This window comes from Candidatus Poribacteria bacterium (assembly GCA_026706025.1).
Taxonomy (GTDB): Bacteria; Poribacteria; WGA-4E; order WGA-4E; family WGA-3G; genus WGA-3G.
In genome coordinates, this window is the sequence record JAPOZO010000055.1 from 1 (window position 1) to 48,675 (window position 48,675).

Annotated in this window: 37 protein-coding genes; 20 read left to right on the forward strand and 17 right to left on the reverse strand. The window is 47.2% G+C overall.

From position 1 onward, the window contains the following. Positions 1 to 161: 161 nt before the first annotated feature. From rph to OXH00_12580, 11 genes are all read left to right on the forward strand, one after another. A complete protein-coding gene (gene rph / locus OXH00_12530) occupies positions 162 to 920 on the forward strand; it encodes a ribonuclease PH (GenBank protein ID MCY3741839.1) in 759 nt (252 codons plus the stop codon). Further along, positions 895 to 1,581 carry a non-canonical purine NTP pyrophosphatase gene (locus OXH00_12535; GenBank protein ID MCY3741840.1) on the forward strand — a complete coding sequence of 229 codons (687 nt, stop codon included), beginning with the start codon at positions 895 to 897 and terminating at the stop codon, positions 1,579 to 1,581. Before rph ends, OXH00_12535 begins: the two co-directional genes overlap by 26 nt. A gap of 172 nt (positions 1,582 to 1,753) precedes the next feature. Next, on the forward strand, positions 1,754 to 2,311 hold the full coding sequence (gene efp / locus OXH00_12540) for an elongation factor P (GenBank protein MCY3741841.1): 558 nt from the start codon (positions 1,754 to 1,756) through the stop codon (positions 2,309 to 2,311). 104 nt (positions 2,312 to 2,415) lie between these two features. After that, positions 2,416 to 2,937 carry an acetyl-CoA carboxylase, biotin carboxyl carrier protein gene (locus OXH00_12545; protein ID MCY3741842.1) on the forward strand — a complete coding sequence of 174 codons (522 nt, stop codon included), beginning with the start codon at positions 2,416 to 2,418 and terminating at the stop codon, positions 2,935 to 2,937. Between the two features lie 133 nt (positions 2,938 to 3,070). Further along, positions 3,071 to 4,426, forward strand: a complete 1,356-nt coding sequence (accC, locus tag OXH00_12550) for an acetyl-CoA carboxylase biotin carboxylase subunit (GenBank protein ID MCY3741843.1) — start codon at positions 3,071 to 3,073, stop codon at positions 4,424 to 4,426. A gap of 176 nt (positions 4,427 to 4,602) precedes the next feature. Continuing rightward, positions 4,603 to 6,267 (forward strand): CRTAC1 family protein, encoded by a 1,665-nt coding sequence (locus OXH00_12555; GenBank protein MCY3741844.1) that lies wholly within the window; start codon positions 4,603 to 4,605, stop codon positions 6,265 to 6,267. A 156-nt stretch (positions 6,268 to 6,423) separates the two neighbouring features. Beyond that, the gene (locus OXH00_12560) at positions 6,424 to 7,818 is read left to right on the forward strand and encodes a tetratricopeptide repeat protein (protein MCY3741845.1); all 1,395 of its coding nucleotides are present in this window, start codon (positions 6,424 to 6,426) and stop codon (positions 7,816 to 7,818) included. A gap of 135 nt (positions 7,819 to 7,953) precedes the next feature. Then, positions 7,954 to 9,294: a DNA methyltransferase gene (locus OXH00_12565; GenBank protein ID MCY3741846.1), complete on the forward strand. Its 1,341-nt coding sequence runs from the start codon at positions 7,954 to 7,956 to the stop codon at positions 9,292 to 9,294. Positions 9,295 to 9,410: 116 nt separating this feature from the next. Next, positions 9,411 to 10,250, forward strand: a complete 840-nt coding sequence (locus OXH00_12570; GenBank protein ID MCY3741847.1) for a nucleotide-binding protein — start codon at positions 9,411 to 9,413, stop codon at positions 10,248 to 10,250. 1,091 nt (positions 10,251 to 11,341) lie between these two features. Next, complete coding sequence (locus tag OXH00_12575; GenBank protein ID MCY3741848.1) at positions 11,342 to 13,768, forward strand: FG-GAP-like repeat-containing protein; 2,427 nt, start codon at positions 11,342 to 11,344, stop codon at positions 13,766 to 13,768. A 566-nt stretch (positions 13,769 to 14,334) separates the two neighbouring features. Next, positions 14,335 to 15,735, forward strand: coding sequence for a nicotinate phosphoribosyltransferase (locus OXH00_12580; GenBank protein ID MCY3741849.1), 1,401 nt, complete (start codon positions 14,335 to 14,337; stop codon positions 15,733 to 15,735). 25 nt (positions 15,736 to 15,760) lie between these two features. Here the strand turns inward: OXH00_12580 and OXH00_12585 are convergent, their stop codons facing one another. From OXH00_12585 to OXH00_12595, 3 genes are read right to left on the reverse strand one after another with little or no spacing between them, the layout of a single operon-like run. Then, entirely contained in the window at positions 15,761 to 17,749 is a 1,989-nt protein-coding gene (locus OXH00_12585) for a tetratricopeptide repeat protein (protein MCY3741850.1), read from the reverse strand. 21 nt (positions 17,750 to 17,770) lie between these two features. Further along, a complete protein-coding gene (locus tag OXH00_12590; protein ID MCY3741851.1) occupies positions 17,771 to 18,391 on the reverse strand; it encodes a hypothetical protein in 621 nt (206 codons plus the stop codon). Between the two features lie 36 nt (positions 18,392 to 18,427). Continuing rightward, on the reverse strand, positions 18,428 to 19,009 hold the full coding sequence (locus tag OXH00_12595) for a sigma-70 family RNA polymerase sigma factor (protein MCY3741852.1): 582 nt from the start codon (positions 19,007 to 19,009) through the stop codon (positions 18,428 to 18,430). A gap of 654 nt (positions 19,010 to 19,663) precedes the next feature. Here OXH00_12595 and OXH00_12600 point away from each other — a divergent pair. Beyond that, entirely contained in the window at positions 19,664 to 20,701 is a 1,038-nt protein-coding gene (locus OXH00_12600) for a DUF3500 domain-containing protein (protein MCY3741853.1), read from the forward strand. A gap of 332 nt (positions 20,702 to 21,033) precedes the next feature. Here the strand turns inward: OXH00_12600 and OXH00_12605 are convergent, their stop codons facing one another. The 3 genes from OXH00_12605 to OXH00_12615 are packed head-to-tail and all read right to left on the reverse strand — an operon-like array spanning position 21,034 to position 24,652. Next, the gene (locus tag OXH00_12605) at positions 21,034 to 21,867 is read right to left on the reverse strand and encodes a hypothetical protein (protein MCY3741854.1); all 834 of its coding nucleotides are present in this window, start codon (positions 21,865 to 21,867) and stop codon (positions 21,034 to 21,036) included. 15 nt (positions 21,868 to 21,882) lie between these two features. Then, on the reverse strand, positions 21,883 to 23,466 hold the full coding sequence (locus tag OXH00_12610; protein MCY3741855.1) for a PQQ-binding-like beta-propeller repeat protein: 1,584 nt from the start codon (positions 23,464 to 23,466) through the stop codon (positions 21,883 to 21,885). A gap of 19 nt (positions 23,467 to 23,485) precedes the next feature. After that, on the reverse strand, positions 23,486 to 24,652 hold the full coding sequence (locus OXH00_12615; protein MCY3741856.1) for a hypothetical protein: 1,167 nt from the start codon (positions 24,650 to 24,652) through the stop codon (positions 23,486 to 23,488). Positions 24,653 to 24,720: 68 nt separating this feature from the next. On the opposite strand from OXH00_12615, the gene OXH00_12620 reads away from it, so the two are divergent. Beyond that, on the forward strand, positions 24,721 to 24,849 hold the full coding sequence (locus OXH00_12620) for a hypothetical protein (protein ID MCY3741857.1): 129 nt from the start codon (positions 24,721 to 24,723) through the stop codon (positions 24,847 to 24,849). Positions 24,850 to 24,902: 53 nt separating this feature from the next. On the opposite strand, the gene OXH00_12625 is transcribed toward OXH00_12620, so the two are convergent. From OXH00_12625 to moeB, 10 genes are all read right to left on the reverse strand, one after another. Continuing rightward, on the reverse strand, positions 24,903 to 26,012 hold the full coding sequence (locus OXH00_12625) for a DSD1 family PLP-dependent enzyme (GenBank protein MCY3741858.1): 1,110 nt from the start codon (positions 26,010 to 26,012) through the stop codon (positions 24,903 to 24,905). Positions 26,013 to 26,025: 13 nt separating this feature from the next. Beyond that, positions 26,026 to 26,979 (reverse strand): fumarylacetoacetate hydrolase family protein, encoded by a 954-nt coding sequence (locus tag OXH00_12630; GenBank protein ID MCY3741859.1) that lies wholly within the window; start codon positions 26,977 to 26,979, stop codon positions 26,026 to 26,028. Positions 26,980 to 27,078: 99 nt separating this feature from the next. Continuing rightward, positions 27,079 to 27,897 carry a phytanoyl-CoA dioxygenase family protein gene (locus OXH00_12635; protein ID MCY3741860.1) on the reverse strand — a complete coding sequence of 273 codons (819 nt, stop codon included), beginning with the start codon at positions 27,895 to 27,897 and terminating at the stop codon, positions 27,079 to 27,081. 248 nt (positions 27,898 to 28,145) lie between these two features. Then, on the reverse strand, positions 28,146 to 28,763 hold the full coding sequence (gene cysC, locus OXH00_12640) for an adenylyl-sulfate kinase (GenBank protein MCY3741861.1): 618 nt from the start codon (positions 28,761 to 28,763) through the stop codon (positions 28,146 to 28,148). A gap of 511 nt (positions 28,764 to 29,274) precedes the next feature. Continuing rightward, complete coding sequence (locus OXH00_12645) at positions 29,275 to 30,408, reverse strand: sigma-54 dependent transcriptional regulator (protein MCY3741862.1); 1,134 nt, start codon at positions 30,406 to 30,408, stop codon at positions 29,275 to 29,277. Positions 30,409 to 30,889: 481 nt separating this feature from the next. Next, the gene (locus OXH00_12650; GenBank protein ID MCY3741863.1) at positions 30,890 to 31,993 is read right to left on the reverse strand and encodes a sigma-54 dependent transcriptional regulator; all 1,104 of its coding nucleotides are present in this window, start codon (positions 31,991 to 31,993) and stop codon (positions 30,890 to 30,892) included. Positions 31,994 to 33,200: 1,207 nt separating this feature from the next. Further along, entirely contained in the window at positions 33,201 to 34,919 is a 1,719-nt protein-coding gene (locus OXH00_12655; GenBank protein MCY3741864.1) for a CRTAC1 family protein, read from the reverse strand. Positions 34,920 to 35,002: 83 nt separating this feature from the next. Further along, on the reverse strand, positions 35,003 to 35,707 hold the full coding sequence (locus OXH00_12660) for a hypothetical protein (GenBank protein ID MCY3741865.1): 705 nt from the start codon (positions 35,705 to 35,707) through the stop codon (positions 35,003 to 35,005). Positions 35,708 to 35,832: 125 nt separating this feature from the next. Then, entirely contained in the window at positions 35,833 to 36,075 is a 243-nt protein-coding gene (locus OXH00_12665; protein ID MCY3741866.1) for a hypothetical protein, read from the reverse strand. Positions 36,076 to 36,241: 166 nt separating this feature from the next. Then, positions 36,242 to 37,429, reverse strand: a complete 1,188-nt coding sequence (gene moeB, locus OXH00_12670) for a molybdopterin-synthase adenylyltransferase MoeB (GenBank protein MCY3741867.1) — start codon at positions 37,427 to 37,429, stop codon at positions 36,242 to 36,244. 464 nt (positions 37,430 to 37,893) lie between these two features. On the opposite strand from moeB, the gene OXH00_12675 reads away from it, so the two are divergent. The 4 genes from OXH00_12675 to OXH00_12690 all read left to right on the forward strand — a co-directional run bounded on the left by OXH00_12675 (position 37,894) and on the right by OXH00_12690 (position 41,996). Then, positions 37,894 to 38,769 (forward strand): CehA/McbA family metallohydrolase, encoded by an 876-nt coding sequence (locus OXH00_12675; GenBank protein MCY3741868.1) that lies wholly within the window; start codon positions 37,894 to 37,896, stop codon positions 38,767 to 38,769. Between the two features lie 355 nt (positions 38,770 to 39,124). Then, the gene (locus OXH00_12680) at positions 39,125 to 40,000 is read left to right on the forward strand and encodes a CehA/McbA family metallohydrolase (protein MCY3741869.1); all 876 of its coding nucleotides are present in this window, start codon (positions 39,125 to 39,127) and stop codon (positions 39,998 to 40,000) included. A 35-nt stretch (positions 40,001 to 40,035) separates the two neighbouring features. Further along, a complete protein-coding gene (locus tag OXH00_12685) occupies positions 40,036 to 41,064 on the forward strand; it encodes a glycosyltransferase family 9 protein (GenBank protein ID MCY3741870.1) in 1,029 nt (342 codons plus the stop codon). A 182-nt stretch (positions 41,065 to 41,246) separates the two neighbouring features. Further along, the gene (locus tag OXH00_12690; GenBank protein ID MCY3741871.1) at positions 41,247 to 41,996 is read left to right on the forward strand and encodes an HAD family hydrolase; all 750 of its coding nucleotides are present in this window, start codon (positions 41,247 to 41,249) and stop codon (positions 41,994 to 41,996) included. Between the two features lie 69 nt (positions 41,997 to 42,065). Here OXH00_12690 and lexA read toward each other — a convergent pair whose 3' ends face one another. Next, positions 42,066 to 42,731, reverse strand: coding sequence for a transcriptional repressor LexA (gene lexA / locus OXH00_12695; protein MCY3741872.1), 666 nt, complete (start codon positions 42,729 to 42,731; stop codon positions 42,066 to 42,068). 272 nt (positions 42,732 to 43,003) lie between these two features. Here lexA and OXH00_12700 point away from each other — a divergent pair, with 272 nt between their 5' ends. The 3 genes from OXH00_12700 to uvrB all read left to right on the forward strand — a co-directional run bounded on the left by OXH00_12700 (position 43,004) and on the right by uvrB (position 48,533). Next, entirely contained in the window at positions 43,004 to 43,594 is a 591-nt protein-coding gene (locus tag OXH00_12700) for a redoxin domain-containing protein (GenBank protein MCY3741873.1), read from the forward strand. A 40-nt stretch (positions 43,595 to 43,634) separates the two neighbouring features. Continuing rightward, a complete protein-coding gene (locus tag OXH00_12705; GenBank protein ID MCY3741874.1) occupies positions 43,635 to 46,106 on the forward strand; it encodes a PBP1A family penicillin-binding protein in 2,472 nt (823 codons plus the stop codon). Between the two features lie 378 nt (positions 46,107 to 46,484). Then, a complete protein-coding gene (uvrB, locus tag OXH00_12710; GenBank protein ID MCY3741875.1) occupies positions 46,485 to 48,533 on the forward strand; it encodes an excinuclease ABC subunit UvrB in 2,049 nt (682 codons plus the stop codon). Positions 48,534 to 48,675: the final 142 nt, after the last annotated feature.

Genomic DNA, 48,675 nt, shown 5'->3' on the forward strand with positions numbered 1-48,675 from the left:
AAATTGAGGCAGGAGAGGATATATTGGCGCAATTGGAGCGAATCAACGAGTTGCATCAGGAGCTTGCGCCGATAGCCCCTAAAATGCTTGAGCACTACCTTGAACGGAAAAGTTACACAAAGGCATTAGCCCTACTTAAAACCTTATAGATGGGGAGAAAAATGGCGAGAGAGGATGGACGCCGGCCAGATGAGTTGCGGCCGGTTAGGATTAAACGACATTATATCAAACATGCAGAGGGTTCAGTCCTCGTTGCAACAGGGGACACCCGTATTATATGTACAGCCTCCGTTATTGACCAGCAGCCTCGGTTCATGCGGGACCAGCGGATCAAGAATAGAGGTTGGGTAACAGCCGAGTACTCGATGTTACCGCGTTCGACTTCTGAACGGATGCAACGCGAGATAACCCGCGGCGGTGCCAGTGGTAGAACACAAGAGATACAACGTCTCATTGGTCGTTCCTTGCGTGCTGCGGTAGACTTGTACGCCTTAGAAGAGCGGACAGTCTGGGTGGATTGTGATGTCATCCAAGCCGATGGCGGCACACGCACTGCCTCGATTACAGGTGCGTTTATCGCACTCTGGGATGCGTGTCAAGGGCTTGTCAAAAGTGGAAGAATCGAAACGTTTCCTATTACCGATAACATTGCCGCAACGAGTGTCGGGCTTGTCAACGGTGAAGCCTTGTTGGATTTGTGTTATACGGAAGATTCAACAGCCGATGTTGATATGAATATTGTGATGACCGGTAGTGGTCAGTTTATAGAGATACAGGGTACAGCAGAGGAGAACCCCTTTTCGCGGGATGATTACAATCAGATGTTGGATCTTGCTGTTGGTGGTATACAGCAACTTATCCGATTACAAAATCGGATGATGTTGGAGGATTTAGATGAAGCTGGTATTGGCGACGCGTAACCAAGGCAAGGTACGGGAACTCGCGGAGATGCTGAGGCGTTATCGTAGGGGCGAGGTTTCCTCGTCCGCACGGGTTGGGCAACCCAACCCCTACGGTAACGCGTATGAGGTGGTCTCCTTGAACGCCTATCCGGATGCGCCAGAAGTTATTGAGGACGGCAAAACATATATGGAGAATGCCGCCAAAAAAGCGTCTGTCATTGCGCACTACACAGGTTGTTTGACGCTCGCTGATGATGCTGGCTTAGAGGTAGATGCGCTCAACGGTGCGCCCGGTATTAATTCTAAGCGTTGGGCAGGTGAAGACGCTACGGATGCGATCCGGATTGCGAAACTTCTTCAAGCACTTGAAGGTGTTACGGATCGACGTGCCCGTTTTGTTGCCGCGATTGCAGTCGTCCATCCTGATGGGACATCTTTGACCAAGAACGCGCGCCATATCTTTCAAATATCGGAAAATCGCGTTCTTGGTCAAGGCGTTCTCGGTATTTGTGAGGGATACATCAGACACGCGCCGGTAGGAGAGAGCGGGTTTGGCTATGATCCAGTGTTTGTGCCGGACGGTTACGATGAGACTTTCGCAGAATTGGGTGAAAAAATAAAAAATCAGATTAGTCATAGAGCCAAGGCGTTAGAAAAAGCACGGGAATGGCTTTTATAGTTATCAGTTGTCAGAGGAAATAGTTATCAGTTGTCAGTCGTCAGTTATCAGTTAAGAGGGCTTAGCGTGTCAAGGTTTTTGGTAAAGTCTATAAGCTGATAGAATACCACAGCAACCCTCTTTTACTGACAACCGATAACCGATAACTGACAACTCTAAAATTGAGGAGAAAATGGCAGCACTTAACGATTTACGCAACGGGTTGGTTATCCGACTCAACGACACTATTTACACGATAGTGAATTGCCAGCATGTGAAACCTGGGAAGGGTAGTGCCTTTGCCCGAACGAAGATTAAACGTGTCACCGATGGTGCTGTTTTAGATCGCACATTCCGTTCTAATGAGACTATCGAGACCGTCAGGCTTATGGATCACAAGATGCAGTATATGTACCGAGATGGCGATGTGCTATGGTTTATGGACAACGAAACATTTGAGCAGCACACGTTACCGATAAGCCTTGTTGAAGATAGTTTGAAGTTTCTGAAAGAAGGAGAGACTGTCACCGTCAAAATGGATGGACAAGTGCCACTCGCGGTTGAACTTCCGAACTTCGTTGAGCTTCAAATCGTTGAAACCGATCCTGGATTGCGGGGTGATACCGTCAGTGGTGGTTCCAAACGTGCTACGCTTGAGACAGGTGGCGTTGTTAACGTTCCACTTTTTGTGCAAAACGAAACGCGTATCAAAGTTGACACGCGGACCGGAAAATATGTAGAAAGGATATAGTAGCCGTCGGTTGTCGGCTATCGGCTTTCAGCAAGAGATGTTGTGTCTATCAGAGTTTCTTGCTGACAGCCGACGGCTGATGGCTGATAGCCACGAAAGTAGAAATGCGTCAAAACAGACCCAAGGATAAATCTCAATCTGGGGAACAAGACTATAGTGATATCCTTGAACTCGTTGAACGGTTAGCAGAGGTGCTCGACCGCGCGGATCTCACGGAGGTCCGCGTTCGGGACAACGAATTTGAGGTGCAGGTCTCCAGATACCGTGGAAACCCGGGCGGCTATGAACAAATGTCTTCACCACAGCCAACCGCGACAGGTATGGCGGTGGGAACACCGCATCTGCCGGGAGAAAAGGCGGAAGCGGAGGTGGATGGTGATGGACAGAGTGTCTACATCAGCGCGCCGATGCCTGCGCGTTTCTATCGTGCGCCTGCTCCTGATGAATCACCTTTTGTGCAAGTTGGGGATACGGTCAGCACGGGTGAACCTGTTGGGATGCTCGAAGTTATGAAGACTTACAATCCTGTAGAAGCTTCTTTTAACTGCGAGATTTTAGAAATTCTTGCTGAAGATGGCGAGGCGGTTGAATATTCCCAACCTTTGTTCCGAGTGAAACAGTTGTAAAGGTGGAACAGTTATCAGTCGTCAGTTCGGTTTTTTCTGCGAAAAAACCTTTCAGTTGTCAGAAAGGGACTCTGGGATTATCAAAAACCTCTTAACTGATAACTGGTAACTGGTAACTGATAACTAATAAAATATGATAAAAAAGATACTAATAGCAAATCGCGGTGAGATCGCTGTTCGCGTTATCCGAGCCTGCAAAGACATGGGGATTAAGACGGTAGCTATCTTCTCGACCGCGGATGAAGACGCACTGCACGTTAAATATGCTGACGAGGCGTACTGCATCGGTCCCCCACCTTCAGCAGAGAGTTATCTCAAATATGCGAATATTATTGCAGTTGCGGATTTCGCAAATGTCAACGCCATTCATCCAGGGACGGGGTTTCTCGCTGAGGACGCGCAGTTTGCCGAGATTTGTGAGGCGCACGAAATAAAGTTTATTGGGCCTTCTGTCACGAATATTGCGACTATGGGGGATAAAGTGCAGGCACGCGAGACCGTGGCAAAAGCGGGCTTAAAACTTGTGCCGGGTAGCCGAAGTGGCAAACGCAAAAACAGCAAAAAAGGGACAGTTGAGACAGCTGACGAAGCCGCGCAGCTTGCGGAGAAGATTGGCTATCCTGTTGGGATCAAAGCCGTTGCCGGTGGTGGTGGGCGCGGTATCCGCATCGCTGAGAACCGCCCGAGTCTGCTAACCCTTTTTCACACGGCGAAGGCAGAAGGCGAAGCCGCTTTTGGGAACGGAGATGTCTACATAGAAAAATGGATTGAAGAGGCGCGGCATATTGAGGTCCAGATTTTAGGGGATTTACACGGCAATGTCGTCCATTTCGGTGAACGTGAATGCTCTATTCAACGTAAACAGCAAAAACTCCTTGAAGAGGCACCCGCTGCCTCTATTCCCCCCAAGCTCCGTTCAGAAATCTGTAAAGCTGCCGCTAAAGCTGCAAAAGCGATCGGTTATACAAACGCAGGCACTATTGAGTTTGTTGTTGATAAAGATGATAACTACTATTTCTTGGAGATGAATACGCGGATTCAGGTGGAACATACTATCTCTGAGAGCATAACCGGTACTGATTTGATCAAAGAACAGATCCGGCTTGCAATGGGGGAGCAGCTTGGGTACAATCAATCCGATATTCAGACCCAGGGACATGCCATTGAGTGTAGAATTAACGCTGAGGACCCCTTGAACAACTTCATGCCTTCCCCAGGGCTTATCACAAATTACCATCCACCGGGCGGTATCGGTATCCGGGTTGATGGATGTATCTACACCGGATACACTGTGTCGCCGCACTACGATTCACTCATTGCGAAGCTTATTGCGTCCGGTAGGGATCGGGAAGAAGCGATTGCTCGGTTGAAACGCGCCTTGTCCGAATTCAAGATTGAAGGCATAAAGACCACAATCCCCCTCTTCCAAAATATTCTCAACGACGAACGTTTTCGCAGCGGAACCATTTTTACGAACTTCTTAGAGTAGTCGTCAGTTGTCAGAGCGATTTTTTCTGCGAAAAAATCTGTCAGTCGTCAGTTAAGAGCCGATTTGTGGCGGTTATCAGAAAAGCGGCTGCCACAAGAAAGTAACTGACAACCGATAACCGATAACTGATAACTATTCCCTCTGATAACCGATAACTGAAAACTATTAAAACTGATATGCGTTTCTTCTTGCTTACGCTTGCGATAGTCGTTTTAACACCCGTGACGCTACAGGCGGAAACTACCTTCGTTGATGTCACAGACGCGGCGGGGATCCATTTCCAACATTCGAGCGGAACGCGTTACGGTCTACTCCCGGAAGATATGGGGTCTGGTGCGGGTTTTGCTGATATAGACAACGATGGCGACATTGATCTTTACGTTGCCAATATCCCCCATTCACTTGTACAAGATGTTCATCCCGATAGCAAAACAAATGTACTTTATCGTAACAACGGGGATGGCACGTTTACAGATATTACCGATACTGCGGGTGTTGGGCATAAAGGATACGGCATGGGGTGTGTCTTCGCAGATTACGATGGTGATGGCAATATTGACCTGTATGTAACGAATTATGGTGCGAACGTCCTGTATCGCAACAACGGGGATGGTACTTTTCGGGATGTGACCACAACTGCCGATGTCGGTTGTGAATTGTGGAGCACGGGTGCTGCCTTCGCAGATGTGGATGGCGACAACGACCTTGATCTCTACGTTTGCAACTATGTTACCTACGATTTAGAGAAGCTTGAGCAGATGCAGGAGGAGTCTTTACAATCTGGTAAACCGGTGCCGAGCGCGCTGAATCCACATGTCTTTGAGCCACAGGATAATGTTTTCTACCGTAATAATGGAGACGGGACCTTTAGAGATGCAACTGCCGAATTAGGGATAGCGGCACCCGGTGGCAGGAGTATGCAGTGCCTCTTTAGCGACTTTGATAATGATAACGACTTGGACCTATACGTCGCAAATGACACCTCTGTGAACTATGTCTATCGCAATGCAGGGGATGGCACTTTCACCGATGTGAGTGATGATTCGTGGGCAGCGGATTTTCGGGGTTCTATGGGATTAACTGCTGGCGATTACGATAGCGATGGGGACGTTGACCTCTTTATGAGTCATTGGGTCGATGAAGAAAACGCGCTTTACAGAAATCTTTTGGTGGAATCGGGTTTACAAAACCCTCCTACCAGCGAGCATATCCGGTTCGTGGATGAATCCTATTCTGCGATGCTGGCTGAGGTGGGCATCAAACAGATCGGTTGGGGCACCGCACTTTTCGACTACGATAACGATGGCGATTTGGACATCTTTGTTACAAATGGCAGTACCTTCCAAGAACTGAGGAATCCAGAAGTGCTTATTCCGCAAGCAGATGCCCTGTACCGCAACGATGACGATGGCACTTTCACCGATGTTAGTGAAAGCACAGGTATTGCAGCACTCCCGACACGTGTCGGTCGTGGCGCGACGTTTGGGGATTACGACAACGATGGCGATGTCGATATTTTCATTGTCAACAACCATGCACCCGCGACCTTATTGCGCAATGAAGGCGGAAATCGCAACAATTGGCTGCACGTTGAATTGGTTGGAACAGACGGGAACCGGAATGCTATCGGCGCGAAGATTCAACTCAAAACGGCGGATCGGACGCAGATACGAGAGATTTACGCCGGTGACAGTTACATGTCCTCTAACAGTTTCATCGCTGAATTCGGTGTAGGAAATACTACACAGATTGAGACTTTGCAGGTTACATGGGTGAACGGAGAGACCCAGGCACGTCATAACATACCGGCAAACCAACGCATCCGTATAACTCAGGAATAGCCATCAGCTGAACAGTTGTCAGTACGATTTTTTTCAAAAAATCTTTCGGTTGTCAGTTGTCAGTAAAGAGAAAGACTTTATATATCAAGTTCCTGTCTTAACTGATAACTGATAACTGATAACTATTCCCTGAAAACCGAAAGCGGATACTATCAAATGCGCAATTATTTTTACTTATCTATCTCTATATTCTTAATCCTGTTCGCGTGTGGTGAAGATGCCACAATTAAGCGCGGCAAAGCACTGCTTGAAACGGGCGACACGACTGCTGCCATTCAGCAGTTTGAGGCAGCACTAAAGCAAAATCCTTCCAATGCGGAGGCTTACTATCAACTCGGTTTGGTGTATGAGGGATTAGGAGATACTACGGAATCAAGTAACGCCTTCAAAAGTGCCGCGAAGTTGGCTCCAAAACGTGCAGAAGTCAGACTCGCACTCGGACGCCTCTATTGGCACAACGGTGACCGTTCCGGTGCGCTTGCCCAGTTTCAAAACCTGCTCAGCGATTCTCCGAAAAAAGAGATTCTCCTTCAATTGGCGGGACTTACTGGCGATGCCTACCACGTCCAACGTCTCCGTACCGAAGGCAGCGACGATTACGAACAGACTTTTACCGAAAAGGGGAATATCATGACGTTTACTGCGAAGGACAACGACGACTATAGTCCGGCAATCTCGCCTGATGGAAAATGGGTCGCCTTCGCATCGAATCGTCTCCAGAACGCCGAATTGTATCTTATAGATCTCACGGATCGTTCACTTCGCCAACTCACACACACCGACGAACTTGACGAATATATGCCAGCCTTTTCACCGGACGGGAAGTCAATCGTTTTCGTTACAGAACGCACTCGCGGAGGCATGATGCTCCCACCTGTCCAGGCAAGCGGTTCTGATCCGAGTCGTGCTTCCATCTATCTCATGGATATTGACGGGCGAAACCAGCGTCCACTCGTTGATGCAGAGGGCGCGGACCGCGCCCCCGTTTTTTCACCTGATGGCAAAAAAATTGCCTTTGAATCCAAAGCACCTACACAGGAGGTCGCGAGCACGCCTGGGAGCACAGAAAATAACGATACGTTAGAAATTTATGTCATTGATATTGATGGCAGCAGTAAGACGCAGCTGACACATAACGATGTGGACGACGGACATCCTACATGGTCGCCGAATGGGAAGCAGATCGCCTTCTCTTCAATGGTAGAGAACATCTATCAGATTTTCATTGTCAATGCGGCAGGCGGGGCAGCGAAGCAGTTAACCTTTTCGGACGCAAGCCATTATCACCCGATCTTCAGTTCAGATGGTAAACGGATTCTCTATGTCTCAAACGCACATAACCATTATACCCTCTGGATGATGAACATTGACGGAACGCACAAGACCCAGCTCACAAACCATATCGGTGCGCATTTTGAACCGAGCCTCTCACAAGACGGAAAGAAACTTGTGTTTAGTTCAGACCGTTCGGATCACATGCGGATCTATCTCATGGATTTGGCGCAACCCGTTCAGAAAGAAGCATTAAAGGCGAGATTGGCGGGCTTTTAGGAGACCCTCCCTTTAAGTCCAAAGCGGAGTTGCATTGCACTAACTTACTGTTATTATACCGAAACCTTGAGTGCATTTTCACGAAGTTTGTGAATGAATCTGTGCGATTATGAAAGGCTGTTTTGTATGGAAACCATGAATATTAAGTCAAAGACGATATTCACGGGTGACAATTTACCTATAATGCGTGGGATAAATAGTGAATCAGTAGATTTAATCTACCTTGATCCACCTTTTAATAGCAATGCCAACTACGCAGCACCTATAGGTTCAAAAGCTGCTGGTGCGGAATTCAAAGATACGTGGACGCTTGATGATGTTGACAATGCTTGGCTTGATTTAATTGAGACAAAACACCCCGCACTCAACCGAGTTATCCACGCGGCAATGACGGACTCCGATAAATCTTACCTCATTTACATGGCTGCTCGGTTACTGGAAATGAAGCGTATTCTGAAAAATACTGGCAGTATCTACCTACATTGCGATACGACAATGAGTCATTATCTCAAGTTAGTTATGGATGCGGTGTTTGGGAAGGGAAACTTTCGGAATGAGGTTGTTTGGAAACGAACCGCAGCACATAATGATTCTGCAATTTATGGGAGTGTTCATGACACTATACTCTACTATTCAAAAGGTGATACCCCCACCCTTAATGAGCAATATCAACCCTATTCTGACGAGTATCTCAAGAGGTATAAGCATACGGATGAAAATGGTAAAAGATTTTTGGACAGAGACCTAACCGCTGGCTCTTTAAGTGGCGGTGGGTATCAGTACGAATGGAACGGCATTACTAAAATTTGGCGGTGTCCGTTTACCACTATGCAGGAATATGATAAATCTGGTAAGTTATACTACACTCGCAATGGAACACCGAGATTAAAGCAATTTTTAGATGATATGCCGGGTGTGCCTGTTCAAGATGTTTGGATTGATATACCCCCGATAAACTCACAAGCCAAAGAAAGGGTTGGCTATCCAACCCAAAAGCCACTTTCCCTCTTAGACCGCATTATCAAAGCCTCGTCTAACAAAAGCGATGTCGTTTTTGATCCATTTTGCGGTTGTGCGACAACTCTCGTCGCAGCAGATAGGCTTCAACGGGATTGGATAGGTATTGACATATCAGAGAAAGCATCTGAATTAGTTGTTGAACGGATTAAAACAGATCAGGGACTGTTTGAAAATGTCATCAAACGCACGGATATTCCGAGACGCACAGATTTAGGTGATATTCTGCGATATAATCACCCTAAAAACAAGACCCAATTATATGGAGAGCAAAGCGGGTATTGTAACGGATGTGGTACACACTTTGAGAAACAACACCTTGAGATTGACCATATTATCGCAGAAAATGTTGGAGGGACTGACCATATTGAGAACCTTCAACTGCTTTGTAGCCATTGTAACAGAGTTAAAGGTGAACGCGGGCAAGAATATCTTATCTCAAGGCTGAACAAAGGATAAATCGTGAAACCAGATTTAACAAAGCCCGAATCTATTAACTACGAAAACAAAGGTAGTGGAAACCACTCTACTACCTTTTACATAACTAACTTTTCATGAATGCACAAGGATGTATTATGAAAGACAAAGAACTTCCAAAGTTACTTAAGAGTAGAGCAGAAGCCTCTAAAAAGATACAGGATCGGATTAACGAGGGGAAAAGACTTACTGAAATTTCAGCAACTTCAAAAGATGATCTGACCAATCTTAAACATGAGTCCCGAAAATGGTGTGATTACAACAAAACTCTTTTTGACACTCTTTTTGATATATCACCTTTACCAGATTCACATGGGGTTTCTTGGGGAAGAATGGCATGGGTCATAGGTCGTGATTACACAGCTGATGACATAAAAGATCATAAAAAAGACATAATATCATGGTTTAATCAACTTCAAAGCATATTAGGACAATTGGATTTATACGAAGTATTACCAAAGAATACAAAAGAACCTTTGGAGCATAGTACTGCAAATAATAAAAAAGCGAGAATATTTATTGCACATGGTCGTTCACATTTATGGCGAGAATTTAAGGATTTTTTGGTGGAAACATTAGGTCTTGAATATGAAGAATTTGATCGTATTTCAGCAGCAGGAAAATCTATCAACAGTCGTATAAAAGAAATGTTAGACAAATCATGTATGGCATTCTTGATAATGACAGGCGAGGACGAACACTCAGACGGTTCAGTACATGCACGTCAAAATGTAATCCATGAAATAGGAAAGTGTCAAGATAGATTTGGTTCTGAAAGAACAATCATTTTACTGGAAGAAGGTTGTGAGAAATTCAGTAACATTGATGGGATTATATACATTTCATTTACTAATGGGAAAATAAAGGAAACTTTCGGAGATGTTGTTAGTGTTTTGAAACGAGAATCCATAATTAGAATAGAACTTTGTACTCAGTGATTATGAAGCCTAAAACGACATAATACAATCTGTTATACCAGATTTAACCAATCCCAAAATGGCTTATAGCGTTTGGTTTTAAATAAATTGTTAGATTGTCTGAATTTTTGAACCCTCTTTTTCAAGTCCGGTGCGGTTTTCAACGGCACCATGGGTGTCAATTTAGGGATATTTGATAGGGTCCTAACAACGATAGATATAAGGATTGAACACTCCTGAAAATCCTTGAATCTTGGAAATCCTGCTTCAGGCACAGATATAAATATACCGCCCTTACAGGGCTTAGGAGACGGAGTCGACGCATTTCTATAAACATTACGTCCCTACGGGACTAAAGAGGGTTAGGCATTCAAGGGTTATGGCTAAAACCTGGCGCAGTTGGGAACAGTGCCTACCGGGCCTGGGACTACAACGGTTATTTGCGCTAAAATTGACACTTATGAGGCGGTTGGAAACTGTACCATAGGTGTCAATTTAGGGATTTTTTTAGGACTTTTGGGACAACTATTATACACATGCCGCCCCTACGGGGCTTAGGTTTTTTGGCCACATGCTGCTATAAACATTTCGTCCCTACGGGATTGAAGAGGGTTTCTGGCGTGTCCAAAGTTCATGGCTAAAACCCGGCGCAGTTGGAAACAGTGCCTACCGGGCCTGGGACTACAACGGTTATTTGCGCTAAAATTGACACTTATGAGGCGGTTGGAAACTGTACCATAGGTGTCAATTTAGGGATTTTTTTAGGACTTTTGGGACAACTATTATACACATGCCACCCCTACGGGGCTTAGGTTTTTTGGCTATACGCTGCTATAAACATGCCGTCCCCTACGGGACTGAAGAGGGTTTTGAAATCTTTAAGGTTTTCGCGTAGGATCCGGTTCGGTTGGGAAACCGAACCTACCGGGCCTGGGTAAATCCGGTTCGGTTAGGAAACCAAACCTACCGGGCCTGGGGTAGGTGAGTATACCGCAAAACCGAACCTACCGGGCCTGGGTAAATCCGGTTCGGTTAGGAAACCGAACCTACCGGGCCTGGGGTAGGTGAGTATACCGCAAAACCGAACCTACCGGGCCTGGGATTGGAGGCGTATGCGAGTTTATTTTGTTTTCCTGATTCTTCTCATTATTGCCGGTTGCGATATGGATACACCACCGGATAAGATGACTCCGCAAGTGGCTGCGCAGTATCAGCGCGGTATTGATGCTTTAGATAGCCGCGACTTCGCCGCAGCGGAACAAGCGTTTCAAACGTGCTTGGAGATGGATGCGAACGCACACGATGCGCGTATGCAGTTAGCACGCACTTACATTAGACAGCTGAAGTTTGCCGCCGCTGAGGTGGAATTACAGATGTTAATAGGACTTCTGAGGCAGGCATCAGGGGCACAGGATAAGTTATCAAGGGCATATCTGACGTTAGCACAGGTTTTTAGTTACCAACAACGGTTTTCTGATTCTACGGCTGCCCTTACGAGTGCATTGGAAGTCAACCCTGACGATACCGATGCCCGCATTAGGCTCGGTTATTTTTTGGGTGCCCCGCAACAGATGCTCGTGCCGGATCTCTCGGCATCTAAACGTCAGTTTGAGAAGGTACTGGAACTTGAACCGAATAATCTGGAAGCGATGCTCCAACTCGGTTTGGCTGAATTTCGTCTCGGTGAAGCGGATAAAGCCGCGAAGCGGTTTGAAAACATTATCCAAAATTACCGTCGCCACTCCGGGGCGTATTACTATCTCGGTGTTTACCATCTCCGGCACGGCAATCTTGAAAAAGCGGTAACAAATTTCAAAGAATCACTCCGCCTCAAACCGAGAGACCCCGAAACCCTATGGAATCTGTGGACAGCATATAGTCAACTCGGTGGCTACCCTGAAGAGTTGCCAGAGGAATTTAAAATAGTCATCAGCCGTCAGCCATCAGCCGTCAGCCGTCAGCAAGAGATTGGAACGGAAGACAGGAAGGATGGAAAGGCAGAAGGAAAAAAAGAATCTTCCAGACTTCCAATCTTCCAACCAAATGCTGATAGCCGAAAGCCGAAAGCCGAAAGCCAGTTTACCGATGTTGCACCAAATCTAAAAATGGACAAGGTTGACGGTGGACGTGGAAGTGCTTGGGGAGATTACGATAACGATGGCGATGAGGATATCGTTGCTGTCGGCACTTATCAACCCCACGCCCTTTACCGCAATAACGGGGACGGTACCTTTACCGATGTGGCGGACGAAGCAGGCATCGCTGATCCGAGAGGTGGTTGGGGTTCACTTTTCGCGGATTACGACAACGATGGCTATCTCGATCTCTATATCACCCGTGGGGGTTGGTCTGGTGCCGCGGAGAATACACTCTATCACAACAACGGTGATGGCACTTTTACCGATGTTACACACACCGCCGGTGTCGCCGACCCGCAGAGTAGTTTCTGCGCCGCGTGGGCGGATTACGACAACGACGGTTCCCTCGACCTCTACATCGCAGATGGGGTCATCGGTGATGGTGCTGCCAATGTCTTATACAAGAATAACGGTGATGGTACGTTCACGAATACCGCTAAAATAGCGGGTGTTGCGAATACAGGTAATTCCCTTGGAACCGCTTGGGGGGATTACGATAAGGATGGGTATATTGATCTGCATGTCGTCAACTTCGGGCAATCCAATGTCCTCTATCGCAATAACGGGGATGGTACTTTCACCGATGTCACCCCAACGACCGGCATGGATATCCCTGTTACGGATGCATTTGTCACCTTCTTTTTAGATGTTGACAACGACGCGGATTTGGACATATTCATCTCGAATTCAGGTTCGTTCCAAGCCTTTATCGCCGGACAAATCACTGGGGCTGCGCCACACGATGGCGACCGACAGGTGCTTTACCGCAACAACGGGGACGGTACTTTTACCGATGTTACCCGTGAATCGGGACTCTATCACGCTTTTGGCGCGATGGGGGCAAACTTCGGCGATATTGATAGCGACGGTTATCTGGATATCTATCTTGCTACTGGGGCACCGCAAATGGGTAGACTCGAACGCGACGCGCTCTTCCGCAACAACGGGGACGGTACCTTTACCGATGCGACGCTCGCTCTGGGGTTAGGCAATATCGGAAAAGGACACGGTGTAACGTTCGGTGATATTGATACCGACGGCGATGTTGACATCTACGTTCCTGTCGGTGGTGCGTTTATTGGGGATCAGTGGCACAACCTCTTCTATCAGAATACCGGTGCTGGGAACAATTGGCTTACCTTGAAATTGGTCGGGGTCAAGAGCAATCGAGACGGCATTGGGGCTAAGGTGACTTTGCGCGTTGGTGATAGCGTGATTTACAGAGAGGTTAGCGGTGGATGCGGTTTCGGCTCAACGAATAGCCTGTCCCTTGAAATCGGTCTCAAATCGCATACGAAGGTTGATGTCCTTGAAATCGTCTGGCCCTCCGGTCAAGTGGATACACATCGGAATCTATCTGTCAATCAGAAATTGGTTGTCACTGAAGGAAAAAGTCTATGAATCCCAGATTTCAATGCACAGAACCCGTTATTTCTCATGGAGTCAGCCAAAAATTGTAAGTCCACCGAAATGAAGGTTAAGAATTTAATCGGGTAATTCTCAGTTTTTTATCGGACCCGGTGCGGTTGGGAATGCAGGTCGCATGAATCAACGGTATGAATGCCTTATGGGCATTCCCCGGGGTGTGTACACCGCAAAACCGCACCATAGGTGTCAATTTAGGGATATTTCACGCCATTTTGTAGTAAGGGTTCCACAAATGCCGCCCCTACGGGGCTTGATTCTTGGCAGAGACACATTTCTACACAGATACTGAAGAAATACCCAAGCAAATAAACCCTACGGGACTAAAGAGGGTTTTGAAGACTTCAAGGTTTCCGCGTAGGATCCGGTTCGGTTAGGAATGCAGATCGCATTTGGGCGTGTACGCCGCAAAACCGAACCTACCGGTCCTGGGGGCCACAACGGTTATTTTTTCTAAAATTGACACCTATGGTGCGGTTGGGAATGCAGATCGCATTTGGGTGAGTACACCGCAAAACCGCACCTACCGGACCTGGAGTAATATGAAAGTCATGCGGGAGGGGTTTGTAACCTTGAGTTCTCCGAAGTCGGCTTTACTTTCAGTAGATGAGATGGCACTCTTTGTTGATTATTATCAATTGACGATGGGGCAAGCGGATTTTGATGCGCAGCATAATTCTATTATCACGGCGAATTACTACGTCCGCGAGATTCCACAAGGACAATATCTTATTGCTGCTGGGCTGGAACAGGTCGTCCACTACATCTTAAATTTACGTTTTACGGATGCGACGCTTGACTGGCTGGCAGAACGTGGCGATCTGCATGCTGACTACCTCACTTCGCTCAAGGATTTCCGTTTCGACGGTTCCGTTTTCGCGGTTCCCGAAGGTACCCCTGTTTTTCCCAACGAACCGATTATCAACGTCACGGGTAGATCCAGAGATGTCCAACTCTTTGAAACCTATCTGCTCTGCGTCATGAATTTCCAGACGTTGATAGCCACGAAAGCCTCACGGATTGTGCATGCTGCACGCGGAAAACCCGTTTTTGACTTCGGGGCGCGCCGCGCACACGGCAGGGATGCTGGTATCTTAGCTGCGCGTGCCTCCTTTATCGGTGGTGCCAGTGGTACGTCACTGGTGCTTGCAGGACGTTATTTCGATATTCCCTACGTCGGCACGATGGCACATAAATTCGTCTCTGAACGTCCTACTGAGTTAGCGGCTTTCCGAGATTACGCCGCTGCTTTCCCAAATAACACGACCCTCCTGATTGATACATACAATACACTTGAAGGCGCGCGAAACGCATGTATCGTTGCAAAGGAAATGGAAGCACGTGGCACACGGTTACGCGCGGTCAGATTGGACAGTGGCGACCTCTTGACACTCAGTAAACAGGTGCGTTATATCCTTGATGCTGAAGGACTGGATTACGTCCAACTGATCGCAAGCCATGACCTTGATGAGTTCCAGATAGACACACTGCTTAACAACGGTGCCCCATTTGATAGTTTCGGGGTCGGTACGCGGCTCGCTACGGGTGCGAACTTCAATCCACGTACAAGGGAAGGGGCTCCGTCTGCGCTTGGTGGGGTTTATAAGTTGGTCGAAAGCGGTGGCAGACCTGTCGGGAAACAGTCGCTTGATGAACCATCCAAAGCCACGCTACCGGGGAAAAAGCAGATCTATCGCCTCACCGATGCTGCTGGGAATTATACTAAAGATTGGGTGACACTATGGGATGAAGATGTCGCCGAGGGAGAATCGCTGCTAATTCCGATCATCCAAGATGGGGAGTTGGTATCCGATTTTCCGACACTGCGGGACATTCAGGCACGGACAATCGCAAAACTCAAAAAGTTGCCGGATTCGCATAAAAGTTTAGGGGACGCAAGCCCTTATCCTGTGGCGTTACATTCGGCGTTAAGGGATTTGTAGCAGGTAGGAAATCTTCAGATCACTATTAATCGGATTTTGTTGTTTCTGTTGAAAGGCGTTTTTGCTTTTCTGCGAGGTACCGCATAACTGTGCCTGGATCGGTGGATTGGAGGGTGCCGAGTGCGTTCGCCTCTTCGATGAGCATCATCATTTGGACAGGATTATCTTTGATTAAGGTCTCTGCCTTTTTGTAGAATTCGACGGCTTGCTTATTTTTGGCATTTTCTTCACTGATAGCGGCGAGGTAGATGTAAGCGGCAGCGAGGCGTGGGGACCGGGTGCGGTTCTGGATGAGTTCCTCAAAAACGAAGCGCGCTTCGTCGTAACGGTTGTCGTCGTAGTAGACACGACCGATGCGGAATTGTGCCCTATCGGCGAAACTATCCCTATATCCCCCGGCGAGGTATCGGTCGCGTTCTGGATACCCAATGGTTGCCTCGTAGGCTTGCAGTGCTTCGTTGTAACGATGAAGTTTTCTATAGAGTTCACCGAGTTGGAAAGTTGCCATCATTGCTTGTAGGGTGTTCGGGTGCGATGCGATAACATGCTTATAAGCTTCGATGGCTTCATTGGGTACAGAGAGATGCTCAGCGTAAACAAGTCCACTGCGATAGAGTGCTTCAGCGGCGTAGGTTGAATCGGGATGATTTTTCAGGACCTCTTGATAGGCTTCAATTGCGTTTAGATAGTCCTGCAAGGGTTTCTGTTCGTAGATCGTGCCAATTTGCAACCGTGCGCGTGCTGCGTCTGTAGGAGCTAAGGTGTTATTTTGAAGTTGCTCACGTAGGTTTTCAATGGTTGTAAGGTGTTGAAGTGTGGCAAGTTGTTGCGCTGCCTGTTCTGCCTGAGGTGTATGTGGTGATGTGGCAATGAGGTTTCGTGCGATATTTAGTGCCTCAGAGAAGTCTCTATTTGCGCGCGCTGCGTTCAATCGTTCTAATTCGGTTTCCGCCATCTGTTTGGTGAGTTGTTCAATTTTCTTTCCAATTTCCGCGTGGACTTCAGATACACTTTTATCGTGCATCGAAATTTGCCCTAAATACGCGGGGTCGAGTTGTGGTAGATAGGCATGATGAAACGTTTCAAAAGCCGCGATCGCTTTCGGATAGTTCAAGTTTTTCTCGTGACAGACCCCTGTCCAATAGAGGACAGCGTGCATATTCCAGAAGTTAGGATATTTCTGTTTGAGTCGCTCAAACACAGGGATCGCTAAAGAGTATTTTCCAGCAGTGCGATGGATGTTTGCCATTTGGAAAAGTGCCTCAGCCGCGAAGTTGCTCGTCGGGTAATCGTCAACAACTTTTCTATATGTTGCCATCGCTAAGGCGGATTGGTTAAGGATGGTATGCCTTAGATTTGCGATGCGCCATCTCGCTTCCGGTGCGACGATCGCCTCAGGGTGTGTTTCTAAAAGTGCTTCATACTTCGAGATTGCCTTTTCAGGTTGGTTAAGCTGCGACGGATTCCTATAGAGTTCGGCGATCTGGAATTGGGCAATGGCGGCAAGAGGCGTGCCTTTATACTGAATGGCGATGCGTTGCTGTTCTCTGAGATCAGCGAGTCCGGTATTAATGTCCCGAATCTTTTGTAATCCCGTTTTGTGTACGAAGTGGGAGGCAGGCGCGAGTTTGATGAGTTTATCGTAGGTTTGAATCGCATCATGGTAATTGCCCATGCGGCTGTAGACGTCCCCTTTTTTGATGATTGCCAGGTAGAGTTCGACGGGCGGAAGCCCTTTTTTTTCGAGTTTCAGGATTTTATCGTAAGCCGCGGCAGCTCTGGTGTACTGGTGGGTATAGTTATAATGAATTTCACCGATTTGATAGTAGCACCAGCTTTTCATGGTAATGTCTTTAGTGGATTCGGCAAGTGCCTCAAGTTTGTTACTGGCTTCTGTGTAGCGTCCTGCCTGAATTAAGGCGTTCACTTCATCAGATTGCGCGTATGCAAGCGGGCTGAGAAGAATAATCAGCAGCGCGTGTAAGAGAAATGTGAGCCTGCTTGACATTTCCATGGCTAATATCCGTTAGTTGTGCTATTGTAAAGTTGAATTCTCAGATTGAAGGTTCTGGAGATGTTTGTCGGCAACTTTTGTCCAATTGGTGCCTTGTGCCTGCTCTTTCATTCTGTGGAGCTGGCTTTCTGTCTCCCAGGCATCATTTCGGAGATGATGTGTAATCAGTGCCTCCTCTAAATTCCGTTGGATGCCTTGCTGGCGATACTGTTCGATGCGTGCATCAGCGGACTGTGCTTCGGATAGCTGCCAAGGTGCTTCGGGTTGGAACGGTTTTCCGATGAGGAGAACCGTGGCAATCAAAGCGATAGCAATACTGCTTACCGCAGCGGTTTTGTACCAACCAAAGGGGGATCCGACATTCGCAACATAGGCGCGCATACGTGAGAACAGCGTCTGCTCTTGTGTAGCCGCAAGCCGTTTGTACACGTTCATCTCGATGTTCTGAAGCGTGAGTTCAGGGACAACAATTTCTTCCTGTGCCTTGTCTGTTAATTCAAGTACCGCTGTATAGGCTTCAACTGCCTCAGTACATTCCTCGCAATACTTAAGATGTTCTTCAAAGGGTTCTTCTTCTGCTGGAGGCAGAAGTTTGGAAGCATAATCGATAGCTTGCCCTTCGGATTTTTTACATTTAGGCATAATCTCTTCTCCTTTCTGCGATGGCGTGACCACCCATCAAATTTCATTGTTTTCCCACAAGGGACGTAGGAGCGTTTGCAATCGTTTTACTGCACGGTGGAGGTGAATTTTCACGGTGCCCTCCGCCATATCCAGTGTTTCGGCAACCTCTTTAAGTTGCAAGCCTTCATACCGGCTTAGCATAAAAACGGCTTTCTGTTTTGGAGAGAGTTGATCAACAGCCTCACGGATAAGGATGCCCCGCTCTTTTTCTTCGAGTTGTTTCTCCGGATTGCTGTGGAGATCGGTGGCAACGAGATGCGTTTCGGGAATTTCTGTATCGTCCAAGGCATAGACAGGGCGACGCGCTTTCGCACGGTGGTAATCGATAGCAAGATTGGACGCAATCTTGTAAAGCCATGTCGAAAATTTGGCTTTCGGTTGCCAACCTTCCAGGGCACGGTACGCTTTGAAAAAGACTTCAATGGTGATGTCCTCGGCATCCTCGTAATTTCTGACTGAACGTAGAAGGTACGAGAAGATCTTCGATTTGTAACGTTTCATCAACTCATCGAAGGCGTTTTGGCGACCGGCTTGAAACTGAGCGACTAACAATTCATCATCAATCAATTTGTCCATGAGTCCCGACTTCTTGAGTATCGGTTTGAAGTTTTGCCGCACCTAAGGTTGAGGTGGACAATTGCATGCTAACACTCTCTTAAACGGAAGCCATTAAAATAAGTTTACAGAATTTATGAGCGGTTGTCAAGATTTTTTGGTGAATAGTTTTCAGTTTCCAGTTATCAGTTGTTGAATTGGTTGTTAGCGTCAGCCGCCACCCGTCAAACTTTTGTATTCCATCCGCATCGCTGGCGAGGTTTGAAACCTCGCTCTAAGGCAAAACAACATAGAAAACCGAACGGTTCTGAATATGTTGTTAAAATACTTGATTTTCCTGTGCAGTTGATTTATAGTAAAACCTATAATTAATTGGACACTCTCAAACAGTCTGAATGCCTATAACAGGCATCCAGCCTGGCAGAAACTAACAGTTTTGCGGCGTACGCGAAGAAACGCCCCAGCAAAAACCCCAGATGCGACGTGCATCATGCTACAAAGATGTCTATTTATTTTCAGGCATTCAGGCTGGCACAAACTAACAGTTTATGCTACAAAGATGTCTATTTATTTTTCGATTTCACTATAAAATAAGTTTCGTAAGGAAACTGAATTTACAGGATTTGTAGGGCGCGGTCGGCTGACTGTAGCCCTACGCTAATGGAGGTATTTTTTGTGGCACACACACATAACGATGCCGAATTGAAACCCTTGGTTATCCCCGCTTCAGCAACAGCCGAACGGATGGCACAGGCAGCGGGTAACTTTCTGGATACGCTAACACCGGCTTTACGTGAGAAGACAGCCCTCCCATTTGATGGGAATGAGCGGTTCCGGTGGCACTACATCCCAATCGAAATGTGGGAACGCGAAGGGGTCTCCCTCAAAGAACTCAACACGAAACAGCAGGACGCAGCGTTTGCTCTTATGGAGAGCGGCTTGAGCGCGAAAGGCTATCAGAAAGCCCGGACGATTATCAATTTGGAGACAACGCTCGGTGAGATTGAAAAGGCTGCTGGAGAAGCCCGACTTGTCCGTGATCCGGGGTTCTACTTTTTCACCGTATTTGGCGATCCGACAGGCAATGGTGCGTGGGGCTGGCGTGCTGAGGGACATCATGTTTCGCTCAACTTTACTGTCGTCAATCGTGAGCTCATTTCGCCGAACCCGTCATTCTTCGGCTCTAATCCGGCAGAGGTGCCGCAGGGGGATAAAAAAGGCTTAAGGGTTCTTGCTGCCGAAGAAGATATCGCGCGTAGGCTCCTTGTGAGTCTCAACGATACGCAAAAGCGTGAGACAATCATCAATGCCGAGGCACCGTCGGATATTTTGACGCGCGATGTCCCGAAAGTCGAATTTGAGAGCGTTGAGGGGTTAGCCGCGGCATCCATGGAGACACAGCAGCGCGAAATTTTAATGGAACTCGTTCATGAATATATTGACCGACTCCCTGACGAAATTGCCGAAATTGAACGCCGTAAACTACGCGAAGGGCGCGTCAACGACATCCACTTTGCATGGGCAGGCGGCGAGTCACCGAAGACACCACACTACTATAGGCTGCACGGTCCGTTTTTCTTTGTGGAGTATGATAACACACAGAACGACGCGAACCATATCCATTCTGTCTGGCGACACATCGCAGACGATTTTGGTGTTGATCTGCTGCGGTTGCACTACAATAAATCGAACCATCATGATCACGGTCATTAGATAGATCAGATATAGGACTTACACAATTTTTTCGTGATATTCTAAGTATTGCGCATCGTTGAACGGGGTTACATGAGGTTTAACAAATAAATTGGGTAATTGTATCTACGCGACGTGCGATAAATCGCACTACTACGAACCGGATTGTATTTACGCGACGTGCGATAAATCGCACTACTACGAACTGGTCCACTTGTTATCACACGTCTTAGCATTACCCGATTAAATTCTTAAACTTCATCAAACCGTGCCAGTAAAGGTGTGTGTAAGTCCTAAGAGAAATAAAAAAAGCCGCCAATGATCTTGGCGGCTTTTCTTTTAGGCTTGTCCTATTACTGGTGGGATTTTAGTTTACCCCATGTTGTTGCTAACTTATTGGCTGCTTCAACAGCGAGGACTTCATCGGTAAGGGTGACAAGCCCCGTTTTTTCAGAATTCTTTCCGTGGACGATAGAGTGGGTGTACCATCCGCTCCATCCCTTTTGACCACCCTGCCCAGCGGCTTTATCACCATCGTTGACACAGATACCGAGGCCGAACTGATCTCCGTCGCTGAATTTTTTGCCTTTTACTTGCAATTCTTCAGCGGTGAATCGGAGTTCGTAGTAGGTTTTCTTTTCACCTTCGTTTCGGACAACGGCGATGTCATCACCAGGGGCGATACCTGCCCCACCGGGAGCCTCATTCAAAGCGCCAGGGAGTATATCTTTCGCCTTGTCATCTAAACCGATATTGTAGAGAAACATCTGTATGCCAGCGGAGCGTTTGCCGCTCATTTCAAAGGCGAGTTGTGCGCCATCACCGTTCCATGCGGCAGCGGCTGCGTGTTCGTGTTCATCGTCTGTGACAATAAGCCCAATATATACGGCTTTTGAATCCCATACGATCATGAAACAGGTTTCGTGGTCGTCGGCACCCTTCCAATTGCCACCGCCGTGTACCTGAAAGACATTGCCTTCATATTCAACACCGCAGAAAGGTTTTCCGTCGGTGCCTGTGACTGTGTCAAGGATACCCTCCCATTCGCCAAGATCACCATCAATTTTAACGTCAACCCCTGTGAGGGCTTTATATTCGTCATGGGTTTTACTACGCCACTGTGCATCTGCTACCGTGTTTATGAGTAAAGCAGCTAGGGCTATTGCAATCCAAACATAGTTTTTCATTTTTATTTCTCCGAGTTAGCGGTCACCGATAATTTTGTCGTTATTATCGTCCCCGAGACAGAAGATATAACGATCACTTGAACCTATGTAGACGAACCCGTTGGCAACCGCAGGTGATGAATAGAGTACTATATTTCGGATGACAGTTCTTGTGTTAAATTCCCATTTCACTTTTCCATTGTCAGTAGAAAGCGCGTAAATATAGCCGTTTTTCGTTGCGGCATAGACGGTATCCGGTGTCACAGCAGGCGAGGATACGACTGGGGCACCGAGTCCTGTCTGCCAGTTACGTTTTCCGTCAGTCGCGCGGAGGCAGTAGACGGATCCATCACGGGAACCGAAAGTAACGTTGCCGTTCTGAACGGCGATCGCAGTGAGGACGGCATCTTTTGCCGCGTGTTCCCATATTATGTCGCCGGTTTCCGTATCAAGTGCGACGATCTTACCGGCGGGTATCGGATCACTGTCGGAAAGATTACCGCGTCCGAGTCCAAAAAAGACGAGATTTTCATAAGCCGTCGGGCTCCCCCATACAGGATACGGCATCTGTTTAGACCAAATTTCAGTGCCTGTCTGCGCATCAACGGCGTAAATTCGATAATCGCCGTAGCCTGTCCCGAAGTATGCTTTGCCATTATGCACAACGGGCGACATATCCGCATGGACCGCTTTATAGTGCCAGATTTCCTGTCCTTCCAAAGCATCAATGCAGTAGATGCCATCAGCCCCGGCTGTAAAGTAGAGTTTTCCTTGGCTGATAAAAGGCGTTGACTCCACATGGCTCGCTGTTCCGAAAGACCATATCTGTTCGCCTGTTTTCGCATCGAGGCACCGGAGATGGCAGTCGCTATGTTCATGGTAACCTTCGCCGATGTAGACTCGCCCGCCAGCCACTGCGGGGGACGAGAAAATCGGGGTAGGAGAAGCGTGTCGCCAGATGACCTCTCTGGACTCTATATCAATACAGTACGTTGCGCCCGCCGATGAGAAGATTGAACCGTACGAAGAACCGATATACAACCGATTCCCAACAACCGCTGGCGATGAAGAGAAGTCAACCGCCAGTGCATCTTCTTCTTTGAAGACCCATGCGGGTGCTCCGTTTGTGGGACCGGGGCGGGTGTCTAAGTGTCCTGTTCGGTTCTTATTCCCGCGGAAAGTTGCCCATGTTCTGTTAGCTTTTACGTTCCCCGCGCCTACATTCTGAACGTTCGTTTCAAATGAGGCAGTCGGGGTTCGGATCAATTGATAAATTCCTAAGACGGATCCGAGGATGACCATCGCGCCGACGACAGAAACGATAACCTTGTGGGCAGTTACGAAGTCGCGGAACTTGTAGAACAGCATTTTGGTCGTATCACGCGCAAAAACCAGGGCTGTTATCAGGGCGACACCTACAAAGGCGAGAATCTGAGGGATGATACTCAGCAGTGCAGTGAGCGGCCCCAGCAGCTGCGGGATAACTGCATACGCCGGGCTTGCTGTAGAGAAGAAAACAACAGTGAAGCACAGCGTCAGCACGAGTTTGACAGGGAAACCGAGTTTCACTGACTTGTGCATATTGTGCATATTGGTCTGCTTTAAACTCGCTTTTTTCATCTGTGGTTTACCTCGCTTTTTATTTCGACACTTTTATGAAGTCTACGGCGAAATGCACCAGGTTTTCAAGCATCCGACGATTTTTAGAGACTTCGTTTCTCTGACTGTTGCGGAGATTAGTGATAAGATACATACCTTTGCCATATCGCAGTTTAGCGACGACAATCTCTTTGCCCCCGTTGGTGGTTGCCAGCACTTGATATTTTTGATTCCATCCGCTCCATGAGTCGTCAAGTGCGAGCTGCCCTGACCGAATACGGTGCGGTGCTTTAAAGAGTTCACCGGCATTAGAAGTCGGCTGAAAATCATTTCGTCGTGAACTCTCTACACCCTTGAGCGGTTCGGGTAACCATCCTGTACGACACGGGTTTTCTTCATCGCTATCTTGACCAGAGACGATAACAACACCGCCATTTTTCACGAATTCTTTAATCCGTTGTTCTTGTTTGTTGTTAAGACGGTATTTTCCATCTCGCGAGAGTGTGCGAAAGCCGATCCATAAGATGTTTGCTTCGTTGAGCCCGGGTAGGTCGCGATTCGTTGTTCCATCGTAGGCAATCCAGCGGTTTCCTATTGAATTGATGTTGGAGATAGCAGGGTACTCATCCCTATAACTGTTTGTCCTGAGAAAATGGAGTTTGATAGCATCTGCCCCCAACATGGCATCGAGTTCTTTCTGAAAATCGGCAGTTGAATCTCGCCTTGAGACTTCGTCTCTATTGAGATATTTTTCAGTGTGTGTAAACCCCCACCACCCCCATTCATTTCCCTGTTTTGTGGTTTGGGTTTGAAACCATTTCCCGCTTATGTGTCCGAGGCTATCAATACGTCTGCCTTCTCTGAGGTAAAAGATGATAATCGGCGCGTCCTGCTTCATAAGACGCATGGCTTCTTCTCGGTGATCCTTCTCTCCTTTGTAGACATCAAGTCGGATCTTGATCTCATTAAACTCCGCCTTGCCTTTCAAGTATCTTTCGACCTTAACTTTTACAGTCTGGCGTTTGGTGTTGATCTCTGAAACCGTCCCGAAAAGAATATTGCTGCTTTCGTTGACGATTTGCGGCACACTATAACGTTTTGCGATATAGCCTTCTGAAACCTGTTGATTTAGTAGTAGAAGGCCTACGGTAAGGAAAATAAAAAGATAAAACGGTTTCTTAATATGCTGCGATTTGTGAGTCCTCATTGAGTTTACCTCCTAATTTTATATTACGCCTATAATTATTTGGACACGCAGTTGCTCGTAGGGGCTGGGTGACCCAGCCCCTACGAGCGGGCAACGTTATCATGGAGTGTCAGCTTATTTTCGTGCTTTACTATAATGCTGTTTTGTGGTGGGATGTGCTTGTGGGCATCTACAAATCGGAACATCCAGCACATTAGCCGCCACAAAGTAGTTCATTGCGGTTCCAGGTGTGGTCACTATCAGCAGACCATTATTGGGCTTTTCCTCTCGCTGCGATATTCCACACAGATTCGACAATCCCGTTCCGGATGCCGTAATACCTGTCGTGGAGGTTCACTGTCGTACAGCAGTGCGTTGGTAAGATTTCAAGCTTATCCCCCGGTTTGAGAGAAACGCTTGCATCGGATACTTGCATCTTTCCGTGCTCTTCAGAGAGTCCAGTCATCTCTACTCCGTTTACACCAACGGGTTGCGGGATACCGAACTCTTTTGCCAGCACCTTTAGGCCTGTATCCACAATCACTCGATTTGGGTTTGGACGACTCACGACGGTTGCTAAGACCGACAAGGCACAATCGAAATGGTCCCCGACACCTTCTACATTGTAGTAGGTGGAATCCATTAGGACATAAGAACCGGCTTGTACCTCTGTCATCTCTGGGATACTTCCGGTGATATTGAAGGTTCCGGTGCCACCACCACTCATGATGGGAACTTCTACGTTATGCTTTTCAAGATAATGCTTTGCATCCACGAGTCGTTGCATCGCCTGACGTGCGGCGGTATCGCGTTCCGCGCGGTTCGGTTTCGCAACGGTATGTCCCTCATACCCCATTAACCCTTCAAAAATGAGATTTGAGTTTCGACGTATCTGTTCTGCTAATTCTAACGCCGGTTTGCCGGGTTCAACACCACATCGGTCCATACCGATATTCACTTCTACTAACATTCTGACGGTTGCGCCTTTGGCGACTGCTGCCTCGGAGATGGCTTGCACGTTCTCAGCATTATCCACTGCGACCATAATTTCCGAATGTTTCGCGAGGTTGATGAGCCGAGCGATCTTTTGGGCACCGACGACTTGATTGGCGATGAGTACATCTCGAATTCCGGCGTGGATAACGGCTTCTGCTTCACCGAGTTTCGCGCACGTAACACCGATAGCGCCTGCTGCAATCTGTTTATGCGCAATGATTGGTGTTTTATGCGTTTTAACATGCGGTCTCAGATCGGCGTTTACTTTACTGAAATAGTTCGCCATCGCCGCTATGTTAGCTTCCATTTTGTCCAGATCAATCAGCAGTGCGGGTGTATCCAATTCCGTTTTATGCATACCGATAAATGGTTCATTTGTATTCATTGGGCAGTGCCTCCTAAAGCTGTTTGACAGGGTTTGACAGCGTGCCGAACCCGTTGATGTCTATCTGGACAACGTCCCCAGGAGCAAGTGGTAGATCGTTCGGGACGATGATACCGGTGCCGGTTGAGACAACGGTGCCGAGCGGGATAGGGTTATCTCGCATCAAGAATTCGGTGAGTTGTTCAAACTTCCAATTGATTTGGGAAGTGTTCACTTCGCCTTGATAGATGATGTCTGCCTCCCGAAGGACGGTGCATTGCATCTCCAAATTATATGGGTCATCGATTTCAGAGGGTGTGAGAAACATCGGTCCGAGGGCACAGCACCCGTAAAAGACTTTGGATTGCGGCAAGTAGAGCGGGTTATCGCGTTCAATGTCCCATGCGGATACGTCGTTACAGAGGGTGTATCCGACAATTTCTCCATCGCCACCGAGAACGTACGCGAGTTCTGGCTCTGTTGCTGTCAGCGCAGAATCGCTTCGGATGCCGATAAAACCGTTAGGCCCGACGCAGCGTGAAGGTGTCCCTTTGAAGAATATCTCAGGACGATCGGCGTGATAGACGCGGCTGTAGATGTCCTGTTCGGTATCATCGTCGCGCATCTCTGCGCTCCGTTTATAGGTTACACCGCAGCCCCAGACTTCAGGGGCATCAATCGGTGGTAAAAGGTGTGGTACATTTTCGTCGGGTGCAACATCCAATTTCTTTAAGGTAAGCCCTTCAGGTTCCGTTGCCGCGTTTTCTGCATCAGCAAACGACGGGAGTTGGATCGGTGCGGGTGTTGCGACTTTCTCTTGAATATCAGCGAGGATGACACCGAGGCTCATCTGTTCCTGATGCGCAAGTGCGAGCACTTCTAAGACACCGGGGGATTCCTCGCTTGTTACGTCAATTACTTCCTCGTCGCGGGTAACAATTCCGACCCGCTTGCCTAAATTCGGTAGGTGAAACTGAATTAATTTCATTCTTTTAACTTTCCTTGCGGTTTGATGTGGAAAGTTTGGACAGGATCGTTTTCTCCATATACCGGTTTCCACTTCGTTCCAAGCGCGGTGCTCTTGTATTTAGGAAAATTCGAGTTGTGCCCACGCTTGAGCATCTTTTACAACCGCCTTTGGTGTCCTTTGTGAACGGAGTAGATGTCCTTGTGTTGTCCGAAGTGTCGGTTGTGTGGCATCTTGATAGCGGAAGTCTAAACTCCATCGCACGTGTCCAGCGCGGTTCGGTAACCCACGGTGAAAAAGAAGATTACTAAAAATGACAACATCGCCCGGCAGAATTTCAATAGATACGGCATCCGCCTCAACCGGTTTGATGTAGTCATCGTGAATGCGGAGGTAGTATTCGTCTTTTTCGTGTGGGACAACGCCCCACTTGTGGCTCTGGGGAATGAATTCCATGCACCCGTTTTCAACGTTAACCGGGACTAACGGTGCCCAAACATTCATCATCCGTAAGACATCCGCTTCTTTTGAAGTATAGCCTGCGTCTTGATGCCACAACACCTCCGTGCGTTTGTTCTCGGGTAGTTTCGGACGGACGGAATAGTTCGGGTACAATCGGATCTCTGTACCTAAAATAACATCGGCGAGGTCAAGTAGGACAGGGTGCGCGAACACGCCGAAAAACCCTTCACGATGCAATTCTGGTCGAAAGATTGTCGGGTTTTCATCTGGGTAATTTTCATAGAGATGCATCAGTCGGGTTTCAAAAGTGGCATCTGGATGTGGGTTCGCCAGTTTTCCTTCAACTTGCCGTTGTAACGCGAGTTCATCAACTAACGCTTCACATTCGTGTTTAACGGCTTCGAGTGTCTCCGATCCCAAAATGCCGTGGAGAATAGAGAATCCGTTCTCATTGAAATCCGTGATAACTGATTCCATTTTGGTGCCCTATTTTTAATCAGGACTTACGCGATTTTGTTCATTGCAGCCTCTGTAAGAGGCGTACCCTGTAAAAAACGCAGTCGGTTTCAGTGCACAACCTAACAGGTTTGCGGCGTACTTGAAGAAACACCCCAGCAATACGCAGAAATACCCTATCAAAAACACCCCAGATGCGACGTGCATCATGCTACAAAAGAGTGCTTTGCGTAAGTCCTATTAATGTGGAAACCGTGCGTCCTTGCCTGCTAATTTTCTGCGGGGACGAGCCCTATTTTCACAAGGGTATCGACAACTGCATGTGCGCATTCTTCAATAGAGAGTGTGGCAGTGTTCACTGTAAGTTCTGGGTCCAGGGGCGGTTCGTAAGGTGCACTGATGCCTGTAAATTCCTTGATCTCTCCAGCACGTGCTTTTTTGTATAAGCCTTTCGTATCCCGTTCCTCGCAGACATCAAGTGGGCAGTCGACGAAAACTTCAACGAATCTATCCTCAGCGATGAGTGCGCGTGCCTGATCTCTGTCGGCACGGTAAGGCGAGATGAAGGCAGTCATGACGATTGTGCCTGCATCCGAAAAGAGTTTCGCGACTTCGCCGATGCGACGGATGTTTTCCTCTCGGTCTTCTGGTGAGAAGCCCAAGTTCTTGTTCAGTCCGTGTCGTACATTATCGCCATCTAAGACATAAGTGTGGTGGCGTTGGTGATGCAATACCTGTTCGACTACGTTTGCTAACGTTGATTTACCTGAGCCGGAGAGTCCGGTGAACCAAATCACGCAGCCTTTCTGGTTCAATAATTTTTCTCTATCTTCTACCGTGACAGTCGCTTCGTGCCACGTTATATTAGTTGCTTTTTGTTGAGCCAATTCGATTATTCCTCACATAATAAGAAGTCAAAAAATTGAGGTGTTCCAAAGGTGCCTCTATTATCAGAATCTGATAATACTACTATTATACGCGCGGATATAACGTGATGTCAACCTAAAATAGCGACATATAGTTATCAGTCATCACGGGTGGGCTATTAGGTATCTATTTCCTGCCCCAGTTATCGTAGAAGGTTTGACCCGTATAGATAAATAAAAAGAACTCCTTATAGGAAGGAGAGGTTTAGGTTACCTCGTCATGCTATAAGGAGTTCTCTTCGGTTCCCGTACTGTATTATTTATAACAGGACTTACGCAAATTGAGCAAATATTAGAAATTTAGACGCAAAAAGCGACAGTTTTATCCTTTAAACTCCCTAAATCCCCTCGAAGAAACACCCCAGCAAAAACACCCCCCATATCCCCCCTTATCAGGGGGTAGGGGACTTTAAGAAGGTATGCGTAAGTCCTATATAAGATTGAATTTATGTTATACGAGCATTTAGCGACTTTAATCTCCTGTTGAAGAAATTTCTGCCGCTTGGTTATCTGGTTCTTGCCAGTGTGCATATTTCTGAAGGGTCCGTATATCAATATTTAACGATTCAGCTGCCTTGCGTAGCGATGTGTGTTGCTGAATACGTCTTTGGGCAACCGCTCGTAGGATTTGATTCTGGTTCATATCCCCTATATTGAGAGACTCTATTTTTCTACTCATTCTCGGTAGATAGGAAACCTGAGAACTATGCCACTGTCCAGTTACGCGTGTTGAGAGATCATACATAATAGCATGCCGCGTTTCTGGTTGGAGTGTTTCCCAAATTGCGTGTTGCGTCTCTGGCGGGAGTGTCTGCCAGACAGAAGCGAGCGTCTGGACAAAATCTGGGTAAATATCCGGAAAATCTTTGCGCTCAAGTCTATCTGTTGTTGCGAGCGCGATAGCCGTTTGGATAGTGCTCCGAAGTTGCCGGATATTGCCAGGCCATGCTGCCTGTTCAAGAAGTTTGAGTGCCTCTGCGGTAATCCCTGTAATTCTTTTTTTGTAAACAGCACTGAACTCGGTAATAAAAGCAGTCACTAAGGGGGCAATGTCTTCTGTGCGTTCTCGGAGCGGGGGTAGATGAAGCATCATCCCCTTAAGCCGGTAGTAGAGATCTTCCCGAAATTCTTTTTTAGCGACTGCTTTCGCAATATCTCTGTTTGTTGCAGCGATAATGTGAACATCGACAGTCAAGACTTCATTTCCACCGAGCCGTGTGAATGTAGCCGTGTCCAAAACGCGCAAAAGCATTTTCTGTGCGTCCAAGGACATTTCGGGTACCTCATCTAAAAAGAGGATCCCCCCGTCTGCAGCTTCAAATGCGCCTTGACGTTGACGGATCGCGCTTGTAAACGCCCCTGCTTCATGTCCAAAGAGTTCACTCTGGAGGAGTTCAGCGGAGAATCTACCGCAATTGATGGCGATAAACGGTTTACACTTCCGTGGGCTGGTTTCATGTATGTATTTTGCGATGCCTTCCTTACCGACACCAGTTTCGCCGGTAATGAGGATCGGGATGTTTGATTTTACAACTTGTTGAATTGTTTCGTAACTCGCCTGCATGGGTGCTGATGGCAATTCGATAAATGCCGTCTGCTGGTTCATGATGTGCTCCTTAAGTATATTTTAATATGGATATGGACGAAGAATATATTTAAGATTGAGCGATTTTATTCCCTAAAAGCGGAGTGCAACATGATGCGTCATTACCACGTGCGCCCTTTCTTTTGCTTGTAGAAAATATAATTGCAACGGCACGGAAACAGAGCCATTCAGTTTTAAGAAATTATAGAGTTTCTCGTACTTTTTTCAGGATCCGGTGCGGTTCCAAACCGCACCTACCGGGCCTGGAGGGTCTAAAATTAAACGAAAAAACCGAAAACTGAATGGTTCTGGCACGGAAACCAGTTCCATAGCAAATTGTGTGTTTTTTTTCATTAATTTCCATTAACGCTAACCCTTAACGCTATATTTGGATTTTTGGTTGACTTAAAATGTTGCATACACACAAAAGTCTGATGGAATTCTGCCCTTTAGGTCAAAAGAGACAGTATATGATAAAGATATTATGCGCAGTCAAACCCTATTACTCTTTTGGTTCCTCCCATTGTGCGTATTTTTGCAAGGTTCGGAGATCAATATCTAATGATTCAGCTGCTTCGCGTAAGGATGTATGTTGCTCAATACGCCTCTGGGAGACTGCTCGTAGAATTTGATTCAGGTTCATGTTTTCGATATTGAGAAATCCGCCTTCTTCGCTCGTTTTCGGCATGTAGGCAGCTTGCAAGGTGCGCCATGGTTCTGGGGCGCGCGTTGAGACTTCATGCGTAATTGCATGCTGTATTTCTAATGGAAGTGTTTCCCAGATTGCATGCTGGGTTTCCGAGGGGAGCGTCTGCCAGATAGAGATAAGCGTCTGAACGAACTCAGGATATATATCTGGGAAATCTTTGAGTTCGAGTTCATCTATTGTTGCGAGTGCGACAGCTGTTTGGACAGTGCTCCGAAGCTGCCGGATATTGCCAGGCCATGCTGCCTGTTCAAGACGCTTGAGTGCCTCTGAGGCGATGCCGGTGACGTTTTTCCCATATTCGGTGCTGAACTCGATAATAAAAGCCGTCACTAAGGGTGCAATGTCTTCTGTGCGTTCGCGGAGTGGAGGTAGATGAAGCATCATCCCCTTAAGCCGGTAGTAGAGATCTTCCCGAAATTCTTTTTTAGCGACTGCTTTCGCAATATCTCTGTTTGTTGCAGCGATAATGTGAACATCGACAGTCAAGACTTCATTTCCACCGAGCCGTGTGAATGTAGCCGTGTCCAAAACGCGCAAAAGCATTTTCTGTGCGTCCAAGGACATTTCGGGTACCTCATCTAAAAAGAGGATCCCCCCGTCTGCAGCTTCAAATGCGCCTTGACGTTGACGGATCGCGCTTGTAAACGCCCCTGCTTCATGTCCAAAGAGTTCACTCTGGAGGAGTTCAGCGGAGAATCTACCGCAGTTGATGGCGATAAACGGTTTATCTCTTCGTAAACTACTTTCATGAATATATCTTGCGATGCCTTCCTTACCAACACCGGTTTCGCCAGTAATGAAAAAGGGGATTTTTGCCTTTACGACTTGCTGGATTATGTTATAAATTGCCTGCATAGGTGCTGATGGTAATTCAATAAATGTCGTCTGTTGGTTCATGATTGCTCCTTTAAAACTGAATCACGTTACTTAAGCAAATTTCGTGCCAATGCCTGTCACGACCTACAGCATATTTACACCAAATGATCGCTGAAATTTTAAAGAGGTTTTTCATACTGCTATCCTTGTAAACGCACGTATCCAGTGGGGTTTGTCAGATGGAGTGTCAGTGTTCATCTTTTTTTGAGAGCGGCACTATTGAAAAAATGAAGGGTGTTTGTAACGTTTTGTCGATTATCAGCACGCAAAAATTGCAGTATATAGTGCAAAAAATGTTCTATTGTATGGAGATAAGGCGTGTGGAAAACCAAGAACTCGTGGTTTATAGTAGATCCCGTAATTACTTACACACTTTCCTTGTTATGTGAACGTGTGAATGTGTATCTCATGGAGGCACAGGCTAACAGCCTATGCTACAAAGTGGCAACTTGGGTTATAATACGCTGTTTCGTTTTACTAACGCGTCGTTTCTGTTTTCCTGAGAGAGTTCTTATCAATTATCGTCAAAGAGATGGTGTGTCTATGGAAAACAGAAGAGAGTTTTCGGCAACATTTATTTTTTTTAGGGATGGAGGATAGATAAATTCTAAAATGGGGACTGATACTGAGTCCGCCTGAATAGCATCTTTTGCGAAGAATTTGACAATTTTTGCAAACGGTATGCAATTATTGCATTATATACAACGATTATTTCGTATGGATGATGGATAAGAGGTCGCTGATGGCCGATGTACCAGTCTTGCCGATTTTAGTAACAGTGGGCATTTCTACGCAGATTTATCTTTGTGACTAAAGGGAAGCGCATTGCGAGTGAGGGCATCCGGATGTCTTTACTACGACAAAGAATCTGCCGGAGACTTGCTTCGGATTAACAACAGAACTTACGCAAATTTAGCACGCAGGGCGATATTTTAGTTTCTATAGACATAACACCCCTAATGAAGATTAAAAATTTAATCGGGTAATTTTCAGTTTTCTTGTCGGACCCGGTGCGGTTAGGAAACCGCACCTACCGGGCCTGGAGTAAATTACCCAATTTATTTGTTAAACCTCATACGGGGTGAAGAAAGTGTCGGAAAAACCGCGTTACAATGCTCAAAATCCGTTGGTAGCAACTTGGGTTATACTTAACCCCCTAAATCCCCCTTATCAGGGGACTTTAAGGGAAAATGCGTAAGTCCTAAACAAGAAAACTGAAATATCCAATCTAATTTTTTGCCGGGTTTTCGATGATACGGATAACTTGATTCACCGGCTTCTCTGTCTTTGAGAAATCGACTGTCTGGCTACGTCCACTTTGCCATTTTACTTTGATAGATTGAATCGTTTCTTGTGTACGGATACCGAAGTGAAGGATAGGATCGCTACTGGAGGCGTAGCTTCCACCACAGATAGCTTCTTTGAAGAGTGTTTTCTGAGTTGTTTGTACCCAGACTTTTGCCCCGATGCCGTCGCGATTGCTTTCAGTGCCGACGAGCCGGATTTTCACCCAATTGTGCTTTTGGTGGGCTGTCTGAGAATCATTGCGCAAGAGTGCCGGGGTTTCGCCGCAGCATGTGACAAGAATATCCATTGCGCCATCGTTGTTATAGTCGCCGGTAGCTACACCGCGCGCGACGACTCGACGTTTGAAAAATGGTCCGGCTGTCTCAGATAGATCGTTGTATTGTCCGGTTTCAATGTTACCAAAGATCTGGCACTGTTGTTTATAGGAGAGTGATGGCGTGATTTCTGATACATTATCCCACACATGTCCGTTTGCGACGAAAAGTTCAAGTGTCCCATCATTGTCTGCGTCGAGAAACTGAGTTCCGAAACCGAGTTGTGAAAAACTCGGATCGGCGAGACCGGTTTCAAAGGTGGTCATTGTGTAAAAGCCGTCGCTGTCGTTGTGAAAGAGGCTATTGATTTCCAAAGCGAAGTTTGTGACAAAGAGGTCTGGCAACCCGTCATTGTCGTAATCGCCAGCGGCGATCCCCATACTGGCGGTTGCGCGTCCTTCTGCGTTATAAGCGACCCCTGCTGTGATGGCGACATCTGTGAAAGTGCCATCACCGTTGTTGTGGTAGAGAAAATCGGGAACAGCGTCGTTAGCGACAAAAATATCAGGATAGCCGTCGCTGTTGTAGTCTGTGAAGAGCGTCCCTAACCCCTTTCCGGCTTGGTGTAGTCCCGCGCGGGTTGTAACATCTGTGAAAGTGCCATCGCCGTTGTTGCGGTAGAGCGTATCACGGGCACCCGGGTATTCGTGTGGACCACAGTAGATATGAACACCCTCCAAAAAGCAGGCGTGGGCTGTTTCGAGGTGATAGTCCAGATAATTCGCTACATAGAGGTCCAAATATCCGTCAAGGTCGAAGTCGCCGAAGGAGGCACTGACACTCCAGCTGCCATCCCCTACACCGGCGCGGGACGTAACGTCTGTGAAGGTGCCGTCCCCATTGTTCCGATACAGTTGGTTCTTGCCGAAGTTGGTGAGATAGAGGTCAGTGTCTCCATCGTTGTCGTAGTCTGCAGCAAGGCATCCCATACCGTATCCGTAGTTTTGTTGCAGTCCTGCTGCTTCGGTTACATCCACAAATGTCCCATCCCCGTTGTTACGATAAAGGACGTCCGAGTGATTCGTATGTCTGACGGATTGAGCATCTTGGCTGAGGGAGCCGCTATTGACAAGGTAGATATCGAGATGTCCGTCGTTGTTGTAATCAAAAAAGAGTCCGCCGGCCCCCATCGTCTCAGGTAGGTATTTCTGTTTAGATGCCCCGTTGTTATGTTTAAAATGGATACCGGCTGCCTGCGTTTGATCTGTGAAACGGAGTGTCGTTTCAGCTGCGTTTAGCGTAGCAGCGTAGTTAGCAAGTATCAAGCAGATGTGTAGGAGGGTTTTTGTTTTCGGACCGAGCGAGAAATAACAGTGAGTTCTCAATTTTCCGTATATCCCGCGTTGCTGGTAATAATTTAAAAAGTAAAGGCATCCAGCGCGTGGATGCCTTTAAGTGTTTGTTCGACTTAGAATCCGCTTTTGAGCGCGCCCCAAGTTGTCGTCAACTTGTTTTTCGGTTCAACAGCCGTCTGTGGGTTGGTTTCGTTCGGATCGAATTCGATATCTGTTGTCGCGAAGATTTGGTCAATGTATGTGCCATCTTCGCGATGTGCGATGTGGAGTGTGTGCTCACCGGCGGAAAGTTCGACGGGAACCGGATCGTCGCCGTGCTGGGTGAGTTCCAATCCTTCAAAAGGGCCGTTGCGTGAGTTCAATCGGAACCAGACCCAGTCCGTCGTATAGTTTTCCCGGAGTTCGCCTGCTTCATAGAAATCCCAGATATTCATGGGGCCGTCATTGGTAGAGGTAACATCGCCGTCGGCTGTATCGAGTGCCCAGTAACAGGAGTTATCGGCAACTGACGGCGCAATCACACGTCCCCAGAAATGCCAATCATCTCCGTCGACTGAGAACTCGTATTTCACCCAGTCCCCGCCATCGTTTCCAGCCCCGTTGGCTGAACCGATGAAAGCACCGCCTGATGCTTCGGCGACGGTGTAATCGTCTACGCCTTCACCTGCGTTGCCCGGTTGGTCGGATGGGGTTTCAAAGGTTTGGAATTTTTCGCCATTGATAGCGTCATAGTTTTCCGCTTCCCAACTAATGTATTTTTGCGCGAATGCGGGTGAAACGATCAGGCTTAGTACTGTTAGTAAAATGAGAGTTCGCATTAACAACCTCCTTAAAATAGTAGATTAAAACCATTGTAGCACAACGAGAAAAAAGATGTGCATTTTCTTTTTCTGTGTCCTCAATTTCCTAATTAAGTCTTAGCACCGACATCATCTTTCCCGATCTACATCAATGCGTCTTCAACCTCTTCAGGAAGTTCCACTGTGCTTGGGTCAACATCAATCGGATATTCAGTGCCGTACGCTTCGACGAGATCATCAAAGGTGACGTTGTCTACACGTTCCAAATCATCACCGGGATGGACGAGCAACACGACGTAGCAGCCATCACAACTGACGAGGTCTACGTCGTCTTGTTCGATCGGAAACTGCGTCAGTGGGTTGTTACAATCAGGACAAGGTAACATATAGATTTCTCCTCGGAGTTGTCTAAATCTCCGTCTCGGGTGCTGGTTGTTTGAAGATTAATTTTTTAATTCGGTAATTTTTGGGGAAGTCCGGTTCGGTTAGGAAACCAAACCTACCGGGTCTGGAGGAAATATAGAATTACCGAAATATTTTCTTAAACTTCATTTAATCAGCAGCGGGTGCGAAGGTTTCCGGATTTTCCGCCGCTGCATCGTAATCATCAATCAGTTCTGTAATAACAGGGTTATCACCACAGAGTGGGCAGTTCTCATCTCTACTAATTTTCATTTCACGATAGGTCATACTGAGCGCGTCGTAGAGGATCAGCCTACCGATAAGCGGTTCGCCGATACCGATAATGTATTTAATCGCTTCAGTTGCCATCATAACACCGATTACGCCTGGGAGCACGCCCAGGACACCTGCCTCACTTCAGCTGGGCACCATGCCCGGAGGTGGCGGTGTCGGAAATAGGCATCGGTAGCAGGGACCTTCGTGTGGTTTGAAGAGCGTGACCTGTCCCTCGAATTGGAAGATACTGCCGTGAACGACGGGTTTATTCATCAGCACAGCCGCGTCGTTGACGAGGTAACGGGTAGCAAAGTTGTCGCAGCCGTCTACAATCAGATCATATTCCGAGAAAATTTCTTCGACGTTATCGGCAGTCAGGCGGAGGTTATACGGTGTGATATTGATGTCTGGGTTCAACGACTTAATCGTTGTCGTTGCGGATTGAACTTTCGGGGTGCCGACGGATTCTGTACGGTGGAGTATCTGACGCTGTAGATTACTTAATTCGACGACATCGGAATCAATAATACCGAGATGTCCGATGCCTGCGGCACCGAGATATACACCCGCGGGCGACCCTAATCCCCCCGCACCGACCATCAAGACTTTAGCATTAAGCAGTTTCGCTTGTCCCTGCTCACCGACCTCAGTGAGCATAAAATGTCGGCTGTAACGATCGAGTTGCTCATGGCTCATCGGTTTATCTTGGACTGTCGGCAGACCAGCAGCTGCCCAATCACGATAGCCGCCTGCGAGGGAAACCGTGTCTGTGTATCCCATTTCACGGAGCGACTTTGCGGCGAGAAGGGAACGGAGTCCTGCCGCACAATAGACGACGACTTTTTGGTCTCGGTCTGGAATGTAGTTTTCAACGGAAAATTCGAGCATACCGCGTGTGACATGGACAGCGTCCGGAATATAACCGGCGCGATATTCGTCTTCATCGCGTACGTCGAGTAACACGAAATCGCTTTCTTTCTCCTGTTCGGCTTTCACCTCAGCAACCGTCACTTCTGGTATTTCTGTTTTGGCTTCCTCAACGATTTGCCTGTAGGATTTCATAAGATTTTCTCCTGCGTCAAAAGAATATAGGGATAACGGATTGTCATATTCTTACGCTATAAGTTTCAGTTTCTTGCGCTTGCAAAATTATATCATAGATGCGTGGTGTTGTCAATGTTTTATTTTTTTTTTCAAAAGAGGTCTTATAGGAGCGACCTCTCCCCGACAAAAAAGTCGATTTAACCCAAAACTCAATACCTCTGGCAATCAAGAGACATCCCTAACCCTGAAAAAACCATGAATTCTGTAAATCCTGATTCAGACAATTAAGGTCGCATTCTCACCAACCCGCACCTACTGATAATTGAAAATCGAAAATTGAATAGTGCTGACTACTAATTGAATAATTATTGACAAACGGATTGTAGACACGCTAAAATGGTTTGGAATTACGAAGTCTATCCAATGAATTAAGCATTTGCCCTAAAGACTGAAATACATCATCACGGAATAAGGAGTTCTCAATGTTCAACGCAAACCCTTTCCGCCAACCCGGGCAATGGTACCGAGGCAATACACATAGTCATAGTACAGAATCCGACGGTCAACTTTCCATGTCGGATCGCTTCGCGGCATACCGTGAGGCAGGCTACGATTTCCTCGTGCTAACAGATCATCGTAAGGTTAATGACGTGAGTGCTTACAGTACGTCAGACTTTCTGGCGATATCAGGAAGCGAAGTGCATCCTGAAAACCCATACGGTGGTGCGATACATCACTTTGTAGCGATTAATATTCATGAGGCAATCAATTGTGCGAAGATGCATCCGAACGCAGTGCTTGATGAGATTAAGGCGCAGGGCGGCGAAGCCGTTTTATGTCATCCGTATTGGTCTGGGCACACCATTACAGATTATCTGCCATTGCGGGGTTACTTCGCCATTGAGGTCTACAACGACGGCTGTATGGAGATTGGCAAAGCGTTTTCAGAACAAGCTTGGGACGATTTGCTGGATAGAGGTGGTCCTGTTCTCGGCATCGCTTCGGATGATTCACACGGCACCGATCACGATTGCTTCCACGGATGGATTATGGTCAAGGCAGAGGAACTGACGATTGCAAGTATCATGGAAGCACTCAGGACGGGCGCGTTCTACTCTACAATGGGACCCGAAATCACAGATATGGCGTTAGAAGATAATGAGGTAACGGTTAAGTGTTCGCCAGCGCAATCCATCGTTTTTAAAGCGGAGTGCAGTCGCGGTCGGCGGATTCTTCCGTCGGATGGTGAACTCTTGACGGAGGCGATCTATAGCGTTCCGAACGGTGCTAAATACGTTCGCGTTGAAATAACAGACGAAACCGGCAAAAAAGCTTGGTCGAACCCTTTCTTTTTCTAATAGGACTTACGCGACTTGAATGGAGGAACGGTATATTTTGCTGATTTAACCCCCTATAGAAGAAAAACCCCAGCAAAAACACCCCCTTATCAGGGGGACTTTAAGAGAAAATGCATAAGTCCTATCTAAGGTAAGTATCTTGAAGGACCGTGTTGTCTTTTAGAAGACGTTGTGGTGCGCTCCTCTTGGTGTGCCAAACGGATGATGGATTGGCGATAGTTTAGTTTGATCAATTATTGACAAGTGGATTTTGGATATGCTAAAATAGAACTGGACGTGCAGGACGCGCCAACAGGTTCATAAATCAGCATCTCCTAATAACTTGAGTACATTATTACGGAACAAGGAGCCAGTTATGTTCAACGCAAATCCTTTTCAGCAACCGGGACAATGGTACCGTGGGAATACACATAGCCATAGCACAGAATCCGATGGGCAGCTTCCTATGGCGGATCGCTTCGCGGCATACCGTGAGGCAGGCTACGATTTCCTTGTGCTAACAGATCACCGTAAGGTTAACGATGTGAGTGCTTACAGTACGTCAGACTTTCTGGCAATATCCGGCAGTGAAGTGCATCCGTCAAATCCTTACGGCGGTGCGACGTATCATTTTGTAGCGATTAACATTCATGAGACGATCAATTGCGCGAAGATGCATCCGAACGCAGTGCTTGATGAAATCAAAGCACAGGGTGGTGAAGCCGTTTTGTGTCACCCTTATTGGTCCGGACACACGATTACAGATTATTTGCCGTTACGCGGGTACTTCGCCATTGAGGTCTATAACGACACGTGTATGGGCATCGGCAAAGGTTTCTCGGAACAGGCATGGGATGACTTGCTGGATAGAGGGGGCCCTGTCCTCGGCATCGCTTCAGATGATGCACACGGCACCGAACACGACTGCTTTCACGGGTGGATTATGGTCAAAGCGGAAGAGTTGACGATTGAGAGTATCATGAAAGCGTTCCGAACAGGTGCGTTCTATTCTACGCTCGGTCCCGAAATTGAAGATATGGCGTTAGAGGATGGCGAGGTAACAGTCAAATGTTCACCGGCACAATCCATCGTTTTTAAAGCGGAGTGCAGCCGGGGTAGGCGGATCCTTCCATCCGATGGCGAACTCTTGACGGAGGCGACCTATAGCGTTCCGAACGGTGCTAAATATGTTCGCGTTGAAATAACAGACGAAACGGGTAAGAAGGCTTGGTCAAATCCGTTTTTTTTCTAAAATAGACATCTGGTCGTCTTTTCACGGGTGCGACAATGCGAAATATTTTGGTGTGTCAAACAGGCGGCTGGATCGGCGATATGGTGTTACTGACGCCTACGTTGCGTGCTTTGAAACACGCCTATCCCGAATCTAATTTGACACTTCTGTTACGGCCCCTTGTGGCGGGTTTGATGGAAACGCACCCGTATGTTGATACTTGCATCGTGGATACCAAAAACCGTGGACGCTACCGATCCCTAACGGGATTGGTGCGTCGGATACACGGGGCTGCGTTTGATGTTGCTGTTGTGTTGCATCCTACTTCGTTCCGAAATGCCTTGCTACCTTTCCTCGCGCGGGTACCGATACGTGTCGGGACAAACGTCAGTGGGCGCGGAATGTTGCTAACCGCATCGTGTAAGGATACTACAAGTGTCCATGAAGTGCATCGGTATCTACGGGTACTGCGGCTCCTCAACATCGACGGCTCCTCAGATTCCTTGGAGTTTTGGCATACGGATGCTGACCGTGAAATGATTCAAGACCTCTTGCATGCTGAAGGTATTTCTGCAACCGATAGACTTGTTGCGCTCAATTTAGGTACAACATGGCGGACAAAACGGTGGGATATGGCGAATTTCGCTGAGGTTATTTACCAAATTGAACACCTTATCCCGGATGCGAGAATTATATTGACCGGTTCATTTGCGGAGCAGACACTTGCAGATGACTTACCTGCATCATTACCGGCGATTAATCTCATTGGAAAAACGTCAATTTTACAACTCGGTGCGCTTTTAGAGAGATGTGAGGTGTGTTTAACCTGTGATAGCGGTCCTATGCACATCGCTGCCGCGGTCGGTACACCAACAGTTGCGCTCTTCGGGCCAACGGACCCGCTCCGCCATAAGCCTTATGGTGCTGGACATATAATTATAGAGAAACCTGTTGAATGTCGTCCATGCTATAAGCGGACGTGCCATCGGCAAGCTGCGCCATATCTCTGCATGACGGAAATTAGCACGACTGAAGTCATAAAGGCATTGGAGTTAAAATTACGGCAGCAGTTACATGCTGCCTGACTAAAATAATCCAACTTGCTACCTTTATGATTTCAGACGCACGCACACCATTTTTCAGTGAAAAGCGGTCATTTTTGCGAAAACTTGGCGTGTTTCCTGCCATTTTCGGCGCGAAGAGGCACAGGCTAACAGCCTATGCTACAAAATGGCAACTTGGGTTAAAATACTAAAAAGGAACACGAATGAAAGACATCCGCGCCTTAATATTTGATTTCGGCGGAACTTTAGATGGAAACGGTATCCATTGGTTGGAACGAGCGTATCATTTTATCCACGAGCGGCACCCAGAGATTACGCGTGAGGCGTTTGACAAGGCGGATAAGGAGACAATAACGGAATTCGCACTCGGAGATACCTCGCATGAGTGGTCTTATCAAGACGGTTCAATGCTGCCGGTTGGGGCGGTTGCCTCTGAATATGCGGCGCGTTGTAACTTGCGGGAGACTACCGATGCGATTGCCGTTGGAATCTATAAGCGGTTGGGATTGAGTGATCAGATGAAAGATGAATATGTTGATTGGTTCTGCGCGGGTGCTGCCGAGCATCTCGAAAACAATCGGCGATGGCTCGAAACGCTTCATGGTACGTATCAACTTGCTGTGATTAGCAATAACTTTGGGAATACCCGAGGTTGGTGTGATGAGTATGGACTGACCCCGTTGCTTGAGGTGATCATAGATTCTACGGTTTTAGGGATAGCAAAGCCGGACGCTCGCATTTTTGAAGCGGCTTTGTCGGAATTGGGCGTTGTCCCTGCACATGCTATCTACGTTGGCGATAGTTATGCTGCGGATATGGTCGGCGGCAAAAATGCAGGACTGTGGACGGCATGGCTTGTTGGTAATGAGGAGAAGGCGTGTCCAGATTTATCTATGGTGGATGTCCAACTTTCCCACCTACACGAATTGACTGATTTTTTGGCGTCGGTGTAAAGTTTGAGAGGGATGGGCAGATACTTCGTTCTGCCCATCACATTGAGGCCAGTAGCGTAAAAGGTTTTACTATATTTCGCGGTGAAGCCCAATGACCTTGCCGAGTATCATCACGTCATTAACACTGAAGATAGTCGGTTCAATTGCTGGGTTTTCAGGTTGTAACCGGACCCGCTCTCCATCAATGTAGAAGCGTTTCACGGTTGCTTCGTCTTCAACGAGTGCGACAACAATATCACCGGGGTCAGCGTTTGCTTGCCTTCTAACGATGACGAAGTCGCCTTCAAGGATGCCAGCCCCGACCATGCTGGAGCCGATGATACGCAAGGCAAAACACTCATGGTTGTTTACCATGCGCGTCGGAATTGGAAGTGTACCTTCGATGTTCTGCGATGCGAGTAAAGGTGTACCTGCCGCCACGCGTCCGAAAATCGGGATTTCTACAATATCGCGTGGCACCTCCGCTAAGGCGGGGTTGGCGTTCTGGCCTTCCAGCCATTTGCTGGTTTGGAGTTTGGGGTCTGCTTCCTTCAGAATGGAAATGGCACGGGGTTTGCCCTCTTCCCGCCCGATATACTTTTTCTTTTCAAGCGCGTTGAGATGGTCGTGTGCCGCTTTTTCTGAGAAGCCGAATTTACTACCAATTTCACGGATTGTTGGTGGATAACCCTCTTTGATACGCCGTTGAATATAGGTAAAGATCTCGCGTTGTCTGGCAGTCAAGAACTTTGCCATGGGTAATCTCCTACGGTAAGGATTAGTTTATATGTTTATATTATATTATATGCAGGTTAAGAATGCAAGTAAAAAATGAAAATTTTATTTTCGCGCGTATCCTTGTCAAAAAATTGAAACCCAATGGTGCTACTAACGTCTTAATTAAGGGAAAAAATTAGAAAATGCAGCGTCTAAATCTCTTTATATATTTTTTTGCGAAAGATCGTTTTATTCTTCAGAGGATGCCGCGTATCTCAACTGTTTTTCAGTGTGTGTGCGTGGTAATAGTTTTGTCTATCGGGAGCATAGGGACGGGATTTGCCAAAGAAGAACCAGAAAAGGTAAAACTTGACAGTGTCGTCAAGGATTTTACCCTTAAGGATACTGCAGGCACGGACTTCACCCTCTACAAATTGAGTGAGGAAAAACCCGTTACAGTGGTCCTATTCCTTGCCACGCAGTGCCCTATAGCGACTGATTACACGGAGCGGATCGTTAACTTGGTCAAGGCGTATGAAGAAAAGAAGGTGCAATTTATCGGGATCAATTCAAACAAGCAGGAAAAAGTTGAGGAGATTTTAGCATACAGTAAGGAACACGGCTTTGAATTTCCACTGCTAAAGGACCCAGAGAACAAAATCGCTGATTATTTCGGCGCGAGACGGACCCCAGAAGTCTTTCTTCTCGATGCAGAACGTGTCCTTCGCTATGCTGGGGCGATTGATAACAGTCCGAAGGAACCGACGAAATACTATCTCAAGGACGCTTTGGATTTAGTGATTGCCGGAAAAGACATTCCAAAGGCAGGAAAAAAGACAAGAGCGATCGGTTGTACGATTAAGCGGGTTCGGAAAACCGGTGTAAACGATAGAACACCGTGAATCCGGCTCTATTGAATATGAGGTAGGAGGGGCAAACAAAATGCTTCGATTCTTATACCACTGTTCTCAAGTTTTGCTAACCCTATTTTGGGTTGTGTGCATCCTGATATTTATAGCAGCTTTTGCCGGAATCGGATTTGCCGGTGGCATGCTAATTGGGTGTTGGGAGGATGTGCGGGGCATCAAATTTGATGATCTTGAATATAATGCTGTTGAAACATGGCAGCAACATCTGGAAGTCTACTCCTCGGTCTGCGAAGTGCAGCGGGCAGATAAAATAGTGTTCTTACTTGCTAAATTGGAGCGATTGGAATATAAGGATGTCGCGGAAATCATTCCAAGATTGAGCCAACCCGGAGAGTACGCTCAGGCACTCGACGCTGGTAAGAAAAACGGCACTGTTCGTATCCATCTACGGGATTTTGAGTATCCGAATCTTGATGTGGAGGCGGGACATGTTCAGATTTCTGTGAAAGACGGAAAGATTGTCTCTATTCGGAACGAGGGCAATGCTGTACGCGAGAACTTTTACCTTGAACCCGAGAAAATAGCCGACATCGCTGATAAGGATAAGGGAACTACGCGGCGTTTGATTCCGCTACTCCAAATGCCTCAAAGATTACAAGGCGCGTTCATTGCTATTGAAGACCGACGGTTTTATGAGCACTGGGGTGTTGATGTTATACGTCTCGTTGGTGCATTTAAAGGTAGATTATTGGATGGCAGACGCTTGGCTGGGACGAGTACTTTGACCCAACAATTAGCGCGGAATATTTACCTTTTTGAACAGCGGTCGAAAAGAGATTATGTCCGAAAAGCCAGAGAAATACTCCTTGCCGTGAGAATTGAGAAGGTTTTTTCTAAGGATGAGATTTTAGAACGTTATCTGAATCATGTTGACTTGGGTCGGTCAAGGTTTGGTGGTAAAACGCTGCACGGCGTTCAACAGGCAGCAAGTGGCTATTTTGGTAAAGAGGTATCCGAATTGGAGAATCATGAGTGTGCCTTACTCGCTGCGCTTCCGAAGGGTCCCGCCGCTTTTTCGCCTTTTTACAATCCACAAGATGCTAAAAGTCGACGTGATATAGTACTGAGTAAAATGTTAGAAGAAGGCTATATCGCTGGTGAGTCTGAATGGCTTAGAGGTATAAACGCCCCACTCCCGCAGAGTCTGCCCGGAAGCGGCATAGAAGCAACAGAAGCAGGACATTTTATTCAATACGTCCACGCTGAACTTCTCCGTCTTCCAGAGCTTAACAAGAAGTTATATAGTGGTGGGTTGAAGGTTTACACAACGATAGACATGTCTATGCAATCTGTTGCTGAGAAAGCGGTCGCGGATCATTTGCGTTATATGGATGGAAAATATGGGGGCAGCCGCCTCCCCAATTACGATGTCAATAAACGGAACCCTAATGGGATTGACCCTATTGATGGTTATTTGCAAGCTGCTCTGATCGCTTTTGAACCGAGGACTGGACGCGTTAGAGCGATGGTAGGTGGTAGAGATTATTATATCGGGGACGGACATTTTAATTTTTATAATCGTGCTGTTGGAAGTGCAAGACGGCAACCCGGTTCTGCCTTTAAACCTATTGTTTTTGCCGCTTTGTTAGAGGAACCATCGGTTGTAACACCCGCAACGGTTGTTATGGATGAAAAGTGGGGAATGGTGCCTTTCCCTGGACAGTGGTGGGCACCGAGCAATTATAGTGATATGTTTAAGGGACCGGTCATCATGCGAGATATTCTCACATCTTCTATTAACGTTCCAACGGCGCGAGCGATGTTGGATACGCCGATAGGCGCGAACGGTATATGGGAGGGCATAAACCGCACTGTAGATTTAGCCAAGCGGATGGGTATTAAAAGCCCGATGGATCCAAAACCTGCCCTCTCTTTAGGCGCGTCTGGTATGACAGTCCTTGAATTAACCTCTGCGTATGGCATTTTTGCAAACGGTGGGGTTCAGACGAAGCCGAGGCACATCCAATATATTTTGGACACAACGGGGGAAGTTATTTATCCGCCTGACAATTATCAGGTCGAGCGCACCCGTGTCTTAGATGAAAAGGTGGCGTATCAGATTACCTCGTGTTTGGAAAATGTGATTAAACATGGAACCGGTAGACGCGCGGTACGGATGGGACTTACCCGCCCAGCTGCAGGTAAGACAGGCACGACTAATGACGATGTAGATGCTTGGTTCGTCGGTTATACAGCAGATATGGTCGTCGGTGTTTGGGTCGGATTTGATAGAAAGGATCCGAGACGCCGGAATTATAATCAACAGGGGGCATGGGCAGCACTGCCTATCTGGGCAAGATTTATGATTGACGCTGTCCGAGGTCCTGAAAAAGAATTTCCTGTCCCTGATGGAATCGTTTTTCGAGAGATTAATAAAAGAAGTGGGCTTCTCAAACGCGCAGGTGCCTGTCCGGAGGAAGATATTAGCACAGAACCTTTTATTGAAGGACAAGAACCGAAAAAACTTTGTAATCTCCATAGATAGCGATAGGAGCATTCAGTTTTAATAGTTGTCAGTTTTCAGAGGAATGGTTGTCAGTTATCAGTTATCAGAGGAAATAGTTTTCAGTTGTCAGTTTTCAGTTGTCAGTTAAAGAGGTATCTGATTAAACCGTACCCCTCTTTAACCGAAAACCGATAACCTGTAAAAGAGGTTTTGATAATCACAAGGTTTCTTTCTGACGACTGAAAGATTTTTCGCAGAAAAATCGGACTGAAAACTGAAAACTGTTAAAACTGAAAGATTTTTTCGGAAAAAAATCGCTCTGATAACTGAAAACTAAATACCGTACAAATTTCTTGTGGGCTTGATGTCCATATTGCCTGCGATCTACATTAACCTGACAAGGAGTGAGAAGCCGAAATGCGAGAGAATTGGGAATTGCTAACGAAAATTGATGCTACAGAAGACGATGACCCTGAAGTGAGTCAACTGGAATTTGAGCTCATCTCTGATTTCTCACCCGAAGGCGACCAGCCGCAAGCGATTGACCAACTTACAGCGGGACTCCAATGTGGCAACAAAGCACAGACGCTGCTCGGTGTGACCGGGTCTGGTAAAACCTACACGATGGCGAATGTGATTCAGAACGTTCAGTTACCCACACTCGTTATTTCGCCGAATAAGACACTCGCCGCTCAACTCTATAACGAGTTCCGAACGTTTTTCCCGAATAACGCCGTTCACTACTTCGTCAGCGATTACGAATACTATCAACCTGAAGCATACATCCCGTCTACAGACACTTTCATTGAGAAGGATGTCCGTATTAACGAGGAGATCACGCGGATGCGGCTCGCCTCGACAGCGTCTTTAATATCGCGTCGCGATGTTATCGTTGTCGCAAGTGTTTCCTGTCTCTACGGTCTCGGGTCGCCAGAGGAATTTGAGAACCAGAGGGTTCAGATAGAAGTTGGCGCGGTTGTTCGTCGCGATGCACTCCTACGCGCCTTGGTCGATATTCAATATGTCCGTAATGACGTGGAGTTCTGGCAGGGTGTGTTCCGCGCACGTGGTGATGTCGTTGAAGTGTTTCCAGCTTATAGTGAAAACGCCTATCGTATTGAACTTTTCGGTGATGAGATTGATCGCATTAGCGAGATTGATACCACGACGGGTGAGATCATGGCACAACGGAATTTCCTTGAAATCTATCCGGCGAAGCACTTCATGACTGACGGTGAAATCTTTGATCAAGCATTAATCAATATTGAACTTGAACTCCAAGACCGGATCCTAACTTTTGAGAAAGAGAATAAGCTGCTGGAAGCACAACGTATTGAACAACGCACCCGCTTTGATCTGGAGATGTTGCGGGAGGTCGGTTACTGCTCTGGTATTGAAAACTACTCGCGGCACCTTTCTGGGTTACAACCAGGAGATCCACCGTACTGTCTCATGCACTACTTCCCTGACGATTTTCTACTCTTTATTGATGAGTCCCACGTCACAATTCCGCAGCTGCGCGGCATGTATCGTGGCGACCGCTCTCGAAAGGAGACGCTCGTTAAGTATGGGTTCCGCCTGCCTTCGGCACTGGACAACCGACCTCTCCGTTTCGACGAGGTTGAAGCGCGCGTTAACCAGGTTATTTTTGTCTCCGCAACGCCGGGACAGTATGAAATGGAAAACGGTGCGCAAATCGTTGAGCAGATTATCCGCCCAACAGGACTCATTGATCCCGAAATTACGATCCATCCGGTAAGAGGACAGATAGACCATCTCATCGGCAGGATCAAGGAGCGGGTCAAGCGGAAACAACGGGTTCTCGTCACAACGCTTACCAAGCGGATGTCGGAAGACTTAACCGAGTATTTGACTGAAGCGGGTATCCGTGCCGACTATATGCATTCTGAGATTGACGTGTTTGACCGCGCTCGCATTCTCCGTCAACTCCGGGAAGGGGTCTTTGATGTGTTAGTTGGTATCAATCTGCTTCGAGAGGGGCTTGATCTACCAGAGGTCTCTCTTGTTGCGATTCTGGACGCTGACCGTCCCGGTTTTCTCCGGTCTGTGAGATCGCTTGTGCAGACAGCTGGACGCGCTGCGCGGAATGTTGATGGCGAAGTCATCTTGTACGGGGATGATGTTACAGAAGCAATGGAAGAAGCAATGAAGGAGACGCGCCGCCGTCGCGAGATTCAACTACAATATAACGTAGATAACGATATTACACCGGCTACCATTCAAAAGGCGATTCAGGAGCTTATCGCTGAATCGGAAACCGAGTATGATACTAAGAAGACGGAGCAGCCGCCTGCCGTTGTTGAGGATATGGAGCCACAAGATATTGAAGCGATCATTACCGACCTGACCCGACAGATGCGAAAGGCTGCGCTGGAGCTTGATTATGAGGAAGCCGCCGCTTTACGGGATCGTATTGCCGAACTGAAGGCGCAATCCACAAATTAATTGAGTGTTGGACAATTTCAGAGACCGTTAGTCTCTTAAATTTAATGAGGGATTTCATTATTCGTGGCATCTTTGTACCGTAAACTGTTAGTTTCCTTGTTTTCGTCCAATGAAGGCGTAATGTCATTCTTGTTTGAAAGGT

Coding starts and splice junctions, on each gene's coding strand:
- uvrB (MCY3741875.1), top strand. CDS start 46,485: ATGCGAGAGAATTGGGAATTGCTAACGAAAATTGATGCTACAGAAGAC.
- OXH00_12615 (MCY3741856.1), bottom strand. CDS start 24,652: ATGAGGACTCACAAATCGCAGCATATTAAGAAACCGTTTTATCTTTTT.
- OXH00_12650 (MCY3741863.1), bottom strand. CDS start 31,993: ATGAACCAACAGACGACATTTATTGAATTACCATCAGCACCTATGCAG.
- OXH00_12660 (MCY3741865.1), bottom strand. CDS start 35,707: ATGCGAACTCTCATTTTACTAACAGTACTAAGCCTGATCGTTTCACCC.
- OXH00_12705 (MCY3741874.1), top strand. CDS start 43,635: ATGCTTCGATTCTTATACCACTGTTCTCAAGTTTTGCTAACCCTATTT.
- OXH00_12590 (MCY3741851.1), bottom strand. CDS start 18,391: ATGCCTAAATGTAAAAAATCCGAAGGGCAAGCTATCGATTATGCTTCC.
- efp (MCY3741841.1), top strand. CDS start 1,754: ATGGCAGCACTTAACGATTTACGCAACGGGTTGGTTATCCGACTCAAC.
- OXH00_12610 (MCY3741855.1), bottom strand. CDS start 23,466: ATGAAAAAAGCGAGTTTAAAGCAGACCAATATGCACAATATGCACAAG.
- OXH00_12595 (MCY3741852.1), bottom strand. CDS start 19,009: ATGGACAAATTGATTGATGATGAATTGTTAGTCGCTCAGTTTCAAGCC.
- OXH00_12585 (MCY3741850.1), bottom strand. CDS start 17,749: ATGGAAATGTCAAGCAGGCTCACATTTCTCTTACACGCGCTGCTGATT.
- OXH00_12545 (MCY3741842.1), top strand. CDS start 2,416: ATGCGTCAAAACAGACCCAAGGATAAATCTCAATCTGGGGAACAAGAC.
- OXH00_12625 (MCY3741858.1), bottom strand. CDS start 26,012: ATGAATACAAATGAACCATTTATCGGTATGCATAAAACGGAATTGGAT.
- OXH00_12575 (MCY3741848.1), top strand. CDS start 11,342: ATGCGAGTTTATTTTGTTTTCCTGATTCTTCTCATTATTGCCGGTTGC.
- OXH00_12645 (MCY3741862.1), bottom strand. CDS start 30,408: ATGAACCAGCAGACGGCATTTATCGAATTGCCATCAGCACCCATGCAG.
- OXH00_12580 (MCY3741849.1), top strand. CDS start 14,335: ATGAAAGTCATGCGGGAGGGGTTTGTAACCTTGAGTTCTCCGAAGTCG.
- OXH00_12560 (MCY3741845.1), top strand. CDS start 6,424: ATGCGCAATTATTTTTACTTATCTATCTCTATATTCTTAATCCTGTTC.
- OXH00_12630 (MCY3741859.1), bottom strand. CDS start 26,979: ATGAAATTAATTCAGTTTCACCTACCGAATTTAGGCAAGCGGGTCGGA.
- OXH00_12555 (MCY3741844.1), top strand. CDS start 4,603: ATGCGTTTCTTCTTGCTTACGCTTGCGATAGTCGTTTTAACACCCGTG.
- OXH00_12635 (MCY3741860.1), bottom strand. CDS start 27,897: ATGGAATCAGTTATCACGGATTTCAATGAGAACGGATTCTCTATTCTC.
- OXH00_12605 (MCY3741854.1), bottom strand. CDS start 21,867: ATGAAAAACTATGTTTGGATTGCAATAGCCCTAGCTGCTTTACTCATA.
- rph (MCY3741839.1), top strand. CDS start 162: ATGGCGAGAGAGGATGGACGCCGGCCAGATGAGTTGCGGCCGGTTAGG.
- OXH00_12565 (MCY3741846.1), top strand. CDS start 7,954: ATGAATATTAAGTCAAAGACGATATTCACGGGTGACAATTTACCTATA.
- lexA (MCY3741872.1), bottom strand. CDS start 42,731: ATGGCAAAGTTCTTGACTGCCAGACAACGCGAGATCTTTACCTATATT.
- OXH00_12685 (MCY3741870.1), top strand. CDS start 40,036: ATGCGAAATATTTTGGTGTGTCAAACAGGCGGCTGGATCGGCGATATG.
- OXH00_12680 (MCY3741869.1), top strand. CDS start 39,125: ATGTTCAACGCAAATCCTTTTCAGCAACCGGGACAATGGTACCGTGGG.
- OXH00_12690 (MCY3741871.1), top strand. CDS start 41,247: ATGAAAGACATCCGCGCCTTAATATTTGATTTCGGCGGAACTTTAGAT.
- accC (MCY3741843.1), top strand. CDS start 3,071: ATGATAAAAAAGATACTAATAGCAAATCGCGGTGAGATCGCTGTTCGC.
- OXH00_12535 (MCY3741840.1), top strand. CDS start 895: ATGAAGCTGGTATTGGCGACGCGTAACCAAGGCAAGGTACGGGAACTC.
- OXH00_12570 (MCY3741847.1), top strand. CDS start 9,411: ATGAAAGACAAAGAACTTCCAAAGTTACTTAAGAGTAGAGCAGAAGCC.
- OXH00_12665 (MCY3741866.1), bottom strand. CDS start 36,075: ATGTTACCTTGTCCTGATTGTAACAACCCACTGACGCAGTTTCCGATC.
- OXH00_12675 (MCY3741868.1), top strand. CDS start 37,894: ATGTTCAACGCAAACCCTTTCCGCCAACCCGGGCAATGGTACCGAGGC.